The sequence below is a fragment of the Micromonospora chalcea genome (assembly GCF_002926165.1).
Classification (GTDB): Bacteria; Actinomycetota; Actinomycetes; order Mycobacteriales; family Micromonosporaceae; genus Micromonospora; species Micromonospora chalcea.
This window is the reverse complement of the sequence record NZ_MAGP01000114.1, coordinates 1-55,084: the sequence shown is the minus strand read 5'-3', so window position 1 is coordinate 55,084 and position 55,084 is coordinate 1. Positions and strand designations below refer to the sequence as shown.

Genomic DNA, 55,084 nt, shown 5'->3' with positions numbered 1-55,084 from the left:
ACCTCCGGCGCCGGGCGGCTGGTACTCGCCGGCGGCGAGCGCGGCGTGTTCCGCAGCGGCGACGGCGAGGACTGGACGGCGAGCGCCAACCAGGCCACCGCCGACGTGGTCACCGTCCCCGGCACCTGGCTGCTCTGCTCCGGCGAGCACGACATCGAGGTGGTGCGGCAGGATGCGCCGAGCGGCGATTGAGCGGCTGCTGCCGGCCGCCTACCAGCGGGCCGCCGGCCCGGGCAGCGTGCTGGGCGCGCTGCTGGACGTGATGGAGGCGCTGCACGCCCCGGACGAGGCGGTGCTCGCCGACGTCGACGCGCTGTTCGGGCCGTACCGGACGCCGGACGGGTTCGTGGCGTACCTGACCCGCTGGGTGGCGATGGACCACGTGGTCGCCGCGCCCCGCGCCGACGCGCCGCTGCCGTTGCCGGCGGGCCGGCTGCGGGACCTGGTGGCGCACGGCGCGCTGCTGGCCCGGTGGCGCGGCACCCCGTACGGCATGCGGACCGCGCTGGAGCTGGCCACCGGCGTGACCGGGTTCGTGCTGGACGAGCCGCCGGACCGGCCGTTCCACCTCGTGGTGCGGGTGCCACCGGCCGCCGCCGGTTTCTCGGCCTCGACGATGCGCGCGGTCGGCCGGGCGCACGTACCCCTGCCCCACGATCCGCCCGAGGAGCCGTCATGACCACCGAATGGACAGTCGTCGCCGCCGCCGAACAGTTCACCCTGGACGCCCGCAACGCCGGTGAGCTGACGTTCACCGTGTCGAACCCGGGCACCGCGCCGGACACCGTCGTCTTCGACGTCGCGCCCGGCGAGGGCAGCCAGCGGGCCTGGTTCACCGTGGCCGAGCCGCAGCGGGTGGTGCCCGGGCAGGGCTCGGTGTCGTTCCTGGTACGCCTGGCCGTGCCGCCCGGCACGCCGCCCCGGCGCTACGACATGACCGGGTTCGCGTACTCGGCGAACACCGCGCCGGAGGAGAGTTCCCGCTCCAGCGGCCGGGTCACGTACGACGTGCGGGCCGTCGTACCCCCGAAGCGCGCGCCGTGGCCGTGGATCGCGGCCGCCGCGGCGCTGGTGCTGGTCGTGGCCGGGGTGGTGGCCTGGCTGGTGACCCGCGGACCGGACACCCCCGCGCCGCCGCAGGCCGACGCGGTGACCGTGGAGGCGGAGACGCTGGTCTCCGGCGCGACGGTGCAGTCCACCACCGGCGCGAAGGCGGACGTGGTGGCGCAAAAGAACTGCTGCGACGTGGTGTGGTCCGGCGACGCCCAGCTGTTCTTCCTGGGCCGGGGCGTCGGCGACCGGGTCACCGTGCAGGTGGATCTGCCGTCCGACGGCACCTGGCGGTTCTCCACCGTGCGGACCACGTCGTTCGACTACGCGAACACGATCTGGCTGGTCGACGGCCGGCAGGTCGGCGACACGTTCTTCGGGTTCACCCCGACGGTGGTCCGCACCGACGAGGTGGACGTGGGGACCCTGGAGCTGACCCGCGGCCCGCACAAGCTGACGCTCGTGGCGGTGAGCAAGACGCAGGGCACCGACAGGTACTTCGCGGGCGTGGACGAGATCCGCTTCACGCCCGTCGTCCGGCCATGACCACCAGGCAGAAGGTGCTGCTGGTGGCGGTGGCAGTGCTGCTGGTGGCGCTGTACGTGGTGGCGGTGGCCGGACGCCGCGACGACAGGGGCGACCCGGCGGCCGGGCCGGGCGCGCTGGCCCGGCTGGGACGCGGGTCCGGGACGGTCGACCCGGCGACGGTGGCGGTGAACTGCCTGCCGCCGGCCGCGGAACCGGCCACCACCGCCGACGGGGTGACGCTCACCTTCGGCACGGTGTGCCGGCTGCGGGTGGCCGACCCGGGCGCGCTGCGCACGCTGGTGCTGCGCGGCACGACGCCGTTCGAGGTGACAGCCCGCGCGCCGGGCGACGCGGACGTGACGGTCACCGACGAGGTCGCCCCGGACGCGGACGGCCCGGCGGCGGCGAAGGTGGCGGTGGACCGGGAGACCGAGGTGCTCCTGCGGTGTCCGGGAGGTGGCGGATGTTCGGTCACGCTGGCCCGGTCCTGACCGGGACGGAGACGCGGCATGGGTGAGTTGCGCAAGCCGTTCCTGCTGCTGGCGTTGCTCGCGGTGGCGCTCGTGGTCGGCGTGGAGCTGGGCGCGGCGGCGCTGACCGGCGGCGGCGACGCGAGCGGCGCGCTGCGGGACAGCGCCGGGCAGCTCGGCGTCGAGCTGGGCGACGTCGGCGCGGTGTCCGAGCCGTCCGGGCGCGGCATCGGCTACCTCGCGCTGATCGACGTGGTGGCGCTCTGGACGACCGGGCTGTTCTGCCTGAGCCTGGTGCTGCCGGACCGGGTGCAGGGCCGGGTGCAGGGCGTGGCCACGCTCGTCTTCTCGATCGTGCTGCTGCTGGTGTCGCTGGTCCTGCTGATCGTCGCGTTCGTCGAGCTGACGGTGATGGTGTCGCTGTTCCTGGCGCCGCCGTTCGGCACGCTGGCGTACCTGGCGGTGTGGGGGTTCTTCCCGGTCGGCGACGCGGCGGTGCTGCTCGGGCTGGCGCTGCTGCTCAAACTGGTCTGGGCCGGGCTGCTGCTCGCCGCCCAGCCCCGGTTCCTGCGCAACAAGGGCCTCGTCGCGCTGGTGCTGACCACGCTGCTGTGCACAGTGGTGCTGCAGTTCCTGCACGGCCTGGTGCCGGTGATCCTGGTCAGCATCCTGGACGACCTGGGCGCCGTGGTGTTCGCGGTGGTGGCGCTGATCTGGGCGCTGGTGCTGCTGATCGGGTCGATCCCGGCGATCGTGAAGGCGATCCGGACCACCGCCACCACGTCCGGTCGTACCGTCACGTGACCGCGCCGCCGGCCGCGAGCGTGGCCAGGCGCGGCAGTTGCTCAGGGTCGGTGAGCGCCGACCCGACCGCCACCACGCGCGCCCCGGCGGCGAGGAAGTCACCCGCGTTGCCGGCGTCGACGCCGCCGGTGGCCACGAACCGGGCCTCCGGCAGCGGCCCGGCGACCGCCCGGAACCAGGCCGGGCCGAGGCTGACCGCCGGGAACGCCTTGAGCCACACCAGGCCGTGGTCGAGCGCCCGCTGCGCCTCGGTCGGGGTGGCCACGCCGGGCAGGTGCGGCACGCCGAGACCGGCCGCCGCGTCGGCCACCGCCAGATCCAGGCCCGGCGCCACTGTGAACGCCGCCCCGGCGGCCACCGCGTCGCGGACCTGCTCGGGGGTACGCACGGTGCCCGCGCCGACGATCCGGTCCCGCCGCCGCCCGGCCGTCACGGCGGCGCGCAGCGCCGGCACCGCTTCCGGGGTACGGATGGGCACCTCCACCACGGCGATGCCGAGATCCCAGGCCAGTTCCGCCAGCCGGACCGTCTCGTCGGCAGGCAGGTCGCGCAGGATCACCATCACCCGCGCGTCGCCGAACAGTGCCTCGAAGTCGTGCCCGCTCATCTCCCACTCCCTCCCCTGACCTGCGCGGTCCACATCGTCTCCGGCAGCGCCAGCGCCCGCGCGATCGTCTCCGGATCAGGCGGCGGCGCGGTGTCGCCCGGCACGACCAGCACCGGCGCGGCGGTCAGGTGCCCCAGCCGCAGACAGGCGCGCAGGTCCAGGCCGCGCAGCAGCCCGGACAGGAACCCGGCGGCGAACGCGTCACCCGCGCCGACCGGCTCCACCACGTCCACCGGCAGCGCCGGCACGAACACCGCCGGCCCGGTACGCGGCAGCGCCGTCGCGCCGACCGGCCCGTCCTTGACCACCACCAGTTCCGGGCCGGGCAGCAGGGCACGAACGTCGGCCGGATCGTCCGCAGCCCACAGTCCGGCCGCCTCGTCCAGCCCGACCAGCACCACGTCGGCGCGGTCGGCCAGGCCGTGCAGGACCGGGGCGGCCCGGTCGGCGGGCCAGAGCGCCGGGCGGTGGTTCACGTCGAAGCTCACCCGTGCGCCCGGCAGCGCGCGCCCGGCCAGCGCGGACCCGAGCAGGTCACGGCAGGTGCCGGAGAGCGCCGCGGTGATCCCGGACAGGTGCAGCAGGCGTGCCCCGGCCAGCCCGGGACTCGCGAGGTCGGCGGCGCCGAGGCGGCTCGCGGCCGACCCGGCGCGGTGGTAGTGCACGCGGGTGCCGACCGGGGTCGGATCCTTCAGGTAGAGCCCGGTCGGCGCGTCCGGATCCACGGTGACCAGGCTGACGTCCACGCGCGCGGCGGCGACCTCGGCCACCACCCGCCGCCCGAACGGGTCGTCGCCGACCCGGCTGACCCACGCCGCACGGTGCCCGAGCCGGGCCAGCCCGGCCGCCACGTTCGACTCCGCGCCGCCCACGCCGACGGTCAGCCGCGCGGCCTGCTCCAGCGACCCGCCGTCGTCAGGGGCGAGCACCACCATCGTCTCGCCCACGCAGACCACCTCCGGCCCGCCCGCCGGGCTCACGGCGTCACCCCCAGGCGGGCCGACACGTCGTCCGGGTCCAGGTGGCCGTCGGCGACCAGCACCCGGTGCCGGTTGTGCCGGGGCCGGCTGGCCGCGACCACCGCCGGGGTGTCGAACGCGTACGCGACGCAGACGCCCGGGTACATCGCGGTGCGCACGAACCACCTGTCACCCGGCCCCAGACCGGTGAACACCAGCGTGTACGCGCCACCGCCGGGCGCGGAGGCGGACAACGCCAGCCAGGGCGCGGCCGAGCCGTTCACCGCCTCCTCGCCCACCGCCTCGGCGGTGCGCACCCGCGCTTCCCCGTCGGCCACGGCCCGCCAGAAGAATCCGCCGTAACCGGCGCCGCCCGGGCGGCCGTTCGTGGCCGGGCTGCCCAGGTGCACGTCGGCGCCGGTGGCGGAGGCGAGCGTGGCGGACAGGTCCAGCCACCAGGCGTCCTCCCCGGCCGGGGTGGCGGTGATCCGCCGGTGCTCGCGCAGCAGCACCCGGCCGTGCCGGTCCCGCCATTCCAGGTCGTGGTCGAGCCGGTCGGCTGCCCGCTCCCGCCAGCCGGTGTGCGCGATGACGCCGTGGTCGTCACGCCAGGTGTAGCCGGTGCCGCGCACGTACGTCCGGCCGCCCCACAGGTTGACGCCGTCCACGTCCTGCACGGCCAGTGACGCGCCGAGGTGCCAGACGTGGTCGGCCGGAAGCGCGTCGGTGACCGGCGTGCCGGCCCGGGTCCGCACCGGATGCAGGTACGGCCGGGGCCCGTGGCGCGGGTCCAGCTCCGGCCGGATCAGGTACCGGGCCACCTCGGCGCCGTCCACCACCAGCCGGGGTTCGGCGGTCACGTCGGGTCCGGGGCGGGGACCGGGCGGCGGGCGTCGAGCGCGTGCAGCGCCGCGAGGGCGTACCCGCCGAGGATCGGCACCGCGACCGGCGTGACCAGCACGCCCAGCAGCACCGCGAGGGCACAGATGCCGGAGGCGGCGGCCCACACGCCGGGGCGCTGCGGGCAGGTGCGGGCCACGTCACGCGCCGCCGTCCGCCAGCCCCGGCCGCCGGTGCGCCCGACCGCGACGGTGACCAGGCCCGCGTACCCGAGCAGGACCGCGACCACGACGGCGGTGAGCGCGAGCGCGGGCCCGCCGCCGGGTACCCGGCCGGTGGTGAGCGCGACCAGGTCGGCGGTGAGCAGCGCGACGGCGGCCAGGGCGACGGCGCTGACCGCCAGCCCGGCGGGCAGCGCGCGGCCGAACCGGGCCAGGCTGGTCCGCGCGTCGGGCCAGGAACCGGTGACCGACCTGTCGTGCAGCGCGGCACTGGCGGTGGCGAGCGCCGGGGCGAGCGTGAGGACGGGAAGCGCGGCCAGCGCCACGGCGAAGCCGAGCAGCGCCAGGTCGGTCGCCTCGCGCGCCGTGTCCCGCCAGTCGCCACGGGCAGGCACGGCGGTCATCCCTTCAGCCCGCTGGTGTTGATGCCCTCGACGAGCATCCGCTGGAAGGCCAGGAAGAACAGGAACACCGGCAGCAGCGACAGCACCGACATGGCGAACATCGGGCCGACGGCGCTCTGGCTCGTCGAGTCGATGAACAGCGTCAGCGCCACCGGGACCGTGTAGTCCTCCAGGCTGGACAGGAACACCAACTGGCGGAAGAAGTCGTTCCAGGTCCAGATGAACGAGAAGATCGCGGTGGTGACCAGCGCCGGGCGGCTCAGCGGCAGGATGACGTGCCGGAACACGCCGTACGGGGACGCGCCGTCGATGGTGGCCGCCTCGTCCAGCTCGCGCGGGATGCCGCGCATGAACTGCACCATGAGGAAGACGAAGAACGCCTCGGTGGCCAGGAACTGCGGCACCAGCAGCGGCAGGTACGGCCAGTCGCCGCCGACCAGTCCGAGGCTGCGGAACAGGATGTACTGCGGCACGATCAGCACGTGCCCGGGCAGCAGCAGCGTGCCGATCATCACGGTGAACCACAGCTTGCGCAGCCGGAACCGCAGCCGGCCCAGGGCGTACGCGGCGAGCAGGCAGGACAGCGCGTTGCCGACGACGGTGAGGCCGCTGACCAGCACGCTGTTGAGGAAGAACCGGCCGAAGCTGATGTCGAAGTTGGTCCAGCCGTCGACGTAGTTGCCGGGGGTGAACACCTCCGGCAGCAGGCCGACGTTGTTGACGATCTCGGCCTGCGACTTGACCGAGGTGCCGAGCATCCAGAACAGCGGGTAGAGCACCACCGCGACGATCGCCACGAGCACGACCAGCCGCAGGACGTTGCGGCCACTGCCCGGCCGGCGGCGGGCGACAGGGAGCGCCGTCATGAGTCGTCTCCGTCCGAGTAGTGCACCCAGAACCGGCCGGTGCTGAAGAAGACGGCGGTGACCACGCCGATCGCCACCAGGAACACCCACGCCATCGCCGACGCGTAGCCCATCTCCAGGTCGGTGAAGCCGGAGATGTAGAGCTTCAGCGTGTACATCAGGGTGGAGTCGACCGGGCCGCCGGTGCCGTTGCTGAGCACGAACGCGGCGGTGAAGCCCTGGAAGCCGTTGATGGTCTCCAGCACCAGGTTGAAGAAGATCACCGGGGAGAGCATGGGCAGGGTGACCGCGCGGAAGCGCCGCCACGCCCCGGCGCCGTCCACCGCCGCCGCCTCGTACAGCTCGGTGGGCACCTGCTTGAGCCCGGCCAGGAAGATCACCATGGGCGCGCCGAACTGCCAGATCGCCAGCACCATCAGCGTCTCCAGCGCCCAGTCCGGGTCGCTGACCCAGGGCAGCCCCTCGACGCCGAACAGGGCGAGGAACGAGTTGAACGCGCCGTCCCGGTTGAACATGTTGACCCAGACGATGGCCAGCGCGACGCTGCCGCCGAGGAGCGACGGCAGGTAGAACAGGCTGCGGAACAGCCCGACGCCGCGCCAGGCCCGGTTGAGCAGCAGCGCCACGCCGAGCGCGGCGGCCAGCTTCAGCGGCACCGCGATCAGCGCGAACGTCAGCGTGACCCGCACCGCGTGCCAGTACGACGGGTCGGCGGTGAACATCCGCTCGTAGTTGGCCAGCCCCACCCACCGCACCTCGGACAGCGGCGTGAGGATGTCGTAGTCGGTGAAGCTCAGCCAGAGCGAGAGCAGCATGGGGATCGCCGTGACGCCCATCAGTCCGATGAGCCAGGGCGAGAGGAAGACGTACCCCGCCAGGCCCTCGCCGAGCCGGGCCCGGCCGGCCCGACGCCGCGTGGGGCGAGGGCCGGCCGGTCCGGTGCGCGGGGTCCGGCCGGGCGCCGTGGTGACAGCCACGGGACCGGTCCTTTCGTGGGGTCAGGCGATCGCGGACTTGCAGGCGGTGACGAACTGCTCGGCCGCCTGAGCCGGGGTGGCGCGGCCGTACTGGGCGTTCTCGGCGGCCTTGACCAGCTCGGACTTGACCTTGCTGTGCCCCTTGATCGGCACCTGGGGCGAGGCGCCGAACTTCTGCGCCAGGTCGGACTCGACCTGGATGGACTGCTTCATGGCCGGGTCGGTGGCGGTCTCGCTGACCTTGGCGCGCAGATCCATGTTCGACGGCAGACCACGGTCGGTGCCGAGCAGCGCCACCGCCTCCGGGTCGTTGTTCAGGAAGTTGATCACGTCGACGGCGACGTCCTTGTGCTTGCTGCCCTTGAACACCGACCAGTACATCGAGGCGCGCGCCCACTGCCCGCTCGGGTCACCCGGGTACGCGACCACGCCCAGCTCGTCCTTGGTGTTCTTCTTCAGGTCCGGCATCTGGTTGACCCAGACCCAGGAGGTGGCCGACTTGCCGGTGACCACCAGCTGCTTGGTGATGTCGCTGGAGTTGCCCTCGTGGATGACGTCAGGCTTCGGGGTGGCGCCCCGGTCCCGCGCGCCCTTCCACAGCTCGAACCACTTCGTCACGTCCTCGGCGGTGAAGCCGAGCTCCTTGCCGTTGTACAGGTCCTTGCCCTGCTGGCGCAGCCACACCCAGAGCGCCTTGTAGTCGGCGCTCGGGTCCTGGGTGCCGGGCACCTTCGTCTTCTTCGCCACCTGCTCGGCCCAGGCGATGTGCTCCTCCCAGCTCATCCCGGTGGTCGGCTCGGGCAGCCCGTTCTTTTGCAGCAGCGTCTTGTTGTAGACCAGGCCCTGGGTGTTCTCCCCGGCGGCCACCCCGGCGAGCTTGCCGTCGACCACGCCGTACTCCAGCAGGCTCTTGGGGAACTTCGACACGTCGAGCTTGCCGGAGTCCTGGTAGCTGCCCAGGTCGAGCGTGGTGCTGCGGCCGGCGTACTCGGCCAGGTAGTTGTCGTCGATCTGGAACAGGTCCGGCGGGTTGCCGCCGGCGGTGAGCGTGGCGAGCTTGTCGAAGTAGCCCTGGTTGGCCTGCCAGGTCTTCTCGAACGTCACGTCCGGGTGCTTCTTGGTGTAGAGGGCCAGGGCGTCCTCGGTGAGCTTGGCCCGGGCCTCACCGCCCCACCAGAAGACGGAGAGTTTGACCGGGCCGCCGTCGCCGCCGGCGTCGTCGTCGCCGCAGCCGGCCGCGCCCAGGGCGAGGGGCACGGCGAGCGCGACGGCGGCCAGGCCGCGCACGAGTCGGCGTCGGGTCAGAGGGGTACGGTGATGCCGCCCGGCGGGTGCGCCGGCGGTGGGGGACGTTGCGGGGTGCATCTGCGCTCACTCCTCGGCTGTGGGAGGCGACGACGTCACCGGCGGCCGTCCACGGGCCGCCCGGGTCCGCAGTGCTGTGCGGGCCCGGGCCACCTGCTCAGGCCCCGGTGCCGTCCCGGCCGGGCGCGGGGACGGGCCCGGTCGAGTCGCGGACGACCAGTTCGGTCTGGAGCATTACCTGTGCGGTGGTGCGACGGTCGCCGGCCGCCGCGCCCCGGCCCCGGGCGCCGCGTGGCGCGTCGGAGTCGAGTTGCAGCAGCATGTCGACGGCCGTCCGGCCGGCGGCCGCGGTCGGCGTGGCCACCGTCGTCAACTTGGGGCGGGTGATGCTGCTCAGCGCGATGTCGTCGACGCCGACCACGCTCACGTCGTGCGGCACCCGCGTCCCGAGCGCGTCCAGCCCTTCGATCAGGCCGATCGCCATCAGGTCGTTGTAGGCCAGCACGGCGGTGACGCCGCTGCGGCGCACCTGTTCGGCCAGGGCGCCGCCGCCGGTCTCGGTGGGCTGGTTGGGTCCGAGGACGGTCAGCTCCGCTGAACCGCTGCGGGCGGCGGCGGTCGCGGCGCGGCGCATCTCCCGGGCGGTCCAGGAGCCGCGTGGGCCGCCGAGCAGCGCGATCCGGCGGTGGCCGAGCCCGAGCAGGTGCTCGATCGCGGCCCGGGCGCCCTGCCCGACGTCCATCATCACGCAGGGCAGGCCGGCGACCTGGCGGTTTATCACCACCACCGGGACCTCGCGGCTGACCTGCTCGATCAGGCTGTTGCTCATCCGGGGGCTGCACAGCAGCACGCCGTCGACCTGCTTGGCCAGCGCGTGGACCAGGTCCTCCTCGGCGACCGGGTCCTCGTTGGTGTCGGCCACGAACACGTGGTAGTCGCGGTGCCGGGCCTGCCCCTCCGCCGCCTTGATCAGCGGCGGGAAGAACGGGTTGGCGATGTCGGCCACGATCAGGCCGATGTTGTGCGTACGGCCGGTGATGAGGGCCCGGGCGGCCCGGTTGGGCCGGTAGCCGAGGTCCTCCGCGCAGGCCAGCACCCGGACCCGGGTCTCCGGGTTGACCAGGTGCGGGGCCGAGAACGTACGGGACACGGTGGAGATGTGCACACCGGAGGCGCGGGCGACGTCCCGGATGGTGGCTGGCACGGCGGGCTCCCTCGTCCGATGTGGTGGGGGTCACGGGTGCCGCCCATTAATGCAAACGGTTGCGCCCGTGTCAACGGTCCATTGTTGCGGCTCGATTGCGGCGACGGTCCCGGTGGGCGCGCGAAACCTCATCAATGTGGATGGATAGGGCGGCTTGGCCGTCATCCGTTGACGACGTATCCATCGTCGTGGTTTCTTCGGCTGCAAACCTTTGCAGCCGACTGCCGGGGAGGCCGACGTCATGTCACCACCGGCCCGGGAACGGGTCCGCCACGCCCTGGTCGGCGCCGGGGCGCGCGCCGAGATGTTCGTCCGCGCCCTGGCGCTCGACCACGCCGACACCGCCGAGCTGGTCGCGTTCGCCGACGTCAACCAGAGGAGGATGGACGCGCACAACCGCTGGCTGGCCGAGCTGGGCCGGTCGCCGGTGCCCACGTACGCCGCCACCGACTTCACCACCATGCTCGCCAAGGAACGCGTCGACGTGGCGCTGGTGACCAGCGTGGACGCCACCCACGACGAGTACGTGACGGCGGCGCTGCGCGCCGGCTGCGACGTGATCGTCGAGAAGCCCATGACGGTCGACGCGGAACGGTGCCGGCGCATCCTGGACGCGGTCGCCGAGACCGGCCGCCGCGTCACGGTCGCGTTCAACTACCGCTACAACCCGCTGCACGAGCAGGTCCGGCGGCTGCTCGCCGACGGCGCGGTGGGCGAGATCGGGTCGGTGCACTTCGAGTGGCTGCTCGACGTGCGCCACGGCGCCGACTACTTCCGCCGCTGGCACCGCGACAAGTCCGTCTCCGGCGGGCTGCTGGTGCACAAGTCCGGCCACCACTTCGACCTGGTCAACTGGTGGCTGGACGCGCGCCCGATCGAGGTGCACGCGTACGGCAGGTTGTTCTTCTACGGCGCCCACGGCCGCCGGCACGGCTACGCCCGCGACTACGACCGCGCGCACGGCTCCCCCGCCGCCGACGGCGACCCGTTCGCGCCGCGCCTGGCCGACCACCCGCGACTGCGCGAGCTGTACCTCGACGCCGAGGCCGAGGACGGCTACCACCGCGACCGCAACGTCTTCGCCCCCGGCGTGACCATCGAGGACGACCTCGCGGTGCTCGCCCGCTACGACACCGGCGCGACCATGACCTACCACCTGACCGCGTACGCCCCCTGGGAGGGCTACCGGGTGATGGTCAACGGCAGCCGGGGCCGCCTGGAGCTGGAGGTGACCGAGAGCGACCACGTCAGCCCGGCCGTCGCCGGAGCACTCAAGGGCGCGGCGCTGCACGGCGACGAGGCGGCGGTGGAGCAGGGCGCGGCCCGGCTCACGCTGCGCCCGTTCTGGGCGCCACCGGTCCAGATCCCGGTCGACGGCTGGACCCGGCGCGGACACGGCGGCGCGGACACCCGGATGACCCGGGTGCTGCTCGGCGGGGAACCCGACCCGCTCGGCCGGGCCGCCACCGCCCGCGACGGCGCGCTCGCGCTGCTCACCGGCCTGGCCGCCAACCGCTCGCTGGAGACCGGCGCGCCCGCCCGGGTCGCCGACCTGCTCACCCTGCCCTGACCGAGGAGCCCGCCCCCGTGCCGATCATCTCCCCCAGCGATCTGCTGCTGCCCGCCGAGCCCGGCCTGCGTGCCCTGGCCCGCGAGCTGTACGCGCTCGCCGCGCAGCAGCCGATCATCTCCCCGCACGGGCACGTCGACCCCGGGCTGCTGGCCGAGGACCAGCCGTTCCCCGACCCGGCCCGGCTGCTCGTCGTACCCGACCACTACCTGACCCGGATGCTGCTCAGCCAGGGCGTACCCCCGGCCGACCTGGGCGTGCCCAGCGTCGACGGCAGCCCGGTGGAGACCGACGGGCGGACCATCTGGCGGCGATTGGCCGCGCACTGGCACCTGTTCCGCGGCACCCCGTCCCGCCTGTGGCTGGAGCAGACGTTCCGCAACGTGTTCGACGTCGACACGCCGCTGGGCCCGGCCACCGCCGACACCGTCTACGACGCGCTCGCGGCGCGCCTGGCCGAACCGGGGTTCCGGCCCCGGGCGCTGTTCGAGCGCTTCGGCATCGAGGTGCTCGCCACCACCGAGTCGCCGCTGGACGACCTGGGCCGGCACGCCAAGCTCGCCGCCGACGGCTGGGGCGGGCCGGGCGGGCGGGTGGTCACCACGTTCCGCCCCGACGACGTGGTGGACATGGAGTTCGGCAACTGGGCGGCAAACGTGGACCGGCTCGCCGAGGTCTCCGGCGAGGACACCGGCACGTACGCCGGATACCTGGCCGCGCTGCGGGCCCGGCGGGAGGCGTTCGCCGCCGCCGGGGCCACCTCCACCGACCACGGGCACCCGACCGCCCGTACCCTCGATCTCAGTCCGGCGCAGGCCGAGGCCCTGTTCGACAGGGGCCGGCGCGGCCTGGCCGACACGGGCGACGCGGAGGCGTTCCGGGCGCACATGCTGCTGGAGTTCGCCCGGATGTCGCTCGACGACGGCCTGGTCATGCAGCTGCACCCCGGTGCGGTGCGCAACCACAACCGGTGGCTGCACGCCCGGCACGGCCGCGACGTCGGCGGGGACGTGCCGCAGGCCACCGAGTACGTGCACGCTCTCGCGCCGCTGCTGGACGCGCACGGCAACGACCCGCGGCTCACAGTGGTGCTCTACACGCTCGACGAGGACACGTTCACCAGGGAACTCGCCCCCCTGGCCGGCGGCTACGCGGCGCTGCGCCTCGGCGCGCCCTGGTGGTTCCTGGACTCCCCCGAGGTGCTGCGCCGGTTCCGCGAGGCGGTCACCGAGACGGCCGGCTTCTACAACACCGCCGGGTTCGTCGACGACACCCGCGCGTTCTGCTCCATCCCGGTACGCCACGACGTGGCCCGCCGGGTCGACGCCGGATTCCTCGCCCGCCTCGTCGCCGAGCACCGGATGACCGGGGACGAGGCCGCCGAGACGATCGTCGACCTGGCGTACCGGCTGCCGAAGCAGGTCTTCAAGTTCGGAGGTGGGCCTTCATGACCAGGATCGTCGACGTCGAGGTGCACGACGTGCGCTTCCCCACCGCCGCCAGCGGCGACGGCTCGGACGCGATCAACAGGGGCGACTACTCGGCCACGTACGTGGAGCTGACCACCGACGGCGGGCCGACCGGCACCGGGTTCACGTTCACCAACGGGCGGGGCAACGAGATCACCTGCGCGGCGGTCCGCGCGCTCGCCCACCACGTGCGGGGACGCACCGTCGCCGAGATCGCCGCCGAACCCGTCGCGTTCTGGCGCTCCCTGGCCGCCGACGTGCAGCTGCGCTGGCTGGGCCCGGAGAAGGGCGTGATCCACATGGCCACCGGCGCGCTCGTCAACGCGGTCTGGGACCTGCGCGCCAAGCTCGCCGGCAAGCCGATGTGGCGCTTCCTCGCCGAGATGCCCACCGACGAGCTGGTCGCGACTGTCGACTTCCACCACATCACCGACGCGCTCACCCCGGACGAGGCGGCGGCCATCCTCGACAAGGGACGCGACGGCCTGGCCGACCGGCTCGCCGGGCTGGAACGCGACGGGTTCCCCTCGTACACCACGTCGGTGGGCTGGCTCGGCTACCCGGACGAGCAGGTGCGCGCGCTGACCCGCGACGCGTACGCCGCCGGCTGGCGCGCGATGAAGATGAAGGTCGGCGGGCGGATCGAGGACGACCTGCGGCGGGCCCGGATCATCAGGGCCGAGATCGGCCCGGACGCGCTGCTGATGATGGACGCCAACCAGGTGTGGGACGTGGACGAGGCGATCGCCGCGATGGGCGTGCTCGCCGAGGTCGGCCCGTACTGGATCGAGGAGCCCACGCACGCCGACGACGTGCTCGGCCACGCCCGGATCGCCCGCGCGGTCACCGAGCTGACCGGCGGACGCTGCCGGGTCGCCACCGGCGAGGTCGCCGCCAACAAGGTCATCTTCAAGCAGCTGCTCCAGGCCGAGGCGATCGGCGTGATGCAGATCGACGCCTGCCGCGTCGGCGGCGTGGACGAGGTGCTCGCCGAACTGCTGCTGGCCGCGAAATTCGGCGTGCCGGTCTGCCCGCACGCGGGCGGCGTGGGCCTGTGCGAGTACGTGCAGCACCTCGCGATCTTCGACCACCTGCGCGTCGGCACGAGCCTGGACGGCCGCATGGTCGAGTACGTCGACCACCTGCACGAGCACTTCACCGACCCGGTCCGCACCCGGGGCGGGCGCTACCTGGTGCCCACCGTGCCCGGCTACAGCTCCACCATGCGCCCGGAGTCGATCGCGCGGTTCCGCTTCCCGGACGGCCCGGCATGGCGCTGACCCCCGACCCGCTCGGCCTGGCCACGCTACGCCACCTGCCGCCGGAGTCCCGGCCGCTGCTGCGCCCCGGCACCGTGCCGGCCGGCATCGTCCACCTCGGCGTCGGCGCGTTCCACCGCGCCCACCAGGCGGTGCACACCGAGGCGGCGGTCGGCGCGGCCGGCGGCGACTGGGGCATCATCGGCGTCGCGCCGCGCAGCACCGACGTGGTCGACGCCCTGGCCGCGCAGGACTGCCTGTTCAGCGTCACCACGCTCGCCCCCGACGCCGCGGCCACCCGGGTGGTCGGCGCGCTCGCCGGGGTACGGCACGCCGCGAGTGACCCGGACGCGGTGGTCGGCCTGCTCGCCGACCCGGCGATCCGGGTGGTCACGCTGACGGTGACCGAGAAGGCGTACCGGCTCGACCCGGTGACCGCAGCGCTGACGGTGGACGCGGACCTGACCGCCGACCTCACCACCGGCCGTCCCCCGCGTACCGTGCCCGGTCTGCTGGTGCGCGGGCTGCTCGCCCGCGCCGCCGCCGACGCCGGGCCGATCGCGCTGGTGAGCTGCGACAACCTGCCCGCCAACGGACGCCGTCTGCGCGGGCTGGTGGAGCAGTGCCTCGCGCTGGCCCGGGTGCCGGACGCGAGCGCCGAACGGGTGCTCACCGCCGTCACCTGCCCCGGCACCATGGTCGACCGGATCGTGCCGGCCGCCACCGACGAGACCCGGGACACCGCGCGCCGGGCGCTGGGCGTGACCGACCTGGCGGCCATCGCCGCCGAACCGTGGTCGCAGTGGGTGATCGAGGACGACTTCCCCGGCGGCCGACCGGCCTGGGAGCGGTCCGGCGCGGTGCTCACCGACGACGCCGGCCCGTGGGAGCGGCTGAAACTGCGGGCCCTCAACGGCGTGCACTCGGCCACCGCGTACCTGGCGGCGCTGGCCGGCGCGGAGACGGTGGCCGAGGCGCTGACGCTGCCGCACCTGGAGGCGGTGCTGCGGCGGCTGGTCGCCGAGGACATCACGCCGAGCTTCACCCCGCCGGCCGGCGTCGACGTGAGCGCCTACGGCGAGCAGGTGCTCGCTCGCTTCGCCAACCCCGCGATCCGGTACCGGACGACGCAGGTCGCCATGGACGGCTCGCAGAAGCTGCCGCAGCGGGTGCTGCACACCGTCGCCGACCTGCGGGCGGCCGGCCGGTCGGCGCGGTGGAGCGCGCTCGTGGTGGCGGCCTGGCTGCGGTTCCTGCTCGGGTACGCCGACGACGGCCGGCCGCTGCCGCTGGACGACCCGCTCGCCGACCGGCTGCGCGCCGCCCTCGCCGCCGGAGCGCACACCCCGGCCGGGGTGGTGGACGCGGTCTTCGCGCTGCGCGAGGTGTTCCCGCCCGACCTGGCCGCCGACGACGAGTTCCGCGCCGACGTGACCGGCTGGCTCACCGCGCTGGAACGCCACGGCGTCCGGGCCACGCTGGCGGACGCCCGGTGACCGGGAGCACGCCGGGCGGCGCCCGGTGAGCGCCGGCGGGCCGCCACGGGTGGCGTTGATCGGGGCGAACGGGCACGGCCGCTGGCACCGCCGGACCATCGCGGAGCTGCACGCGGCCGGGCGGGCGCGCCTGGTCGCGCTGGTCGACGTGCGGCCGCTGGATGCCGAACCGGACGCGCCGGTCCCGCCGGAGGCGGCCGTTTTCACCGACCACCGGGCCATGCTCGCCGAGTCCCGGCCCGACGTGGTGGTGATCTGCACGCCGCCGCACACCCACCTGCCGATCGCGCTCGACGCGCTCGCCGCCGGGGCGGACCTACTGCTGGAGAAGCCGCCGGTGCTCGACCTCGCCGAACACCTGACGCTCACCGCCGCCGCGGACGCCGCCGGCCGGGCCGTGCAGGTCAACTTCCAGGCGCTCGGCTCGGCCGCGCTGACCGAACTGACCGGCGCGCTCGGGCGGCTCGGCCCGGTCACCGGCATCGCCACACTCGCCGCCTGGCAACGCCCGGACGCCTACTACGCCCGCTCCCCCTGGGCCGGGCGACGCACCGTCGACGGCCGCCCGGCGCTGGACGGAGCGCTCGCCAACCCGCTCGCCCACGCGCTCATGCAGTGCCTCGCCGTCGCCGAATCGGTCACCGGCGCACCCGTCCGCCCCGCCCGGATCGCCGTGGAGCGCTACCGGGTCCGCCCGATCGAGGTGGACGACAGCACAGTGCTGCGGCTGACCCCGCACGCCGGGCCGCCCGTGCTGGCCGCGCTGGCGCTGGCCGCCGAGGAACACGTACCCGGGGAGGTGCTGGTCACCGGTGAGCGGGGCCGGGCGGTGCTGGAGTACCCCACCGACCGGCTGCGGCTACCCGGCGACGACACGCCACGCCCGGTGCCCGGCCGCCGGGGGCTGCTGGCGAACCTGCTCGACCACAGCGCGGACGGCACGCCGCTGATCGCGCCGCTGGCGCGTACCGAACCGTTCACCGCGGTGCTGGACGCGCTGCGGGACGCGCCCGTTCCGACGCTGCTCGACGGGGACCTGGTGCGCGTGGCGGGCGACGGCCCGCAGCGGGTGCGGATGGTGCGGGGCGTCGGCGCGGTGCTGCGGACCGCCGCGCAGACCGGCGCGCTGCCGTCCGAGGCGGACGTGCCGTGGGCGGTCACGCCGTACGTGGTGGACCTGCCCGCGCAGTGAATGTCCCTCCAGGAGAACGGAACGAGTCATGCGTACCCGAACCGCAGTCGTCGCGGCGCTGACCGCCGCGCTCGTCCTCACCACCGCCGCGCCCGCGCCGGCCGCACCTGGTGAGCCGTCCCGGGCCGCCGAGCTGATCGGCCGCCAGGCCCTCGCCGCGAACGACGGCTGGGCCGCCGCCGGCACCGGCACCACCGGCGGGTCGGCCGCCACGCCGGAGCGGGTGCGCTTCGTGCGTACCCGGGCCGAACTGGTCGCCGCGCTCGGCGGCGACAACGCCACGAACGCCACCGACGCCACCTCCAAGATTGTGTACGTGGCCGGAACCGTCGACGGTTTCGAAGGCCCGGACGGCACGCCGCTGGACTGCGCCGACCTGGCCGACCCGGAGTACTCGCTGCCCGCCTACCTGGCCGCGTACGACCCGGCGACCTGGGGGCGGACGAACCCGAGCGGGCCGCTGGAGGCCGCCCGGGTGCGGTCGGTGGCCAACCAGACCCGGCTGACCCAGATCAACGTCGGCTCCAACACCACGATCATCGGCCTGCGCGGCGCCCGGCTCACCGGCCTGACGCTGATGATCGACCGGGTGGACAACGTGATCGTGCGCAACATCGAATTCGTCGACGCCCGGGACTGCTTCCCCGCCTGGTCCCCCACCGACGGCGACACCGGCAACTGGAACTCCCAGTACGACCAGATCTCGGTGCGGCGCAGCGAACACGTCTGGATCGACCACAACACGTTCACCGACGGCGACAACCCGGACAGCACGCAGCCCGTCTACTTCGGCCGGCCCTGGCAGGTGCACGACGGCTCGCTGGACGTCACGCACACCGCCAGCCTGGTCACCGTCTCCTGGAACCGGTTCACCGGCCGGGACAAGGTGATGCTGATCGGCTCGTCCAACACCGTCGGGCCGGACGTGGGCCGGCTCGCCGTCACCGTGCGGCACAACCTGTTCGACGGCACGCTGCAACGGCTGCCCCGGGTACGGTTCGGCCAGGTCGACGTGCACGAGAACCACTACCGGCTCGGCGGGCCCGGCTTCGAGTACGCCCTCGGCGTCGGCGTGCAGTCCGCGCTGTACGCGGAGAACAACTTCTTCACGCTCACCGGCGACGCCGGCCCCGCAGACCTGCTGTACGACTGGGGCGGCACCGCGCTCACCGAGCGCGGCAGCTGGGTGCGCCAGGGTGACCGCCTGCCCCGGCCGGTGAGCCTGCTCGCCGCGTACAACGCCGTCCACGACCCGGACCTCGGCGGCGACGCCGGATGGACGCCGACGCTGCGCGCCGCCCGGCCGATGCCGGCCCCGCTGGTCCCGCTCGTCGTCGACGCCTTCGCCGGCGCCGGGCGGCTGCCGCTCTGACCTGCGCCTGAGCCCGCACGCGCACCGCCTCGACGCCGCCGGCGTGACCGTCCGCTCATCCCGCGCCGGCGTCCCCTCCGGGGGGCGCCGGCCCACCGCCGTTGCCGCCCTGCCGGGCCGCCGGCTGACACGCCGCCCCCGATGCGCAATGATCACGTTTGACGGACAGCGCCGCCGGGGGAATGAATCGGCGGTCACCGGGGACAACAGGGTGAGAACCGGGCGGTGACAGCGCGAGTGGGCGCCCAGGTCCGGGGACGGGCACGGGACGGAGGGCCGGACGTGACGGGTGGGACATCCGGGGACGTCGGCCCGGTCCTCACCATCGAGCTGCCGGCCGACCCGGGCCGGCTCGCCGCCACCCGCGAGCGGCTACGCGGCTGGCTGCACGCCCGGGGCGTCAGCGAGTGGGACGTCGAAACCGTCCTCATCGCCACCGGCGAGGCGTGCGCCAACGCCATCGAGCACGGGTACCGCTTCGCACCGGAGGGGATCACCACGCTGCGGGCCGAGCTGCGCGGCGACCGGCTGGAGATCGAGGTACGCGACCAGGGCGGCTGGCGGCCAGCCGACGGCGACGAGAGCGGCGACCGGGGACGCGGGCGGCTGATCATGGCGCGGGTGATGGACGAGGCAACCATCGTCGGCACGCCGGAGGGCACCTGCGTACGCCTGGTCAAGCGCCTGACCGACGACGTGAGCGGCCCGGCGGGCACCGGATCTAGCGAAGATCAGCTATAAGGGACGCATGGAGTTCCCCGCGTACCTCGCCACCATGCCGATGCACGCGATCACCGAGATCCACGGTGAGCCCGGCCTGCTGGCCCGGTTCCGGCTGGAGATCGAGGCGTTCGACGAGGCCGACCGCGACCGGCTGACCGAGGCGCTCGACCTGGCCGCCGACCTGCACCGCGACGACCGGCGGGTACGCGAGCCGTACCTCAACCACCTGCTGCGGGTGTCGATCCGGCTGATGCACCACTACCAGGTGCGGGACGTGGACGTGATCGTCGCCGGGCTGCTGCACGACGCGGTCGAGGACCACCCCGCCGAGCTGGCCGGGCTCGACCCTTCGGCCACCGGGCCCGACGTGACCTCGGCGGCGCTCGCCGCGCTGTCCGGCCGGTTCGGGTCGCGGGTCGCCCGGCTGGTCGCGGCGGTCACCAACCCCGAGTACGACCCGGGGCGGGACCGCGACGAGCAGTACCGGGAGCACGTGGCGGCCAGCCTGGAACGGGAGCCCTGGGCCCGGGTGATCAAGGTGTCCGACTTCACCGACAACGGCGTGGGCGTGATCCACACGGTCGGGCCGAAGGTGGCCCGCGCCGCCGCGAAGTACCGCCCGCTGGTGCCGGTCTTCCGCGACCTGGTCGCCCGCCCGGACACACCGTTGTCGCCACCGGTCAAGGAGCACATCCTGGCCCAGCTCGACCTGGCCGAGGAACGCTTCAGCGCCATCCTCGACCACCCCACCTGACCCCCACCACGCCCCGTCGATCATGAAGTTGACCGCCGGGAGAGCGCTCCCCACCCCGCCAACTTCATGATCACCACCCGCCCTCGCGGCGTTGATCAAGGAGTTTGGGTCGCTCCGCCGGCCTGATTCGGACACAAACTCCTTGATCACCGCCCCGGTCGGCAGGCCGGGTGCGGGTGACGGGTGCGGGTGGTGGGATCAGCCGGTGGCGGGTGGGCCTGCGAGCCGTCCGCCGAGCACGGCGGCGACGCGGTCGCGCAGGGCGGGCAGCCGGTCCGGGTGGTCGTGCAGCACCACCCGCAGCGTCTCGTGGCCACCGGCGGCGACCGCGCCGAGCACGTCGAGCAGCGTGCCGAGCTGCGCGGGCGGCTCGTCGGCGAGCAGGTACGCCGCGTCGGTCACGACCACTGTCAGCGGACCGGCGTCGAGGCGGTCGGCGAGCGCGTCGGCCAGGGCGTCCCAGTTACGGCCGTACCAGTCGGGCAGGTCCAGCGCACCGGCCAGCGTCTCGTGCAGCCCGGCCCGGGTGCGGCCGGCCACGCCGGAGACCGGCACACCGTCCGGCTCGGACGGCGCAAAGTCGTACCCGAGCCAGGCCGGCAACCGCGTACCCATGATCCGTCCTTTCCCGACGGCGCCGGCCGGGCGTCGGGAGCCCGGCCGGCGTCGAGGCTGCTCAGAGCCGGTAGAAGTTGGCGTAGTGGTCGGGTGAGAACCAGGTCGCCCCGGTGCTCTTGTTGACCACGATCCGGTACGCGTCCCGGGAGGCGTTGCAGGCGCGCGGGTAGACGTCGTACTCGTAGTAGGTGGCGCCGGAGGGCAGCTGTCCCTCGTAGTTGTAGAACCGGCCGCCGGCGAAGTTGCACTGGCCGCCGCTCCACGAGTACCAGCCGCGGCTGGTCGGGAAGCTCTTCGCGGACCAGCCGGACCGCGCGGTGCGCGCGTCGGCGCAGCGGGACTGGGTGCAGGAGCCGTAGCCGGCGGCAGCGGCCGGTTCGGCGAGCCGGGTGGAGACAGTGGCGGGGGCGACGAGCGCGGCGGCGGCCACGGCGGCGACCAGGGCGGACGCGGCGAGGGCGCGGCGTACGCGGGTGACGGCGGCGCGGAACGGGGTCAAGGGATCCTCCTTGAACGGGACGACAGCGCATCGACCGGCGTTGATGACCGGTCGACGCTCAGTCTGTCCGGGATCCTGCCCCCGGTACAGCCCCGATCCGGCGACGAGGCCCCGAACCCCGCGTGAACACACGGCGGCGGGTGCGGACGGACGACAGGGGCCGCCCGTCCGCACCCGCCGCGTGGAGCTAGTGCGAGAACGCCTGGAACTCGGCGATCCGCACGTTCTGCGCCTGCGGGCTGGCGGTGGCGCAGTCGGTCGCCGCCCGCGGGTCGTCGTCCTGCTCACCGGCGTAGTCCGGCGCGCCGGTGCACTGATTGGTCAGCACCTCGACGCGCAGGTGCGTGGCAGTGGTGCGCGGGATGTCGAACGATCGCATGATCAGCTCCGGCGCCCGGGGACGCGGCGCCACCGACGGGAAGGCGTCCGGCTTGCTGGTGTAGACCGGCCGGAAGTCCGCCGCGTCGGCGCACGTCACCGGCCCCTGCGCGGTGCACGCCAGCACCCGGAACTGCCGCAGCGCGGAGTACCGGCTCTGGGTGCCGGTGTCCGCGTCACCGGTGACGGGCGGGCGCAGCATCGCGCTGACCTGCACCCGGCGTACCTGCTGGACGCCGCCGGCCAGGTCGACGGTGACCTGCCGGCCGGCGACCGGCGCGCCGAGCGAGGCCCAGTTGGTGGCCTCGTCGTCGTCGACGATCTGCGGCAGGTTGATCCCGTCACCGGCCACTGTCGCGCCGGTGGTCGCCGAGGCCAGGTTGGGTCGCAGCGTCACCGGCAGCGTCCGGTTCTGGCCCGCCTTGATCGTCACCGGGCCGATCCGGGTGTGCCCGTAGCCGGGGGCCCGCACCACGAACTCGTACGCGCCGGGCACCAGGTCCACCCGGTCGGTCAGCGGGGTCGCCGGGTCGGTGTCCGCGACCGGCACGGCCCGCGCCTGGTAGCGCCCGACGAACAGCTGCGCACCGGCCACCGGCCCGCGCTCGCCCACCGGCAGGAGCCGCAGCGAGCCCTCCCGGGCGTACGGGGAGGTGAAGCCCGGCGTGGGGTCGGGGTCGGTGTGGCCGACACTGGCCGCGCCCTCCCCCAGGCCGCGCTTGGCGAACGCGTTCCAGAGCAGGTCCTGGTTGGCCCCGCCGAAGCGGATCCGGTCGGCGGCGAGCATCGCGTCCCGGGCGTCGACCATGCTGACCTGGCTGACCGCCATCAGCAGGAACGAGTCGAAGACCAACTGGATCCAGCGCCGGTTGCCGGGGCAGGCGGTCACGTCGCCAGCGCCGGTCGCGCACGCCTTCTGGATCGCCGGGGTGCCGCTGCCCCAGCGGCGCATCATGGCCGCGCGGATGTCGGTGTTGGTGGCGCTCCACACCTCGCCGGAGGCGTGCACCTGCAGGCCGACGAAGTCGTAGTCCAGCGAGCTGTAGTTCAGCGGGCTGTCGCTCATGTTGTAGTTGCGGATGCCCGCGTTCGGGTCCTGCGTGGTGTACTCGCCGATGGTGAAACCGCGCCGGCCGGGCGCGGCGTACCCGTGCTCGAAGAGGTACTCCATCGCGAGCTGGTCGGACCAGCTCTCGCTCATGCCCTGCGGCGTGCTGACCCCGGCGCTCGGGCCGGCGATCATGCGGTTGGTGACCGCGTGACCGTACTCGTGGGCGATCACCGACATGTCGAAGTCGCCGTCGACGCAGGGCGCATAGAACGAGCCGGCGGTGGGCTGCCAGAGGTACATGTTGGTGGTCGGCGCGACGCCGTCCGGCGGGGTGATCTGGTTGGCGTTGTTGCGGGCCGGGAACGTCGGCGGGCCGCCGCTGACGCCACCGGCCTGGGCGTTGCCCTGCTCGGGGTCGTTACCGAGACCGCCGCGGCCGAGGTTGTCCTGCTGCATGTTCCAGGTCTCCTCGGTGAACCCGAGGTGGTACGTCCAGTCGTGCATCCGGTTGTGCATCGCGAACAGGTTCGCCCGGGCCGCGTCGATGTCGTTGGCGCGCGGCGAGGTGAACACCTCCGGGTTGCAGCGCTGCTCCTGCCACTGGTTCGTCCACGGGTACGCGTATTTGCGGTCCGGGCGGGGCGTGGCGGTCTCCGTGCCGACGCTGAACGCGTCGTTGCTGAACCAGTTCTGCACGGCTATCGCGTTGTTGCCCTTGGTCGTGGTGGTGGACTCGCCGGTCGCCGGATCCACGTCCCAGGCCGGGTGCCCGGGCACGCCGACCACCTCGGCGCAGCCGCGCGCCGGCACGGCGCACCACCGCTTACGGGTGTCAACGGAGGACCTGTCGACCCGGGGCGAGTTCGGGAAGACCTCCCAGGACGGGTGGTCCGAGGCGTGGTCGATCAGGTCCTCGCGGACCAGCACGGCGCCGTCGCGGGCGTCCACGTAGGTGGAGTAGGCGGCCGGGTCCGCGCCGGTGGTGTCCGCGCCCAGGACCACCTCCCACGCCGCGCGCGGCCCACGGTCCGCGGTGGGCACCGCGACCAATGAGGTACGCATGACCTGCGCGTCGCCGCGGCCGGCGTCGGCGATCGCCGCCTTGCGGGCCTGCTCGGCGCTGATCGTGGCCGGGGCCGGCGTACCGGCGTCGCGGGCGAGCGAGGAGCTGACGTGCCACACCGCTCCGTCGCGTACGCCGACCGACAGCATGCCGTCGACGGCGGCCGGCAGGTCACCGAAGCGCTGCCGGAGCAGCACCGTCGCGCCCTGCCCCATCGGCGCCACGGTCAGCAGTTCCAGCGCGGCGGCGCCCTCGGCGGTCAGGCCCAGCACGTCCCGGTTGGCGGCCACGTACGCGCGCGCGGCGGCGGCCGGGTCGGCGGGCAGGCCGGTGGCCAGGGGCTTGCCGGTGGAGGTGAGCGTGGCGGGCGTACCGAAGTCGGTCCAGCGCACGCGCGCGCCGAGCGCGGCGGCCCGGTCCCGCTGCCGCTCGGTGGCGGCGACGCGGCCCTTGCGGTTGTCGGTGGCCTTGGTGTCGTGCCGGTCGCCCGGCAGGTGGTCGGGTGGCGCCTGGGTACGGGTCTGTTCCCGGGGTGCCGCCTGGCCGCCGCCAGCGGCGGTCAGGACCAGACCGGCTGCCAGCAGCAGCGCGGTGGTCCCCGTCAACGCACGGGATGGTGTGCGCACGGTCCCTCCTGTCATCGTCGAACGGCGATGTCCGTTCCGCCATCCGACCAGGACGATCGACGCGCCGACACCATCCGAACATCCATAAATGTTGCTGCGTCGATTTCTCGATGGCACCCACGGCACCCCTGGCCGAGCAGTTTCGAGACAAACGTCTCACCAGACGAGACGCGGATAGATCTTGGTACGAAACGGCCCCTATGAGGGCCCCTATGAGGGCCCTTTCGTACCAAGATCTCCACAGGTCGGTAGCGTGCCGGACGGGGGCACCCGGCTTACATCGTCGCGTCGAGGAAGGTGGTCACCGCCCGGCGGAAGCCGTGCGGATTCTCGACCCACGGCAGATGACCGGATCTGGGGAGGCTGACCCGCTCGCAGTTCGGCAGCGCCTTCTCCAGCGAGTCGACGCCCCAGCGGGGACGGATGTCCTCGGGTCCGTCGATGATCAGCACGGGCAGGTCGAGCGTCCGGCACCGCGCCGCGAGGTCGCAGATGCGGAGTTCCTGCTTGACCTCGGCGTTGATCGCCCGGTTGCAGTCGCCGTTGACACCTAGCCACGGCGTGGCCATGTCCTCGGCGTGCCGCACGGCGTCGTCGGGGTCGGCGAAGTCGGCCGACCACTGCAGGACCGCCCGTTCCCGATCCTCGGCCGGGGTGCGGTCCCGTGCGCCAAGCGCCTCCCACCGATCCAGGTGCGGCCCGAGCCGCCGCCGGAGATTCCGTTCGTAGTGCGGGTGCCAGCCGCGATCGGGGTCGATGCCGGTGCCGGACACGTAGATCAGGTGACTGACCCGTTCCGGGTGGTCGATCGCGTACCGCAGCGCCAGGTGCGCGCCCCACGAGTGGCCCAGCACCGCCGTTCGCGGCCCGGCCAGGCGTTCGCGTACCGCGTCGAGGTCCGCGACGAAGCGGCCGGTCGAGTACGGACCGCGCCGCTCGGAGCGCCCGCAACCACGCTGGTCCCACCGGATGACGCGGGCGTGCCGGTCGAGCAGCCGAGCGACCGGGCCGAGGTAGTCCCACATGCCGGGGCCGCCGTGACAGAGCACCAGCGGCAACCCGACGCCGGCCTGGTCTGCCCACAGGCGACAGCCGTCTTCGGTACGCACATCCCCAGTCATCGCCGACAGTATGGCGAGTCGCGCGCCGGCCGATGAGGGCTTGCTGGGCTGACGCCGGTTACGGCTCTCGCATCCAGGTCTTCGGATCGGTCACGAAGACGCCCTTGCCCTGCTGTCGTCGGATCACCCGCAACGCTTCCAGCCGCGCATACGCCATCTGCACGGTCCCATGACTGACGTCGTAGCGATCGCGCAGCTCAGCGATTGAGGGCAGCTTGTCCCCCGGCTTCAGCTTCTTTCCTCTGACGTCGGCGATCACATCATCGGCGATGCGCCAGTAATCCGGCACTTCTCGCATGGCACTCCTCGCGTGGCGATCCGATTCGATCACACCGCGACTCGCCTAACAAGCAGCGTTGACTCATCTGACATGTCTAGATATGTTGATTCCGGGCCGCTCCTCGCGTGGCAACGAGTTCGGCTCATCCCCCGGTCGGGGCGGGTGCGCGTACCCGTCCCGACCCTCCGGACTGCTCCGCCTCCGTACCGCCGATCCGGGCTGCGGCGGCGGGGCGGGCGGGCCGCCCGCGGCCGGTGTGCGGACGGCCCGCCCTTCCAGACCCACCGCACCTGTCCCCCCGCTCCTGGAAGGACCGATATGACGCCGCATCGATCCGGTCGGCTCTACCTGACCGCCCCACCGGCCCGGCTGACCCCGCACGAGGTGCGCACCCGCGCCTTCGACGCCCGCAGGCGCGGCGTCGACCCCGATCAGGTACGCGAGCTCCAGACCCGGGTCGCCGATGAGCTGACGGAACTGCACCGGCAGGTACGCCTGCTCGCGCAGGAGAACGACAGGCTGAAGCGCGCCCTGCGGGACTGGCAGACCATGCACGCCCGCGAGTGCCGCCCGCCGACCGACGGCCACTGGTAGCGGTGCGCCCGCAACCCGGTGACCTGCTGCGCGTCGACGGCCGAGCGTCCGTGCAGTTCGGCGGCGACCGGGCGCTCACGTTCCGGGTCGTGTCGGTCGGCGCCGAGGTGACGCACACCGGCTGGATCTGGCTGACCGGCTACGTGCTCAACCGTCGAGGCACCGCGACCGCGAAGCGGGAGATCTTCGTGCAGCTCGCCGGGCTGCGCCGGGCCGGCGAACCGTTGCCGCGCGATCAGTCCTGGGTGCCGGCGAACAGCGTCCAGGCGTCGATCTCGGTCGGCGCGAGCGGCCGCGCCGGCAGGTAGGACGCCAGGTCGCGGAAGTCCGCCACGGCGTTGTGCACGCACACCGCGAGCGAGAAGTGCAGCAGTTCGCGCAGCGCCTGCGCGTCGGGCGCGGTGGCGTCGTCGAGCAGCGGGCTGCGGACGTCCAGCGCGAACACCACGTGGCAGGCGCTCTGGTCGGCCTTGACGACGCAGTAGTAACGCCCCTCCTCGGCCAGCCGGTTGCGGATGTTCGCCCAGGCCATGGCCCCGGAGATGTCCGGCACGTCGGCGCCGGCCGCGCAGGCCATCCGGAAGACCCAGCGGGCCGGGTCCTCCGGCGACACCGCGCCGTAGACCAGCACCAGGCCACCGCGGTGGAAGACGGCGAAGCCCTGTACGTCGGGGGTGAGGTGCAGGAAGTCCGGAGTCCAGACCCGGTCGTACTGCCGCTCCGCCAGGGACCGCACGTACGTCACGGTCTGGCCGGCGGCGTGGCGAGCGTCTACGCCCATGCGTTCTGGTCCTCCCCCGAAGCATCGCGGAGCCTCACGCTACGAAGCGCTTCGATAACAGATCAAGGCATGCCGATCGAGTTTGGATGGTCGGTCTCGTGAACGGGACCGAACCCGCCCCGAGTCCCACGGATAGGACTACGGGACGGCTCGTCCGATCGGTCAACCGGCGGGGCGGAGCCGTCCGCGCGGCTGCGCGCGTACACCGGTCGCTGTTGTTAGCGTGGATCGCGGACCGCCACGGCGGTCCGGCCACCCCTCACCCGACGGCCCGCGCGTCCCGGCGACGCCGCGGGGCGCGGTGCCGCGATCCGGCAGGGAGGGGGTGCGATGACCGCGGTGCCGGAGGATCCGGGGCCGGCCGACCAGCGGCCCGCGCCGCGCAGCGGCTGGCGGGTACGGGCGCGGGCGCTCGGCGACGCGGCGCGCCTGCGGGCCCGGCGTTTCTGGGACGGCGCGCAGCCCACGCTGCGGCGGCTCTGGTGGACCGAGGAGCCGGAGACGCCGGTGACCACAGTCGACCGGCGCGCCCCGGAGCCGCTCGTGGTGCCGGCGCAGGGCCAGGTGTACGTGTTCCTGGTGCGGGCCACCTACACCTGGTCGTCGGAGACCGCCCGGCCGGAGCTGTTCGGCTGGTACGTCGACTACTTCCAGGCGCAGGCCACGCAGCGGCTGCACCGGCTGGCCGTCCGCTACGCGGTGGAGGTGCCGCCGCACCGGCCGCGTGACCTGCACGCCGCGCTGACGGCGGCGCTGGCCGAGGACGATCCACCGCCCTGGACGTACGCGCGCGGGGAGGTGACGTTCGCCTGCGAGCCGGACGTCACGGTGCATCTGGACGAGCGGGTGCGCCGGCTGCTCCAGCCGTACTGGGAGCAGCGCATCGCGCTGGAGTGCGAGCGCGACCTGGCCCGCCGCCGCGCCGAGTTCGCCGACGAGCGGGACCGGCGCGACCGGCAGCCGGAGGCGACGGGCGCGAGGCCCGCGCCGCGAGCGCCGGACGCCAACGGGCCGCCGGACCTGTTCCCGTTGGAGCCGCTGCTCCCCCCGCCCGCGCCGCGCCCGGCTCCGGGGCAGCGACCGCGTCCCGGCGAGCCGCAGCCACCGGCTGTCTGACGCGCCGCACGGGCGGACGGCGGTGGTCAGCCCGCTACGGCCGCCTCGTCCGGCCGGGTCCGGCGGGCGGTCAAGTACGCGGCGAGGCCGATCAGCAGCCGTTGGTGCTCTTCTGGTTGCGCTTCAGCCCGTCTGACCAGGTCACGCCCTGCACGACGGCCACCACGACGCTGCCGTTGTGGATCTGCTCGTAGTGCAGGTGCGGGCTGAGGTCGTACTTCGCCGACGTCGCGCCGACCCGGCCGATGACGTCGCCGCGCTTCACGGTGTCGCCCTTGGCCACCGCGCGCGAGTTCAGGTGGGCGTACCGGGTGCGCCAGCCGTCGCCGTGCCCGATGACGATGGTGTTCCCGTAGCCGGAGGTGGTGGAGTAGTACGACTCCAGCACGGTCCCGGCGGCGCTGGCGACGGTCCGGCGGTTGAGGTCGTCGGGACTGCCGTTGGCGTCGTAGTGGTTCCAGTCGATCGCGTGGGCGGGGCTGTGCCCGTTCCAGTTGTTGCCCTGCCAGGTCTGGCCGCACAGGAACGGCATCCGGAAGCCCGGCCGGGCGGCCTGCGCGGGCTGCACGCCGAGCATCGCGCCCGCGACGACGGCGGTCGTGAGCAGCGCCGGCACGCGCCACCGGGCGGCGGTGGTCATCAGCGACATCGTTCCCCTCCTCGCATCGAGTGATCCGGGTCGATGCTATGGGCCGCGCGGACGTCGGGTAAATAGCTACACGGATGAATGCCCGGCCAAAACTTTCCTACGGTCAGCCGACCAGGGCGGCGTACCGGCCGCGCCGGTCCAGCAACGCGTCGTGGGTGCCGGACTCGACGATCCGGCCGTGGTCGAGCACCGCGATGCGGTCGGCGTCGCGGACGGTGGAGAGCCGGTGCGCGATGGTCACCACGGTGCGTCCGCGGGCCAGCTCGTCCAGCGCCCGCTGGACCGCGCGCTCGGTCTCGGTGTCCAGCGCGCTCGTCGCCTCGTCCAGCACCAGGATCCGCGGGTCGCGCAGCAGGGTCCGGGCGATCGCCAGGCGCTGCTGCTCGCCGCCGGAGAACCGGTGGCCGCGCGAGCCGACCATGGTGTCGTACCCGTCGGGCAGCGCGCTGATCAGGTCGTGGATGCGGGCGGCGCGGGCGGCGGCCTCGATGTCGGCGTCGGTGGCGTCCGGGCGCGCGTACCGGAGGTTGGCCCGCACGGTGCCGTGCAGCAGGTACGTCTCCTGGCTGACCACGCCCACGACGGCGGCCAGGTCGGCCGCGCGCAGGTCGCGCAGGTCGATCCCGTCGATGGTGATGCGGCCGGCGTCCGGGTCGTGCAGCCGGCTGATCAGCGCGGCGAGGGTGCTCTTGCCGGAGCCGGTCTCCCCCACCAGGGCGAGGCTGGTGCCGGCCGGGACGTCCAGGCTGACGCCCGCGAGGGCGGCGGTGTCGCTGCCCGGGTAGCTGAAGGTGACGTCCTCGATACGCAGGTGGCCGCGGGCGGTGGCCGGGTCCAGCGGGACCGGGCGGGCCGGCTCGGCGACCTCGACGGGCAGGTCGAGGTATTCGAAGATCCGGGCGAACAGCGCGAGGGACGCGGTGAGCGTGACGCCGACGTTGAGCAGGCCCATCAGCGGCCGGAACAGGTTGCCCTGCAGGGCGGTGAACGCGACGAGCGTGCCGATGGTGAGCGTGCCGGCGGTGCCGGGCAGGCCGGCGCCCAGGTAGATCACCGCGGGGATGGCGGCGAAGACGATGCTCATGGCCGCCATCCGCCAGCGTCCGGCCAGCTCCGAGCGCAGTTCCAGGTCGACCAGGCGGGCCGAGGAGGCGGTGAACCGGTCGACCAGGGCCGGGCCGGTGCCGAGCGTCTTGGCCAGCCGTACGCCGCTGACCGACAGCCCCTCCTCGATGGTCACGGTGAGGTCGGCCAGTTCGCGCTGCCGCTGGGCGGTGATCTCCCGGCGCAGCCGGGCGACCCGGCGGGTGAGCCAGAGCGCGGGCGGCAGCACGACCCCCGAGACGAGGGTGAGGCGCCAGCTCAGCGCCAGCATGGCGATGGTGGTGGCGACCACTGTGGTGAGGTTGGCGGCGATCGAGGTGGCGGTGGAGGTGACAACCGCCTGCATGCCGCCGATGTCGTTGGTGATGCGCGACTGCACCTCGCCGGTGCGGGTGCGCACGAAGAAGCCGATCGACTGCCGCTGGAGGTGGGCGAAGACGTCGGCGCGCAGCCGGTGCATGACCTGCTGGCCGACGCGGGTGGAGATCCAGGTCTGGGCGACGCCGAGCACGGCGGTGACGGCGGCGACCGCGACCATGCCCGCGACCAGCCAGGCCAGCAGGGTCAGGTCACGCTCGGGCAGGGCCCTGTCGATCACGGTACGCAGGAGGAACGGCGTGGCCATCGCGATGATCGAGGACGCCACGATGATCGCCACCACGGTGGCGAGCGGGCCTCGGTGGGTGGTGAACAGGCCGCCGATCCGGCGCAGGGACACGTCGCGGGCCTGGGCCTTCTCGGCCGGGGAGACGGTTCGGCCGTCGCGGCGGCCGTCGGGGATGCGATCCAAGGGTGCTCCTCATGTGGGGGGAAATGCTGAGGTTACCTCAACATGAGGGAACAACACGAAAGCCTGTTACCGTATTCCCCGTGGACGGCAGCGACGAGAGCCTGGCCGAGACGTTCTGGGCGGTGACCCGCCGGCTGCGGCACCAGACCAAGCGCGCGCTTGCGCCGTGGGAGATCAGCCCCGGGCAGGCGCGGGCGCTGGGCGTGCTGATGCGTCACGGCGCGCTGCGTCCCGGCGCGCTCGCCGAGCACCTGCGCATCGCGCCGCGATCGGCCACCGAGGTGATCGACGGGTTGCAGGAGCGCGGGCTGGTCGAACGCCGGCCCGACCCGGCCGACCGGCGGGCCACGCTGGTCGCGCCCACCGCCGAGGGCGAGCGGGTGGGCGCCGCGATCCGGCAGGCGCGGGCCACCGAGGCGGAACGGTTCTTCGGCGCGCTCTCGCCGGACGACCGGGCCGAGCTGACCCGCATCCTGCGCCGCCTGCGCGAGGACTAGATCAGCGGTTTCACCCGATCCGGGTGAGGCGACAGGCCCCGTGGCGGGGAATAGCGCCATCGGGAGGAGGGCCGATGGTCGACGCCACCGAAGAGTTCTTCCAGGGCCTGGGGCAGCGCCGGCAGCGCGGGCTGACAGCGCTCCACGAGGGCACCGTCCGGTTCGACATCGCCGGTGACGGGTCGGTCGACCACTGGCTGGTCTCCATCGCCCGGGGCGAGGTCACCGCGGCACGGCAGGCCACCGGCGGGGACGCGGTCGTCCGGGCGGACCGGGCCGTCTTCGACCGGATCGCCCGGGGCGAGGCGTACTTCCTGACCACCGTCCTGCGCGGCGAGGCCGAGGTGGAGGGCAGCCCGCGGCTGTTCGCGACCGTACGCCGGCTGTTCCCCTCCCCGCCCGGCTCGCGCCCGGAACAACACCGGGGAGACGATCATGGGTGACGACCACGTCGGCATCTTCGACGGGACGATCTTCCTGGTCTGCGACCGGGCCGGCGACATCGTCCCGGCGGCCGACGGCACCCACGGCCTGTTCGCCCACGACACCCGCCTGCTGTCCCGGTGGCAACTCACCATCGACGGCGAGCGGCTCAGCACGCTGTCCATCGACGACATCCAATACTTCGAGAACCGGTTCTACCTGGTCCCGGGCGCGCAGGACGTCTACGTCAACAGCACGCTCGAGGTGCGCCGCACCCACAGGCTGAACAGCGGACTCCACGAGGAACTGGTCCTGGTCAACAACGACCGGCGGCCCGTCGACCTGACCGTACGGATCGAGGTGGACGCGGACTTCGCGGACCTCTTCGCGGTCAAGGAGGGCACGACGAACCGCGAGGGGCGGCACTACCGGCGGGTCGACGGCCCGCGACTCGTCCTGGGTTACCAGCGCGAACGCTACCGCCGCGAGACGATCGTGTCGGCGACGGCTCCGGCGGAGGTGGACGAGAACGGCCTGACGCTGCGCGTGCACATCGAACCGCACGGCCGGTGGCAGACCCGGCTGACCGCCGAGCCGGACCTCCCCCTGCCCCGCGGGCTGGAACGGCTCAGCCTGCCCGGACGGGTCGAGGGCAACGCCCGGGACAAGCCCGCCGAGCTACGGGAGTGGCTGGACCGGGCGCCGCGACTGGAGACCAGCTGGGGGCCGTTGCAGAACACCTACCGGCAGAGCCTCATCGACCTGGCCGCGCTGCGGTTCAGCCCGTTCCTCGCCGGGACCGGGTGCGTGCTGGCCGCCGGGCTGCCCTGGTTCATGAGCCTGTTCGGCCGCGACAGCATCCTCACCAGCCTCCAGGCGCTGCCGTTCGCACCGGAACTCGCCGCCACCACGCTCACCGTGCTCGCGTTCCGCCAGGGCAGCCGGATCGACGACTTCCGGGAGGAGGAGCCGGGCCGGATCCTGCACGAGATGCGCTACGGCGAGCTGACCGTCTTCGACGAGACGCCGCACAGCCCCTACTTCGGCAGCGCGGACGCCACTCCCCTGTTCCTCGTGCTGCTCGACGAGTACGAGCGGTGGACCGGCGACGCCGCCCTCGTGCGCGCGGTGGAGCAGGAGGCGCGGGCGGCCGTCGACTGGATCGACCACTACGCCGACCGGGCCGGCAACGGCTACGTCTCCTACGAGCGGCGCAACCCGGTGAACGGCCTGGAGAACCAGTGCTGGAAGGACTCCTGGGACAGGATCTCCTACCGCGACGGCCGGCTGCCGGGCTTCCCGCGCGCCACCTGCGAACTCCAGGGGTACGCGTACGACGCGAAGGTGCGCACCGCCCGGCTGGCCCGCGAGATCTGGCACGACCCGGCGTACGCGGACCGGCTGGAGCGGGACGCCGCCGACCTCAAGCGCCGCTTCAACCACGACTTCTGGATCGACGACGGCGAGTACATGGCGCTGGCGCTGGACGGCGACGGCAGCAAGGTGGACGCCCTGTCGTCGAACATCGGCCACCTGCTGTGGAGCGGCATCGTCGAGGAGCCGAAGGCCGAGGCCCTGGTGCGGCACCTGATGTCACCGGCGATGTTCAGCGGCTGGGGTGTCCGCACGCTGGCCGAGGGCGAGGCCCGCTACAACCCGGTGGGCTACCACGTCGGGACCATCTGGCCGTTCGACAACTCGTTCATCGCCTGGGGACTGCGGCGCTACGGGTACGCCGAGGAGGCGGCCCGCGTCGCGGCCGGTATCCTGGACGCGGCGGCCTTCTACGACGGCCGGCTGCCGGAGGCGTTCGCCGGGCACGACCGGTCCGAGACCCGCTACCCGATCCGGTATCCGACCGCGTGCAGCCCGCAGGCGTGGTCAGCCGGAGCGCCGCTGCTGCTCCTGCGGACGATGCTCGGCCTGCGGCCGGTCGGCGACGATCTCGTGGCCCGGCCGGCTCTGCCTGCTAGCCTCGACTACGTGGCGTTGCTCGACGTCCCCGGTCGTTGGGGGCGGCTGGACGCCTTCGGCAGGAGCACCGCCGCCGGCGGCCTGAGCCGTTACGAGCTGGCGCCACAGCAGCTCTCCGCACCGTGACGGGATCGACATGCAGCGCATCGACTGGGAGCACACCGCGGTCGTGGGCGTCCACTGGCAACCCGAGGTGGTCAGCCCCGACGGCGTCTTCGGCCCGTTCTTCGCCGACCAGGTGGCCCGGCACGGCGTGGCGGCGAACGCGGCCCGGGTCGCCGCCGCCGCGCGGGCAGCGGGCGGCCTCGTGGTCTTCACCCGGGTCGCCTACCGGCCCGGCTACCCGGACCTGATCACCAACACCCCGAGCTTCGCGATGATCGCCGAACGCGGGGCCTTCCTGGAGGGCGACCCGAAGACCCGCATCGTCGAAGAGGTCGGGCGACAGCCCGGCGACGTCGTGGTCACCGGCACCCGGCTCGGCGGATTCTCCGGCACCGAACTGGACCTGATCCTGCGCGGCCGGGGCGTGCGGACCGTGGTGTTCACCGGCGTCGCGACGAACCTGGCCGTCGCCGCCACCGCCTACCAGGCGGTCGACAACGGGTACCGCATCGTCACCGTCTCCGACGCGTGCACGGCGGCCACCGACGAGCTGCACGAGGCGTACCTGAGCACGCTGGGCCAGCTCGGCGAGATCGCCACCACCGGCGAGATCGCCTGACCGGCCGCCGGGGCGCTCAGCGCAGGCCGGCGGCGATCGCGTCGACCAGCAGCGCGCCGAGCATCCGGGCCATCACCGCGCGGGCGGCGTCCACGTCGAGGCCCATCGAGTCGCGCATCATCGACCAGGACGACCAGGTGCCGGCCACCGTCAGCGCGTCCAGCAACTGCGCGCGGCCCGGACCGGCGTGCGCCAGCTCCGGGGCGAACACCGCCTCGATCTCGTGCCGGACCCGGGCGACGGCCACCTCCCGGTTGCGGCGCAACTGCGGGGAGAACGGCTCCCGCAGCGCCGACGCGCGGGCCGAGGGCGCCAGCACCTCCAGCAGCCGGGCGCGCTGGTCGCAGAACGCGGCGATCCGGGCGGTCAGCGGCAGTTCCGGCGACACCGGCCGCCAGAGCGCGGCCTGCCGCTCGCCGACCCGCCGCCCGGTCGCGGCGAACAGCGTCTCCATGTCCTTGAAGTTGGTCCAGAGCGTACGCAGCGACACCCCGGCCCGCTCGGCGATCCGTTCCCCGGTGGGGCGCAGGTCACCGGAGTCGATCAGGGCCAGGTGCGCCTCCACGATCGCGGCCCGGGTCCGCTCGGCTCGCGCCGCCCGGCCGTCCACCCGCTCCGGCGGGTCGGCCTCCACCTCGATCATGGGTACGGATCTCCTGTTGCTCGGGTACCGGCGGCAACTCTACGTGCGTGCCGCCGGGCGACCGGCACCCGGCCGCCCGGCGGGACGCCTCAGGCGGTCGGCACCGCGTCGGCGGGCGGGTTCGTCGGCGGCTCGGTGAACTCGGTGACCGCGCCGTCGCCGTCGTCCGTGGTGTACGCGGGACCGAAGTACTCCTGCACGCCGTTGCTCACCTTGGTGAGCCGGACGCCGCCGTAGCCGGCGTGCACGCCGTCGGCGTACCGGAAGGGGACCAGGCCGGGCCCGCGGAAGCCGCCCTTGCGCACGGCCTCGACCAGCTTCTCCCGGGTGGGGTCGGGCCCGGCGGCGAGCATCGCCTGGACGAACGTGTACGCCATCGAGTAGCCGTAGATGGCGTTGCCGTCGACCGGGTTGCCCGCGTTGTACTTCTGGTGGATCTTGGTGAACTCCTGGATCCACGGGTTCGCGGTGTCGGCCACGTTGGGCAGGTAGTTGTCGGCCACCATGCCCTCGAGGATCACCTTCTTGTCGCCGAGCTGGGCGGCCAGCGTGGTGTAGTCGGCGCCCACGTTGGACACCACCCACTGCGCCTTGAAGCCCTGCCCGGCGGCCTGGCCCATGGCCAGCGCGGTGAAGCCCGGGATGGTCGCCGAGATGACCACCTGGCAGCCGGCCGCGCGCAGCGCCCCGATCGCCGGGCCGACCTGCTGGTTGGTGGTGGTGTACGTCTGCTTCGCCGCGACCGGGCCGAGGACCTGCTCGACGCCGACCAGCGAGTCCCGCCCGAAGTCGTCGTTCTGCCCGAAGTGGCAGACCTTCGCGCCGGGGAACTCCCGCTTGACGTAGCTGGCCAGGATCTTGCCCTCGACCGTGTAGTCGGGCTGCCAGCCGAACGTCGTCGGGTACTTGTCCGGCTCGTTCCAGTTGCGGCTGCCGGAGGCGACGAACAGGTCCGGCACCTTCTGCGTCTTGACGAACTCCAGCACGTTGGTGTGCGTGGGCGTGCCGAGGCCGCCGAGCAGTGCGAAGACCTTGTCGTCGAGCACCAGCTTGCGGACCACGTTCTCGGTGTTGGCGGGGTTGTAGCCGTCGTCCATGACCTTGTAGACGATCTTCCGGCCGTGCACGCCGCCCTTGGCGTTGACGTGCTCGAAGTACGCCTTGGTGGCGGCGGAGATCTTCGAGTAGCCGGGCGCGGCCGGTCCGGTGAGCGGTTGGTGGGTGCCGATGACGACCTCGGAGTCGCTGACGCCGGGAACGTTCTCGGCGGCCTGCTTCTCGTCGTCGGCGCAGGCCGGCAGCGCGGCCAGCAGGGCCAGGCCGGCGGCGGCCGCGAGAACGCGGCGGGTGGTGGTGCGCATGGTTCTCCATTCCGGTGCGACGGTGCGAACGGTGTGGGTGGAACCGGTGAGGTCAGCGGTCCGGCGACCGGCGGGTGGCGGGACGGCGGCGGACGGCCCCGCGTAGGCGGGCGGTGAGGGCACGCACGCCGCCCTGCAGGCCGCCCGGGGCGGCGAGCATGACGACGATGAGGACCAGGCCGAACACGGCCAGCGCGAGGTTGCCCTCCAGCCGCTGGGCCAGCCCGGCGGAGAGACTGAGGTGTTCGGTGAGCAGGCCGGGCAGGTCCTGGAGCGCGACCAGCAGCACCGCGCCCCAGACCGCGCCGGCCAGGCTGCCCAGCCCGCCGATCACGATCGCCATGAGCAGGAACAGCGACAGGTCCAGCGGGAACTTGCCGGGCGCGACGGTGGCGGTGAGCATGGCGTACACGCCGCCGCCCAGCCCGGCGCAGGCGGCGCTGACCACGAACGCGAGCACCTGCGTGCGGGCCACCGGGATGCCGGCGAGCCGGGCCGCGACCTCGTCGTCGCGGACCACCACCAGCGACCGGCCGAAGCGGCTGCGCACCAGGTTGGCCAGCAGCAGCATGGTGAGCAGCGCGGCGGCCAGCGCGATCCAGGCCAGCCAGCGCTCGGGCTGGAAGTAGGCGCCGAGCGCGGCCGGTGGCGTCTGCGCCGGGAACGACAGCCCCTGCTCGCCGTTGAACACGCCGGTGAAGATCGTGGTGACCGCCGGGACGAGCGTCGCCACGGCGAGGGTCACGCCGGCCAGGTAGGGGCCGCGCAGCCGGGCCGCGGCCAGCCCGACCACGAGTCCGCCGAGCGCGGTCACCGCGACCCCCGCGAGCAGCGACGCCGGCAGCGTCCACCACCCGCGTACGGCCCGCTCGTCGAGGGCCTGCTGGGTCAGCGCCACGGTGTACGCGCCGGTGGCCATCAGCGCGCCGTGCCCGAGCGAGAGCTGGCCGTTGAGCCCGACCAGCACGGTGTGCCCGGCGGTGACGCAGAGGAACGCGCAGACGCGCGCCACCTGGAGGTTCTGGTACGGCGCGAGCTGGTTGGTGACCAGCACGACGAGCGTGCCGGCGAACACGGCCACGGCCAGGTGGCGCAGCAGCGTGGAGCCGCGCGGATCGCGTCCGGCCGGCGCGCCGGGCAGCAGCCTGCGCAGCGGGGACGCCGTGGCGGGCGCGGTCTCGGTCGGGGTGGTCGTCACACGTGCCTCGCTCTCGCCGCGGAGAAGAGCCCGCCGGGGCGGACCAGCAGGACGGCCAGCAGCAGCACCAGGACGGCCAGCGGGGTGGTGTCCGGTCCGAGGTAGCCGGTGACGTAGGACAGGATCAGCCCGACCAGCAGGCCCCCGACGACAGCGCCGACCGGGCTGTCCAGGCCGCCGACCACGGCGGCGGTGAACGCGATCACGAAGACCAGGTCCATGGCGTGCGAGTGCAGGCCGAGTCCGGTGGGGACGACGAGCATCCCGGCCAGCGCGCCGACGGCGGCGGCGAGCGCCCAGCCGAGCGTGAGCATCCGGCCGACGCTGACGCCGAGCAGCCGGGACACCTCGGGGGCGAACGCGGCGGCCCGCATCCGCAATCCGATCGGGGTGCGGGTGAACAGCACCGCGAGCAGCGCCACCACCGTGAGCGCCGCGCCGAGCACCCAGAGGTCGTACGGGGACAGCGCGGCCACCCCGGCGATGGTGAGCGCGTCGGTGTCGAACGGCGCCGGGGCGGGACGGTACTCGTTGCCGAAGATCATGCCGAGCACCGCCTGGATGACGAGCACCAGGCCGAGCGCGACGATCACCTGGTTGAGCGGGCCGCCGGGGCCGGCGAAGCGCATCAGCACCCGCTCCACCAGCGCGCCCAGGGCCAGTCCGGACAGGATCGCGGCGGCCAGGCCGAGCCAGTACGAGCCGGTGGCGGAGACGACCGCGTAGCCGACGTAGGCGGTGGCCACGGCCATCGCGCCCTGGGCGAAGTTGACCACCCGGGCGGCCCGCCAGATGAGCACCAGCGCGAGCGCGAACGCCGCGTAGACCGCCCCGGCGGCGAGCCCGTCGAAGGTGAGGAACCAGAACCGCTCCATCCGCGACCCCTTCCTAGAATCCGAGGTACGCGTGCCGGAGCTGGTCGTCGTCGCGCAGCCGGGCGGCCGGCGCGGCGGTCACCACCCGCCCGAGCGACATGACGATGCCCTGGTCGGCGACGGAGAGCGCGGAGCGCACGTTCTGCTCGACCAGCAGCACGGTGAGCCCCCGTTCGTCGCGCAGCCGCCGCAGCAGCGCCATGATCTGCGCGGTGACCTTGGGCGCCAGCCCGAGCGACGGCTCGTCGAGCAGCAGCAGCCGGGGCCGGGCGATCAGCGCGCGGCCGATCGCGAGCATCTGCCGTTCGCCGCCGGAGAGCTGGTGTCCGGCGTGGTCGCGGCGGCGGGCCAGCGCGGGGAACAGCTCGTACACCTCGTCGAGCGCGCGCCGGGCGTCGGCCCGGTCACGCCGCCACAGCCCGCCCAGGCGCAGGTTCTCGGCCACGGTCAGCTCGGTCACCACGCCGCGCCCCTCCGGCACGTGCGCCAGCCCGCGCCGGACCAGGTGTTCCACCCGGACGCCGCGCAGGTCCTCGCCCGCGTACCGGACCCGGCCGCCGGTGGGCCGCAGCAGGCCCGAGAGGGTACGCAGCAGCGTGGTCTTGCCCGCGCCGTTGGCGCCGAGCACGGCGGTGACGGTGCCGGCCGGGACGGTGAACGCGACGTCGCGCAGCACCGGCACCGGGCCGTAGCCGCTGCTGAGCGCCTCCACCTCCAGCACGGCGGTCACGGCGTGCTCCCCTCGACCGGCACGTCGGCGCCCAGGTACGCCTCGGTGACCCTTGGGTCGTCGCGGATGCTCTCCGGCGCCCCGGCGGCGATCACCTTGCCGAAGTCGAGCACCACGAGGTCGTGGCAGACGGACATGACCAGGTCCATGTGGTGCTCGACGAGCAGCACGGCGCAGCCGTCGGCCCGGTCGGGCAGCGCGCGGACCAGGTCGGCCAGCTCGGCCACGTCGTCGGCGCCGAGACCGCCGGCCGGCTCGTCGAGCAGCAGCAGCCGGGGGCGGGCGATCAGCGCGCGGGCCAGCGCGACCCGCTTGCGTACCGCATAGGGCAGGGTGCCGGGTGCGGCGTCGGCGTGCTTGTCGATGCCCAGCTCGGCGAGCAGGTTCAGGGCCCGGGCGCGCAGCCGGCTCTCGTCGCGGTCGCTGCGCGGCAGGCCGAACAGCGCGGCGGCGAACCCGGCCCGTGCGGTGTGGCTCGCGCCGGCCACCACGTTCTCCAGCACGGTCAGCCCGGCGAACAGGCCGACGCCCTGGAGCGTGCGGGCGATGCCGAGCCGGGTGAGGTCGTGCGGGCGGGGCCGGAACGGCCGGCCGTCGAGCGTGAGCGAGCCCTCGGTCGGCCGGACGAAGCCGCAGACCACGTTGAACAGCGTGGTCTTGCCGGCGCCGTTGGGCCCGATCACGCCGACGACCCGGCCGGGCGGTACGCGCAGCGAGACGTCGTCGAGGGCGACCAGGCCGCCGAAGCGTACGCCGACGTGGTGCAGCGCCAGACCCTGATCGTCGACGGGGGTGGCCGGTGGGCTCATCGTCACCTCGTGCCGGTCGACGGAGCGCGGAAAAACTAATTACACCGGGAGTGTACTTTTCTCTGCCGCCGCGTCAATGCCCAGACGATCACGGTTCATTTCCCGGGGTTACCGGCCTCCAACGTGCACTGTCGGTGTGATCATCCCGCCATCCGGTCGCGGGCGCGGCGCAGGAACGTCTGCTCCGCCGCGTTGCCGGTGCCGGCGATCGCCGCGTCGTACGCGATCCGGGCCTGCGCCGGACGGTCGAGGCGGCGCAACAGGTCGGCCCGGATCGCGTGCCACACGTGGTATCCGGTCAGGTCCAGCCGGTCCACTTCGGCCAGAGCGGCCGCCGGTCCGCGTACCTCGGCCAGCGCGACCGCCCGGTTCAGCGCCACCACCGGTCCCGGCGCGACGGCCGCCAACTGGTCGTAGAGCGCGAGGATCTGTCCCCAGTCGGTCGCGGCGGCGGTCGGCGCGTCCGCGTGCACCGCGCCGATCGCGGCCTGGAGCTGGTACGGGCCGGGCCGGCCCCGCCGCAGGCACCGGCGGACCAGATCCTGGCCCTCGGCGATCAGCTCCCGGTCCCACCGGCCACGGTCCTGCTCGGACAGCGACACCGGCGCCCCGTCCGGCCCGGTCCGGGCGTCCCGGCGCGCCTCGGTGAGCAGCATCAGCGCGAGCAGGCCGAGCGCCTCCGGCTCGTCCGGCATCAGCGTCACCAGCAGCCGGCCCAGCCGGATCGCCTCGGCGCCCAGCTCGGCACGGCCCAGCCGCTCCCCCGCGCTGGCCGTGTGCCCCTCGTTGAAGATCAGGTAGACCACCGCGAGGACCCCGCGCAGCCGGTCCGGCAGGTCCGCGTCGCGCGGCACCCGGTACGGGATACCGGCGTCGCGGATCTTCGTCTTGGCCCGGACCAGGCGCTGGGCCATCGTCCGCTCCGGCACCAGGAAGGCGCGCGCGATCTCGGCGGTGCTCAGGCCGCCGAGCAGGCGCAGCGTCAACGCCACCCGGGCGGGCGCGGCGAGCGCCGGGTGGCAGCAGGTGAAGATCAGGCGCAGGCGGTCGTCGGGCACGGGCCCCTCCTCGGCGGGCGGGTCGGCGGCGTGCAGCAGGGCGGCCTCGGCGTGCCGGGCAGTCCGGGTGGCCTCGCGGCGCAACCTGTCGATCGCCCGGTTCCGGGCGGTGGTGATGATCCAGCCGGCCGGGCTGGGCGGCGGCCCGTCGGCGGCCCAGCGCGTCACCGCGATCGCGAACGCCTCCTGGACCGCCTCCTCGGCGAGGTCGATGTCGCCGAGGAGACGGACCAGGACGGCTACCGCGCGGCCGTACTCGGCCCGGAAGACCCGTTCGACGTCGGTCATCCCTCGCCCTGGAACGGGCGGACCTCGATCGGCAGCGTGGTCGCCAGCGCGTACCGGCGGCCCCAGTCCAGCGCGGCGTCCAGGTCGGGCGCCCGGATGATGGTGACGCCGCCCAGGTACTCCTTGCCCTCGGCGAACGGCCCGTCGGTGACCAGCACCTCGTCACCGGCCGGGCGCAGCACGGTGGCGGTCTGCGGGTCGTGCAGGCCGTTGCCGAACACCCAGCACCCCGCCTCCCGCAGGTCCCGGCCGATGGCCTCGACCTCGCGCATCACCCCGGCCAGGAACTCCGGGTCCGGGCGTCCCTGGCCGGCCGGCTGGTACATGCTGATCAGGTACTGCTTCATCGGCTTCTCCTCGTCACCGGACGGCCCCGCGCCGCCCCTTCACCCTCCACACGAACGGCTGGCGCCGGTTTCGACACGCCGGGCCGGGTGAATCCGGCCGGGAGCGGGGTACGCCGCCGCGTGCGCCGCCACCGGGTCGTCGTCGTGGGCGCCGGGTTCTCCGGTCTGGCCTGCGCGCTCGCGCTGGACGCCGCGGGCGCGCAGGTGCGGGTGCTGGAGGCCCGGGACCGGGTGGGCGGCCGCACGCTCAGCCGACCGCTACCAGGCGGCGGCTGGCTCGATCTCGGCGCGCAGTGGATCGGCCCCACCCAGGACCGGATGTACGCGCTCGCCGCCGCGTACGGCCTGGCCACGTTCCCCTCCCCCGCGCGCGGCGCGGCGACGCTGCTGCTCGGCGGACGTCCGGCCACCGGGGAATCGCCGGGGCTGTCCGCGCTGCTGGGCACGCTCGACGAGATGGCGGCCGGGCTCGACCCGGCCGCGCCGTGGCGGGCGGACGGGGCGGCACTGTGGGACCGGGTCACGTTCGGCGGCTGGCTCGACGCGAGCGGGGCCGACCCGGTCACCGCCGGGTACGCGGGCCGGATGCTCGCCGGTGGCCTGCTGGCCGCCTCGCCGGACGAGGTCTCGCTGCTGCACATGCTGTTCTACCTGCGCAGCGGCGGCGGCACCCGGTCGCTGCTGCGCATGGCGGGTGGCGCCCAGCAGGACCGGATCGCCGGCGGCCCGGCCGCGCTGGCCGAGCGGATGGCCGCCGCGCTGCCTCCGGGGAGCCTGCGCCTGCGCGCCCCGGTGGACGGCGTCGCGCAGGACCGCGACGGGGTGCGGGTGCGCTGCGGCGGCGAGACGTACCGCGGCGACGCGGTGGTGGTCGCGCTGGCGCCGACGCTGGCCGGGCGCATCCGGTACGACCCGCCGCTGCCGCCGCTGCGCGACGGGCTGACCCAGCGGATGCCGATGGGCGCGGCGCTCAAGGTCCACGCGCTCTATCCGGAGCCGTTCTGGCGGGCCGACGGCCGCTCCGGCGTGTCCAGCACCGACACCGGGCCGCTCACCGAGACGGTGGACAACTCGCTGCCGGACATACCCGGTGGGATCCTCACCGCGTTCAGCTACGGCGCGCAGGCCCGGGCGCTGCGCCGGCAGCCGCTGGGCGCGCGCCGGGACGCGCTGTGCGAGGCGCTCGCCGCGATCTTCGGCCCGGCCGCCGCGCGCCCCGACGACCTCGTCGAGTACGACTGGTCTGCCGACGAGTGGACGCGCGGCTGCTTCTGCGGTGTCCTGCCGACCGGCGCGTGGTGCGCGTACGGCCCGGAACTGCGCACGCCGGTGGGCCGGGTGCACTGGGCCGGCACGGAGACCGCGACCCGGTGGAGCGGCTACCTGGAGGGCGCGGTGACCGCCGGCGAGCGCGCCGCCGCCGAGGCGCTCGCCCAGCTCGGCTGAGCACCCAATTCAGTGAGATTCTTCGATGCGTTCTATTGAAAAGTTTCTCCGCCCTGTGCACTAATGACGACAGTTCCTTTCGTCATACTCCCGCCGCCGGAGCGCGGCAACCCCCAGGGAGGACAGATGCACAGTTCGATCCGATCGGCGCTGCGCGCGGCCGGAGCCGCGCTGCTCGCCACCGTCACCGTCGCCGCCGCGGTCCTGTCCGCAGCGGCACCCGCCTCCGCCGCCCCGGCCGGACTACCCGGCATGGACGTGTCCAGCTACCAGGGCAACGTGAACTGGTCCGGGGCGTGGGCCAACGGCGCCCGGTTCGCCTACGTCAAGGCGACCGAGGGCACGTACTACACCAACCCGTACTTCGCCCAGCAGTACAACGGCTCGTACAACGTCGGGATGATCCGCGGCTCGTACCACTTCGCCCGCCCCGACACCACCAGCGGCGCCACCCAGGCCAACTACTTCGTCGACCACGGCGGCGGCTGGTCCAAGGACGGGCGGACGCTGCCCGGCGCGCTGGACATCGAGTACAACCCGTACGGCGCGACCTGCTACGGCCTGAGCCAGGCGTCGATGCGCAGCTGGATCGCCTCGTTCGTCAACCAGTACTACGCCCGCACCGGACGGTGGGCCACCATCTACACCACCACCGACTGGTGGAGCACCTGCACCGGCAACACCTCGCAGTTCGCGGCCAACAACCCACTGTGGATCGCCCGCTACGCAAGCAGCGTCGGCACGCTGCCGGCCGGCTGGGGCACGTACTCGTTCTGGCAGTGGTCCTCCTCCGGGGTCTTCCCCGGTGACCAGAACGTGTGGAACGGCTCGCTGGACCGGCTGCGCGTGCTGGCCTGCAACGGACCCTGCTGACCCCGGCCCGGGCGTGGCGGGCGGTGCCGGTCCCGCCACGCCCGGCCGTACCTCACCCCACGAGGAGGCTGCGATGTCTGTTCCCGTCCACCGGCGGACCGTGCTGCGCGGCGCGGTCCTGCTCGGCGCCGCCGCCGGCGTCGGCGCGCTGACCCAGATCGGCTCCGGCCCCGACGCGCGGGCCGTTGCCACCCGGGTCGACCAGCCGACCATCGCCAACTGCGCGACCTGGGGCGCCCGCCCGCCCTCGTCGCCGGTGAGCGTGGTGTCCAGCCGACCCAACAAGATCATCGTGCACCACACCGCGTTCCCGAACACCACCGACTACAGCCTCGCCCAGGCGTACCGGAACTCCCGCGACATCCAGGACCTGCACATGGACAGCAACGGCTGGCTCGACTCCGGGCAGCACTTCACCAACAGCCGGGGCGGCTACCTGACCGAGGGCCGCCACGGCAGCCTCTACGCGCTGCTGCACGGCCAGACCATGGTGCAGGGCGCGCACTGCGTCGGGCAGAACAGCCAGGCCATCGGCATCGAGAACGACGGCATCTACCTGGATGTGCAGCCGCCGCAGGCGCTCTGGAACAGCCTGGTGACGTTCTGCGCGTTCACCTGCCAGCAGTACGGCATCGCGCCCACCGAGATCTACGGGCACAAGGACTTCAACGACACGCAGTGCCCGGGCCTGCTGCACGACCGCCTGCCGGAGCTGCGCCGTACCGTCGCCGCCCGTCTCGGCGGCTGACCACGGGGGTACGCGGGACGCCCGGGTGCGACGGGCGTCCCGCAGCGCGTCAGTGCTCGCTTATATAAGCCGCGTCTGATACAAAGGTGTCGTGCACGCCTTCGACGTCCTCGGCGACCCGGTCCGCCGCCGGATCCTGGAGCTGCTCGCCGACGGTGAGCAGCCCGCCGGGGCGCTCGGTGAGACCGTGCGGCGCGAGTTCGGCATCAGCCAGCCCGCCGTCTCGCAGCACCTCAAGGTGCTGCGCGAACACGGCTTCACCACGGTGCGCGCCGACGGCACCCGCCGGCTCTACGCCGTGGACCCCGGCCCGCTGCGCGAGATCGACGCGTGGCTGGACGGGTTCCGCCGCTTCTGGACGCCGCCACTGGCCGCGCTCGCCACCGAGCTGGCCCGGGGCCGCCGCGAACGACGGCTGCGCGCAGACGACACCGACGACGAGAGGACCGACCCATGATCGACGTGACCGGACAGATCAGCGCCGTCGAGCGCCGCATCGGCGACCGCACGCTCCCCGCCGGGCAGGCGCGGGTGCTCACCATCGCCCAGACGTACGACGCGCCGGTGGACGACGTCTTCGACGCCTGCACCAACCCGGAACGGATACCGCGCTGGTTCCTGCCCGTCTCCGGCGACCTGAGCCTCGGCGGCCGCTACCAGCTGGAGGGCAACGCCGGTGGCACCGTCGAACGCTGCGACCCGCCGCACGGCTTCGCCGCCACCTGGGAGTTCGGCGACGAGGTGAGCTGGATCGAGGTGCGGCTGCGCGAGGCCGGCCCCGGGCGTACCCGCTTCGAGCTGGAACACGTCGCGCACGTCGACGACCAGCGGTGGGCCGAGTACGGCCCGGGCGCGGTCGGCATCGGCTGGGACCTGGCGCTGGTCGGGCTGGCCTCCCACTTCGCAGCCGACGGCACGGGCGTCGACCCGGCCGCCGCAGCCGAGTGGATGGCCTCACCCGAGGGCCTCCGTTTCGTCACCGAGTCCAGCAGGAGCTGGACAACGGCAAGCATCGAAGCAGGCACCCCCGCCGAGTAGGCACAAGGCGCGGGCGAGCGCGTCAACGCGTTCTACACAGGCGACCCCACGCCCTGACCCCCCTCTCTCCTCGTCGATCTTGCGGTTTGGGCCCTCGGAATGTCCGTTTGACGGAGTTTGCGGGGCACCAAATCGCAAGATCGGCGGGTTCGGTCGAGCTCTTCGAGATCTTGGAAGGAAAGGGTCGCCATAGGAGCCTTTTCCTTTCAAGATCTCTTTGCATCTTTGATGTGGAGCAGGCCTCTCCAAGCTGGACATCCGTCGTTGTCCCGGCGGAGATGCGGGTGATCGTTGCAGGGGCGAAAAGCGGCGGTGGGATGTCAGTGGGGTGGGGCAGACTGCGGGGCATGCCGATCCGTTCCGTCGCCGACCTGACCGCCGCGCTCGACACCGGCGCGACGTTCAAGTATCTGCGCTTCTGGGGGCACCGGCCGCAGCGCGACGGCGGTGTCGGCGCCGGTTGCCTGAGCCAGTGGTGGCCGGCGGCGTTCACAGTGGACGGCCGGGAGTTCGCCACCGCCGAGCACTGGATGATGTGGCACAAGGCCACCCTCTTCGGTGACCTGGCGGTCGCCGAGCGGGTGCTGGCCGCCGGGCACCCGCACCGGGCCAAGGCGCTCGGCCGGCAGGTGCGCGACTTCGACGAGGCGACCTGGGCGGCCCGCCGCTACGAGATCGTGGTGGCCGGCAGCGTGGCCAAGTTCGCCCAGCACGAGCCGTTGCGGCGGTTCCTGCTCGGCACCGGCGACCGGGTGCTCGTCGAGGCCAGCCCGACGGACCGGGTCTGGGGCATCGGCCTGACCGCCGACGACCCGCGCGCCGGCGTCCCGGCGACCTGGCGGGGCGACAACCTGCTCGGCTTCGCCCTGATGGAGGCGCGCGCCCAGCTCGCCGGCCAGAGGGGGTGACGTCTGACCTCGGGCGGCAGGGGCGGGTAACGTGCTGCGGCGTGACCCCGTACTCGCACTGCTCCTTCTGCGGCGCGGCCTACCCGGCGGGCGCCGGGTGGCCGCGGGTCTGTTCCTCGTGCGGCGAGACGGTGTGGCGCAATCCGCTGCCGGTGGCGGTGGCGGTGCTGCCGGTCCGCACGCCGCGGGGGCTCGGCGTGGTCGTGGTGCGCCGCGACATCGAACCGGCCCGGGGGCTGCTGGCGCTCCCGGGTGGCTTCGTCGAGTACGGCGAGGAGTGGTCCGAGGCGCTCGTGCGGGAGCTGCGCGAGGAGACCGGGCTGCTGGCCGAGGCCGGCGAGGCGCGGCTGTTCGCGGTGCACGGCGCTCCGGCTGGCGGCACCATGATGGTCTTCGGGGTGCTGCCCGAGCGGGCTATCGGTGACCTGCCGCCGTCGGCGTCGACCGAGGAGGCCACCGAGTGGCTGGTGCTCACCGATCCGGTCGAGCTGGCCTTCTCCACGCACACCCGGGTGCTCGCCGATTTCCTCACCGGGCAACGCCCGATCTGACCTAGCGGTCAGCCGCGGGCCGGAACCGGCTGGGGTGAGAACGGCACGGCGGCCGGCGCCTCGATCTCCGGCTCGCCGGCCGGGTGCCGCCACAGCCCGCGCCGCCGCAGGATCGGCAGCACGCCCTCGCCGAACCAGTACGCCTCCTCCAGGTGCGGGTGACCGGAGAGGATGAACTCGTCCAGGCCGAGCGCGTGGTACTCAGCGATCCGGTCGGCGACCTCGGTGTGGCTGCCGACGAGTGCGGTGCCCGCGCCGCCGCGTACCAGCCCGAATCCGGCCCACAGGTTCGGCGAGACCTCCAGCCCGTCGCGGGAGCCGCCGTGCAGGTCGAGCATCCGCCGCTGCCCCTCGGACTCGCTGCGCCGCAGCCCTTCCTGCACGGCGCGCACGTCAGCCTCGGGGATGCCGTCGAGCAGCTTGCGGGCCTGGGCCCAGGCCTCCTCGGCGGTGTCCCGGCTGATCACGTGCAGCCGGATGCCGTACCGCAGCTCGCGCCCGGCCCCGGCGGCGAGCCCGCGGATCCAGTCCAGCTTGCCGGCCACCTGCGCGGGCGGTTCGCCCCAGGTCAGGTACACGTCGCTGTGCCGGACGGCCACCGGTCCGGCCGCGCCGGACGACCCGCCGAAGTAGACCGGCGGCACCGGGTCGGGCACCCGGCCGAGCCGGGCGCCCTCGACCCGCACGTGGGCGCCGTCGTGGTCGACCGTCTCGCCGCGCCACAGCGCCCGCACCACGTGCAGGAACTCGTCGGTACGCGCGTAGCGGGCGTCCTTGTCCAGGAAGTCGCCGTACGCGCGCTGCTCGGCCGACTCGCCGCCGGTGACCACGTTCAGTAGCAGCCGCCCGCCGGACAGGCGCTGGAACGTGGACGCCATCTGCGCGGCGAGGGTGGGTGAGAGCAGGCCGGGCCGGAACGCGACGAGGAACTTCAGCCGCTCGGTGACCTCGGTGAGCATGGCGGTGGTCAGCCAGGCGTCCTCGCACCAGGCGCCGGTGGGGGTGAGCGCGCCGGCGAAACCGAGCTGTTCGGCGGTGCGGGCGATCTGCCCCAGGTACGCCACGCTGGCCGGTCGCGCGCCACCCGCCGTGCCGACCGGTACGCCGTGTCCGCCGCCCACGATGTCCCGGCTGTCGCCGTAGGTCGGCAGGAACCAGTGGAAGGTGAGCGACATGGGGGCCTCCGGTGCGCGTCGGACGGGCCGTCTCCTGAGTGGTGGGACGACCACTCCGACAGACTACCCATAAAACCTATCGGGTTGGTAGGTTGCTGTCGCCCGTCGATGCCGGGCCCTTCCCTCCCCGAGGAGTCGCCATGCGTACCCCCAGAACCCGCCGCCGGCCGGTGGCCGCGCTGCTCACCACCCTCGCGCTGCTGGCCGCGACGGCGCTGGCGGCCTGCGGCGGCGAGGCGGCCGACGCCAGCGGCGGCGGCAGTGACGGCCCGCTGCGGATCGGCTACCAGCGCTTCGGCGGGCTCAGCCTGGTCAAGGCGCGCGGCGACGCGAAGAACGTCACCTGGTCGCTGTTCGAGAGCGGCCCGGCGCTGACCGAGGCGCTCAAGGCCGGCTCGATCGACATCGGTCAGGTCGGCGAGGCCCCACCCGTGTTCGCCGCCGCCGGCAAGATCCCGTTCTCCGTGGTCGGCACGTCCCAGCCGATCCCGCAGGGCGAGGCGGTTCTGGTCAAGGCGGGCAGCCCGTATCGTGGATTCGCCGACCTGCGCGGGAAGACGGTCGCGCTGAACAAGGGCTCCAACGTGCACTGGCTGCTGGTCAAGCTGCTGGAGGCGAACCGGATGACGCTCGCCGACATCAAGGTGAAGTACCTCAAGCCCGCCGAGGGGCGGCCCGCGTTCGACAACGGGCAGGTCGACGCCTGGATCATCTGGGATCCCTACTTCGCGCTGGCCGAGCAGCCCGGCGTGCGGGTGCTCGCCGACGCCACCGGCCTGGCCGGCAACCGCGAGTACGTGCTGGCCGCGCCGGACGCGGTGAAGAACCGCACCGCCGACGTACGCGCGTTCCTGGACACGTACCGGCAGACCACCGACTGGGGCATCGCCCACCCGACCGAGCGGGCCGCCGTCCTCGCCCCGGAGCTGAAGATCCCGCTCGACGTGACCACCCGGGCGCTGGCCCGCAGCGCCAAGCCGCTCGCCCCGGTCACCCCGGAGATCGGCGCGGAGTTGCAGGCCATCGCGGACAGCTTCGTGGAGCTGAAGCTGGTGCCCGGACCGGTCGACATCGCCGGGCGGGTGGACGGCCGGTTCAACGAGGCGTTCCAGTGAGCGGTCCGGCGCTGGCCGAGGCGATCCCCGCTGTCGTACCCGATCGGGCGACGCCGCGGCGGTCCCGGGCCCGCGCCTCGCGGCGGTGGCGGCGCGCGGTGAGCCCGGTCGTGCTGGTGCTCGCCTGGGAGGTCGCCGCGCGCACCGGCCTGCTCGCCGCGGAGAAGCTGCCCGCGCCCAGCGCGGTGCTCGCGACCGGGTGGCGGCTGGCGCGCGACGGGACGCTCGGCGTGCACCTGCTCGACTCGCTCACCCGCGCCGCGCTCGGCCTGCTCATCGGCGGCGGCCTGGCGCTGGTGCTCGGCGCGGCGGCGGGGCTGCTGCGCCTCGGTGACGACCTGGTCGACCCGCCGGTGCAGATGGCCCGGATGCTGCCGCACCTGGGCCTGGTCCCGCTGCTGATCATCTGGGTCGGCATCGGCGAGTCGCTGAAGGTCACGCTCGTCGCGCTCGGCGCGTTCTTCCCGATCTACTTCAACACGTACGCCGGCATCCGCGACATCGACGAACGCCTGGTCGAGGCGGCGCGCACCTGCGGTCTCGGCGCGGCGGCCCGCCTGCGGCACGTGGTGCTGCCCGGCGCGCTGCCGGCGCTGTTCCTCGGGCTGCGGCTGGCCATCGGCGCGGCCTGGCTCAGCCTGGTCGTCGGCGAGCAGGTGAACGCGCAGACCGGCGTCGGCTTCCTGATGATGGAGGCACGCGAGTTCAGCCAGACCGACGTGGTGGTGCTCGGCCTGCTCATCTACGCGCTGCTGGGGCTCGCCTCCGACCTGCTCATCCGGTACGCGGAGAGGAGGACGCTGGCGTGGCGACGCGGACTGCGCGCGACCTGACCGGGCCGCTGCTCACCGCGCGCGCGGTGACCCGGTCCTTCGGCCCGGCGGTGGTGCTGGCCGGGGTGGACCTGATCATCGGCGCCGGGGAGACGGTGGCGCTGCTGGGCGGCAGCGGATCCGGCAAGAGCACGCTGCTGCGCGTGCTCGCCGGGCTCGACGGCGACGCGGGCGGCGAGCACACGGTGCACGGCACCGCCGCCGTGGTGTTCCAGGAGCACCGGCTGCTGCCGTGGAAGCGGGTGGCGGACAACGTGGCGCTCGGCCTGACCGGGCCGGACGTGGACGACCGGGTCGGCCGCGCGCTGGCCGAGGTCGGGCTCGCCGACCGGGGCCGGGCCTGGCCCGCCGAGCTGTCCGGCGGGCAGGCGCAGCGGGTCGCGGTGGCCCGCGCGCTGGTCCGCGAACCGGACCTGCTGCTGCTGGACGAGCCGTTCGGCGCGCTGGACGCGCTGACCCGGCTGCGCATGCAGGGGCTGCTGCGGCGGCTGCGCGCCCAGCACGGCTTCGCCGCGCTGCTCGTCACCCACGACGTGGAGGAGGCGCTGCTGCTCGCCGATCGCGTCCTGCTCCTCGACGACGGCGTGATCGCCGAAGAGGTGCCGGTACGCCTCGGCCCCACCCCGAGCCCCGACGACCCGGCCCTCGGCGCGCTGCGCCGCCACCTGCTCGACCGCCTCGGCGTACCCGCCGGCTGACCGCGAGGGAGAACCGATGACCCGCTGGACCCCCGACCCGACCTTCTACCCCTCCCCCGCGCTCGCCGCCACCGCGCCGGCCGAGAAACTCGCGTACGTCGCCGCGTTCGACCGCGCCGGGCAGCGCCCCGACGCCATCGCGGTGCTCGACACCGACCCGGACTCCGACTCGTACGGCCGGGTGGTGGGCTGGACCGAGCTGCCGAACACCGGCGACGAGCTGCACCACTTCGGCTGGAACGCGTGCAGCAGCGCGCTCTGCCCCACCGCGCCGCACCCGCACGTGGAACGCCGCTACCTGATCGTGCCGGGCCTGCGCTCGTCCCGGATCCACGTGCTCGACACCAAGCCCGACCCGCGCCGCCCCGAACTGGTGAAGGTAATCGGCCCGGAGGAACTCGGCAAGCGCGCCGGATACTCCCGCCCGCACACCGTGCACTGCGGGCCGGACGGCATCTACGTCTCCGCGCTCGGCGGCGCGGACGGGCAGGAGGGGCCCGGCGGCATCGCCGTGCTCGACCACACCACCTTCGAGGTACGCGGCGCGTGGGAGGCCGACCGGGGGCCGCAGTTCCTGGCGTACGACTTCTGGTGGCACTACACGCAGGACGTGCTGGTCACCAGCGAGTGGGGCACGCCGTCGATGATCGAGGACGGCATCGTCGGGGAACTGCTGCTGGGGCGCAAATACGGGCACGCGATCCACTTCTGGGACCTGGCGAAGCGCCGGCACGTGCAGCGCGTCGACCTCGGCGACCAGTACCAGATGCCGCTGGAGCTGCGCCCCGCGCACGACCCGACGAAGTCGTACGGCTTCGTCGGCGTGGTGATCAGCGTCGAGGACCTGTCCGCCTCGATCTGGCTGTGGCACCGCGACGGCGACGCCTGGGCGGTCACCAAGGTGATCGACATCCCGGCCGAGCCGGCCGACCCGGCGGACCTGCCGGACCTGCTCAAGCCGTTCGGGGCGGTGCCGCCGCTGGTCACCGACATCGACCTGTCAGTGGACGACAGGTTCCTGCACGTCTCCTGCTGGGGCACCGGAGAGCTGATCCGCTACGACGTCAGCGACCCGTTCCACCCGGTACGCGTCGGCTCGGTGCGCCTGGGCGGCATCGTCAACCGCACGCCGCACCCGGCGTACCCGGACGAGCCGCTGGCCGGCGGCCCGCAGATGGTCGAGATCAGCCGCGACGGCCGCCGCGTCTACGTCAGCAACTCGCTCTACGGCGCCTGGGACGACCAGTTCTACCCCGACGGGGTGGGCGCCTGGGTGGCGAAGCTCGACGTCGACCCGGGCAGCGGCGGCCTCGTGCCGGATCCGCGGTTCTTCCCGCGCGGGGAGGAGTTCCGCGGCCTGCGCGTGCACCAGACCCGGTTGCAGGGCGGCGACGCGTCGTCCGACTCGTACTGCTTCCCGTGACCGGCGCGACCTGGGCGGCGCTGGCCGGCCTCGGCGCGTTCCACGGCCTGAACCCGGCGATGGGCTGGCTGTTCGCGGTGGCCCGGGGCCTGCAGGAGCGCCGCCGGGCGGCGCTGCTGGCGGCGCTGCCGCCGATCGCGGCCGGTCACCTGGCGTCGGTGGCGGTGGTCGCCGCGCTGGTCAGCGCCACCCGGTCGGTGACGGCGAGCACTGCGGTCGCGGTCACCGGCGGGGTGCTGCTGGTCGGGTTCGGGCTGTGGCGGCTGCTGTCCGACCGGCACTTCCGGTGGGCCGGGATGCGGCTGTCGGCCGCGCAGCTCACCGCCTGGTCGTTCCTGATGTCGGCGGCGCACGGCGCGGGCCTGATGCTGCTGCCGGTGCTGCTCGCCGAACCGGCGGTCGGCGCCGGCTCGCACGCCGGGCACCTCGCCGCCGCGCCGGCCGGCGCGCTGACCGGCCTGTTCGCGGCGGCCGTGCACACCGCCGCCATGCTCGGCGTCGCGCTGGCCGTGGCCGTGGCCGTGTACGAGGTGCTCGGCGTCGGTGTGCTGCGCCGGGCCTGGTTCAACGTCGACCGGCTCTGGGCCGGCGTGCTCGTGGCGGCCGGGGTGGTGACGCTGATCGGCGCGGCGTGACCGTGCCGCCGACCTGCTATGGATCGACGGGAAGTCCTACTGGTTGAATAGGAAAGGCAGCGTCGCCCACCCCGGAGGTCAGCCGTGAGTCAGTCCTCGTCCTCAGCCGAAGCCGTCCACGACGCCGACCGGAGCCGGCAGTGGCTCGCCGGGCAGGCGCACGGGCCGGGCGTCGACCGCGACCGGCTGCTGGAGGTGGGCGCGGCGATGGCCGCGGTGACCGCCGCCGCCGCGGAACGCGAGCCGGTAGCGGTGACGTCCGCGCCGGTCGGCGTCGACCCCGGCGCGCCGATCGTCAAGCCGCTGCCGGCGGAGCTGCTGCGCCCGCTGGACACCAACGCCGAGATGCGCTGGCCGTCGATGGCCGGCCAGGAGTACGTGGTCCCGATCGACCGCTTCTTCGTCCGCAACCACACGGTCACGCCGCACCTGGACGCGGCCACCTGGCGGCTGCGCCTGTTCGGCGACGGGCTGCGCGGCGCGCCGACCCGGGACGACGCGGTCGAGTTCGACCTCGACGAGCTGCGCCGGCTGCCCGCCGAGGAGCACGCGGCGCTGCTGGAGTGCGCCGGCAACGGGCGCCGCTACTTCGCCGAGCAGCAGGGCGACCCCGCCCCGGGCGTGGCGTGGGGGCTGGGCAGCGTCGGCGTGGCCCGCTGGCGGGGCGTGCGGCTCGGCACGGTGCTGCGCCTGGCCGGGCTGCGCGACGAGGCGGTCGACGTGATGCCCGAGGGCCTCGACCCGGACTACGTCTCCGGCGGGGTCAACCTCGGCCGGGTACGCCGTCCGATGCCCATCGCGAAGGCGCTCGACGACGTGCTGCTGGCGTACGAGATGAACGGCGAGCCGCTCCCAGCCGACCACGGCTTCCCGGTGCGGGTCGTGGTGCCCGGCTGGGTCGGCATCGCCTCGATCAAGTGGGTGGGCGCGATCGAGGTCTCCACCACCCCGCTGTTCTCGCCGTGGAACACGCAGTTCTACCGCATGTTCGGCCCCGGCCACCCCGCCGGCGGCACCGCGCTCACCGCCCAGCCGGTGCGCAGCGCGTTCGAGCTGCCCTGGGACGCCCGGCTGCCGTCCGGCGAGGACGTGCTGCTGACCGGCCGCTCCTGGTCCGGCAACGGCCCGATCGCGCACGTCGAGGTGGACACCGGCGACGGGTGGCGCCCGGCCGACCTGGTCACCGCGGACCGGGGCGGCGCCTGGCAGCGCTGGACCGTCCGCTGGCGCCCGCCGGCCACGGGCCGGCACACGCTGCGTGCCCGCGCCACCGACTGCACCGGCGCCGTCCAGCCCGACCGGGCCGCCGTGAACGACCTCGCGTACCTGTTCGACGCCGTGGTGGCCCACCCGGTCACCGCCTGCTGACGCCCGCTCAGGTGGTGCCGAGGTAGGCCGGCGGCACCGTGTCGGTGAGCCACACCCCGTTGGCCGAGCGGTAGAACAGGTACCCCGCCTCGGCCATCGCCGCCGCGTCCACGGTCAGCACCACCACCGCGCCGCCCCGGCGCGCGCCGACGCGCCGGGCCGTCGCCACATCAGGTGACAGGTGTACGTGGTGACGCCCGCCCCGGCGCAGCCCCTGCGCCCGGATCGCGTCCAGCACGGCCTCGCCGGTGCCGTGGAACAGCCGGGGCGGCGGCGCGGCCGGGGTGAGGCCGAGGTCGACCGGAACCGAGTGCCCCTGGTTGGCGCGGATCCGGTCGGCCCCGTCCGGGCCGGTCTCCACCGCGAAGCGCTGCTTGTCGTTGCCCGCGACCACGGCGTCCAGGTGAGCGCGGCTGATCCCCAGCCCGGCGAGCACGTCCGCGACCGGCACCCAGCCCGCCCGGTCGAGCCGCAGGCCGTACGCGTCGGGCCGGTGCCGCAACGCCAGCGACAGCCGCTTGCTCACCCGAACAAGATCGCGATGTTCCACCCGCCCAGTGTGGAGCCACGCCCCTGCCCTGTCGACGCAGTTCCCCACCCGCACCC

59 protein-coding genes (1 of these 59 cut by a window edge) are annotated in these 55,084 nt (G+C 73.8%); 33 read left to right on the top strand and 26 right to left on the bottom strand.

Annotation, left to right across the window (positions count from 1 at the left end; translation table 11 throughout):
* The 5 genes in view from BAW75_RS16340 to BAW75_RS16320 are tightly spaced (at most 18 nt apart) and all read left to right on the top strand, a layout consistent with a single transcriptional unit that may run on beyond the window.
* On the top strand, positions 1-192 hold the 3' end of the coding sequence (locus BAW75_RS16340) for a putative baseplate assembly protein (RefSeq protein ID WP_104114125.1). Its footprint begins 2,430 nt before the window's first position; the window shows 192 of its 2,622 coding nt (coding positions 2,431-2,622); the start codon falls outside the window, past its left edge; its stop codon occupies positions 190-192.
* Positions 173-679, top strand: a complete 507-nt coding sequence (locus BAW75_RS16335; protein ID WP_104114124.1) for a phage tail protein — start codon at positions 173-175, stop codon at positions 677-679. The genes BAW75_RS16340 and BAW75_RS16335 overlap by 20 nt, the downstream gene beginning before the upstream one ends.
* A complete protein-coding gene (locus BAW75_RS16330) occupies positions 676-1,596 on the top strand; it encodes a carbohydrate-binding protein (RefSeq protein ID WP_104114123.1) in 921 nt (306 codons plus the stop codon). The genes BAW75_RS16335 and BAW75_RS16330 overlap by 4 nt, the downstream gene beginning before the upstream one ends.
* Positions 1,593-2,069 (top strand): hypothetical protein, encoded by a 477-nt coding sequence (locus BAW75_RS32345; protein ID WP_104114122.1) that lies wholly within the window; start codon positions 1,593-1,595, stop codon positions 2,067-2,069. The genes BAW75_RS16330 and BAW75_RS32345 overlap by 4 nt, the downstream gene beginning before the upstream one ends.
* Before the next feature lie 18 nt (positions 2,070-2,087).
* The gene (locus BAW75_RS16320) at positions 2,088-2,852 is read left to right on the top strand and encodes a hypothetical protein (protein WP_104114121.1); all 765 of its coding nucleotides are present in this window, start codon (positions 2,088-2,090) and stop codon (positions 2,850-2,852) included.
* Here the strand turns inward: BAW75_RS16320 and BAW75_RS16315 are convergent.
* From BAW75_RS16315 to BAW75_RS16280, 8 genes are all read right to left on the bottom strand, one after another.
* Positions 2,845-3,459, bottom strand: coding sequence for a bifunctional 4-hydroxy-2-oxoglutarate aldolase/2-dehydro-3-deoxy-phosphogluconate aldolase (locus tag BAW75_RS16315; protein ID WP_104114120.1), 615 nt, complete (start codon positions 3,457-3,459; stop codon positions 2,845-2,847). The genes BAW75_RS16320 and BAW75_RS16315 overlap by 8 nt on opposite strands.
* The gene (locus BAW75_RS16310; protein ID WP_244206134.1) at positions 3,456-4,406 is read right to left on the bottom strand and encodes a sugar kinase; all 951 of its coding nucleotides are present in this window, start codon (positions 4,404-4,406) and stop codon (positions 3,456-3,458) included. Before BAW75_RS16310 ends, BAW75_RS16315 begins: the two co-directional genes overlap by 4 nt.
* A gap of 29 nt (positions 4,407-4,435) precedes the next feature.
* Positions 4,436-5,278, bottom strand: a complete 843-nt coding sequence (locus BAW75_RS16305; RefSeq protein ID WP_104114118.1) for a DUF6807 domain-containing protein — start codon at positions 5,276-5,278, stop codon at positions 4,436-4,438.
* Complete coding sequence (locus BAW75_RS16300; RefSeq protein ID WP_104114117.1) at positions 5,275-5,883, bottom strand: hypothetical protein; 609 nt, start codon at positions 5,881-5,883, stop codon at positions 5,275-5,277. Before BAW75_RS16300 ends, BAW75_RS16305 begins: the two co-directional genes overlap by 4 nt.
* Positions 5,880-6,749, bottom strand: coding sequence for a carbohydrate ABC transporter permease (locus BAW75_RS16295; protein ID WP_104114116.1), 870 nt, complete (start codon positions 6,747-6,749; stop codon positions 5,880-5,882). Before BAW75_RS16295 ends, BAW75_RS16300 begins: the two co-directional genes overlap by 4 nt.
* Positions 6,746-7,726 (bottom strand): carbohydrate ABC transporter permease, encoded by a 981-nt coding sequence (locus BAW75_RS16290; protein WP_064445732.1) that lies wholly within the window; start codon positions 7,724-7,726, stop codon positions 6,746-6,748. Before BAW75_RS16290 ends, BAW75_RS16295 begins: the two co-directional genes overlap by 4 nt.
* Positions 7,727-7,747: 21 nt before the next feature.
* Entirely contained in the window at positions 7,748-9,091 is a 1,344-nt protein-coding gene (locus tag BAW75_RS16285; RefSeq protein ID WP_043323559.1) for an ABC transporter substrate-binding protein, read from the bottom strand.
* A 97-nt stretch (positions 9,092-9,188) separates the two neighbouring features.
* Positions 9,189-10,235, bottom strand: coding sequence for a LacI family DNA-binding transcriptional regulator (locus BAW75_RS16280; protein ID WP_104114115.1), 1,047 nt, complete (start codon positions 10,233-10,235; stop codon positions 9,189-9,191).
* Between the two features lie 241 nt (positions 10,236-10,476).
* Here BAW75_RS16280 and BAW75_RS16275 point away from each other — a divergent pair, with 241 nt between their 5' ends.
* From BAW75_RS16275 to BAW75_RS16240, 8 genes are all read left to right on the top strand, one after another.
* Complete coding sequence (locus BAW75_RS16275) at positions 10,477-11,805, top strand: Gfo/Idh/MocA family protein (RefSeq protein ID WP_104114114.1); 1,329 nt, start codon at positions 10,477-10,479, stop codon at positions 11,803-11,805.
* Positions 11,806-11,822: 17 nt separating this feature from the next.
* Positions 11,823-13,256, top strand: a complete 1,434-nt coding sequence (gene uxaC / locus BAW75_RS16270) for a glucuronate isomerase (protein WP_104114113.1) — start codon at positions 11,823-11,825, stop codon at positions 13,254-13,256.
* Positions 13,253-14,554, top strand: a complete 1,302-nt coding sequence (locus BAW75_RS16265; protein WP_104114112.1) for an enolase C-terminal domain-like protein — start codon at positions 13,253-13,255, stop codon at positions 14,552-14,554. Before uxaC ends, BAW75_RS16265 begins: the two co-directional genes overlap by 4 nt.
* The gene (locus tag BAW75_RS16260) at positions 14,545-16,029 is read left to right on the top strand and encodes a mannitol dehydrogenase family protein (RefSeq protein WP_104114111.1); all 1,485 of its coding nucleotides are present in this window, start codon (positions 14,545-14,547) and stop codon (positions 16,027-16,029) included. The genes BAW75_RS16265 and BAW75_RS16260 overlap by 10 nt, the downstream gene beginning before the upstream one ends.
* Positions 16,030-16,054: 25 nt before the next feature.
* Entirely contained in the window at positions 16,055-17,221 is a 1,167-nt protein-coding gene (locus BAW75_RS16255; RefSeq protein WP_104114110.1) for a Gfo/Idh/MocA family protein, read from the top strand.
* A 28-nt stretch (positions 17,222-17,249) separates the two neighbouring features.
* Positions 17,250-18,593 carry a pectate lyase family protein gene (locus BAW75_RS16250; protein WP_104114109.1) on the top strand — a complete coding sequence of 448 codons (1,344 nt, stop codon included), beginning with the start codon at positions 17,250-17,252 and terminating at the stop codon, positions 18,591-18,593.
* A 282-nt stretch (positions 18,594-18,875) separates the two neighbouring features.
* Positions 18,876-19,334 carry an ATP-binding protein gene (locus tag BAW75_RS16245; RefSeq protein WP_104114108.1) on the top strand — a complete coding sequence of 153 codons (459 nt, stop codon included), beginning with the start codon at positions 18,876-18,878 and terminating at the stop codon, positions 19,332-19,334.
* Between the two features lie 7 nt (positions 19,335-19,341).
* Positions 19,342-20,070 (top strand): HD domain-containing protein, encoded by a 729-nt coding sequence (locus BAW75_RS16240; protein WP_064445723.1) that lies wholly within the window; start codon positions 19,342-19,344, stop codon positions 20,068-20,070.
* A gap of 198 nt (positions 20,071-20,268) precedes the next feature.
* On the opposite strand, the gene BAW75_RS16235 is transcribed toward BAW75_RS16240, so the two are convergent.
* The 5 genes from BAW75_RS16235 to BAW75_RS16215 form a co-directional block, all read right to left on the bottom strand.
* Positions 20,269-20,685 carry a barstar family protein gene (locus BAW75_RS16235; RefSeq protein ID WP_064445722.1) on the bottom strand — a complete coding sequence of 139 codons (417 nt, stop codon included), beginning with the start codon at positions 20,683-20,685 and terminating at the stop codon, positions 20,269-20,271.
* Between the two features lie 61 nt (positions 20,686-20,746).
* A complete protein-coding gene (locus BAW75_RS16230) occupies positions 20,747-21,187 on the bottom strand; it encodes a ribonuclease domain-containing protein (protein WP_104114107.1) in 441 nt (146 codons plus the stop codon).
* A gap of 187 nt (positions 21,188-21,374) precedes the next feature.
* Entirely contained in the window at positions 21,375-24,284 is a 2,910-nt protein-coding gene (locus tag BAW75_RS16225) for a M36 family metallopeptidase (protein ID WP_275937801.1), read from the bottom strand.
* Positions 24,285-24,580: 296 nt separating this feature from the next.
* Complete coding sequence (locus BAW75_RS16220; protein WP_104114105.1) at positions 24,581-25,426, bottom strand: alpha/beta fold hydrolase; 846 nt, start codon at positions 25,424-25,426, stop codon at positions 24,581-24,583.
* Positions 25,427-25,484: 58 nt separating this feature from the next.
* Complete coding sequence (locus BAW75_RS16215) at positions 25,485-25,724, bottom strand: winged helix-turn-helix domain-containing protein (RefSeq protein WP_064445718.1); 240 nt, start codon at positions 25,722-25,724, stop codon at positions 25,485-25,487.
* A gap of 300 nt (positions 25,725-26,024) precedes the next feature.
* Between BAW75_RS16215 and BAW75_RS16210 the strand changes: the two genes are divergently transcribed.
* Positions 26,025-26,300, top strand: a complete 276-nt coding sequence (locus BAW75_RS16210; protein WP_104114104.1) for a DivIVA domain-containing protein — start codon at positions 26,025-26,027, stop codon at positions 26,298-26,300.
* 2 nt (positions 26,301-26,302) lie between these two features.
* Positions 26,303-26,608 (top strand): hypothetical protein, encoded by a 306-nt coding sequence (locus BAW75_RS16205; RefSeq protein ID WP_104114103.1) that lies wholly within the window; start codon positions 26,303-26,305, stop codon positions 26,606-26,608.
* On the opposite strand, the gene BAW75_RS16200 is transcribed toward BAW75_RS16205, so the two are convergent.
* Positions 26,536-27,081 carry a hypothetical protein gene (locus BAW75_RS16200; protein ID WP_043323518.1) on the bottom strand — a complete coding sequence of 182 codons (546 nt, stop codon included), beginning with the start codon at positions 27,079-27,081 and terminating at the stop codon, positions 26,536-26,538. The genes BAW75_RS16205 and BAW75_RS16200 overlap by 73 nt on opposite strands.
* 330 nt (positions 27,082-27,411) lie before the next feature.
* Here BAW75_RS16200 and BAW75_RS16195 point away from each other — a divergent pair, with 330 nt between their 5' ends.
* A complete protein-coding gene (locus BAW75_RS16195) occupies positions 27,412-28,197 on the top strand; it encodes a hypothetical protein (RefSeq protein WP_104114102.1) in 786 nt (261 codons plus the stop codon).
* Positions 28,198-28,288: 91 nt separating this feature from the next.
* Here BAW75_RS16195 and BAW75_RS16190 read toward each other — a convergent pair whose 3' ends face one another.
* Positions 28,289-28,846 carry a M23 family metallopeptidase gene (locus tag BAW75_RS16190; protein WP_104114101.1) on the bottom strand — a complete coding sequence of 186 codons (558 nt, stop codon included), beginning with the start codon at positions 28,844-28,846 and terminating at the stop codon, positions 28,289-28,291.
* 103 nt (positions 28,847-28,949) lie between these two features.
* Positions 28,950-30,740 (bottom strand): ABC transporter ATP-binding protein, encoded by a 1,791-nt coding sequence (locus BAW75_RS16185; protein ID WP_104114100.1) that lies wholly within the window; start codon positions 30,738-30,740, stop codon positions 28,950-28,952.
* 80 nt (positions 30,741-30,820) lie between these two features.
* Here BAW75_RS16185 and BAW75_RS16180 point away from each other — a divergent pair, with 80 nt between their 5' ends.
* From BAW75_RS16180 to BAW75_RS16165, 4 genes are all read left to right on the top strand, one after another.
* Positions 30,821-31,237: a MarR family winged helix-turn-helix transcriptional regulator gene (locus tag BAW75_RS16180; RefSeq protein ID WP_104114099.1), complete on the top strand. Its 417-nt coding sequence runs from the start codon at positions 30,821-30,823 to the stop codon at positions 31,235-31,237.
* A gap of 74 nt (positions 31,238-31,311) precedes the next feature.
* The gene (locus BAW75_RS16175; protein WP_104114098.1) at positions 31,312-31,680 is read left to right on the top strand and encodes an SCP2 sterol-binding domain-containing protein; all 369 of its coding nucleotides are present in this window, start codon (positions 31,312-31,314) and stop codon (positions 31,678-31,680) included.
* Entirely contained in the window at positions 31,673-33,760 is a 2,088-nt protein-coding gene (locus tag BAW75_RS16170) for an amylo-alpha-1,6-glucosidase (protein WP_104114097.1), read from the top strand. The genes BAW75_RS16175 and BAW75_RS16170 overlap by 8 nt, the downstream gene beginning before the upstream one ends.
* A gap of 10 nt (positions 33,761-33,770) precedes the next feature.
* Positions 33,771-34,358, top strand: a complete 588-nt coding sequence (locus BAW75_RS16165) for a cysteine hydrolase family protein (RefSeq protein WP_104114096.1) — start codon at positions 33,771-33,773, stop codon at positions 34,356-34,358.
* A 16-nt stretch (positions 34,359-34,374) separates the two neighbouring features.
* On the opposite strand, the gene BAW75_RS16160 is transcribed toward BAW75_RS16165, so the two are convergent.
* The 8 genes from BAW75_RS16160 to BAW75_RS16125 form a co-directional block, all read right to left on the bottom strand.
* A complete protein-coding gene (locus tag BAW75_RS16160) occupies positions 34,375-35,001 on the bottom strand; it encodes a TetR/AcrR family transcriptional regulator (protein ID WP_104114095.1) in 627 nt (208 codons plus the stop codon).
* 89 nt (positions 35,002-35,090) lie between these two features.
* Positions 35,091-36,362 carry an ABC transporter substrate-binding protein gene (locus tag BAW75_RS16155; protein WP_064445709.1) on the bottom strand — a complete coding sequence of 424 codons (1,272 nt, stop codon included), beginning with the start codon at positions 36,360-36,362 and terminating at the stop codon, positions 35,091-35,093.
* Between the two features lie 52 nt (positions 36,363-36,414).
* Entirely contained in the window at positions 36,415-37,560 is a 1,146-nt protein-coding gene (locus BAW75_RS16150) for a branched-chain amino acid ABC transporter permease (protein WP_104114094.1), read from the bottom strand.
* A complete protein-coding gene (locus BAW75_RS16145; RefSeq protein ID WP_043323502.1) occupies positions 37,557-38,435 on the bottom strand; it encodes a branched-chain amino acid ABC transporter permease in 879 nt (292 codons plus the stop codon). Before BAW75_RS16145 ends, BAW75_RS16150 begins: the two co-directional genes overlap by 4 nt.
* A gap of 13 nt (positions 38,436-38,448) precedes the next feature.
* A complete protein-coding gene (locus tag BAW75_RS16140; RefSeq protein WP_104114093.1) occupies positions 38,449-39,165 on the bottom strand; it encodes an ABC transporter ATP-binding protein in 717 nt (238 codons plus the stop codon).
* Entirely contained in the window at positions 39,162-39,974 is an 813-nt protein-coding gene (locus tag BAW75_RS16135) for an ABC transporter ATP-binding protein (RefSeq protein WP_104114137.1), read from the bottom strand. Before BAW75_RS16135 ends, BAW75_RS16140 begins: the two co-directional genes overlap by 4 nt.
* A gap of 140 nt (positions 39,975-40,114) precedes the next feature.
* The gene (locus BAW75_RS16130; protein WP_104114092.1) at positions 40,115-41,320 is read right to left on the bottom strand and encodes an RNA polymerase sigma factor; all 1,206 of its coding nucleotides are present in this window, start codon (positions 41,318-41,320) and stop codon (positions 40,115-40,117) included.
* Positions 41,317-41,667, bottom strand: a complete 351-nt coding sequence (locus BAW75_RS16125) for a YciI family protein (protein WP_064445706.1) — start codon at positions 41,665-41,667, stop codon at positions 41,317-41,319. Before BAW75_RS16125 ends, BAW75_RS16130 begins: the two co-directional genes overlap by 4 nt.
* On the opposite strand from BAW75_RS16125, the gene BAW75_RS16120 reads away from it, so the two are divergent.
* The 7 genes from BAW75_RS16120 to BAW75_RS16090 all read left to right on the top strand — a co-directional run bounded on the left by BAW75_RS16120 (position 41,626) and on the right by BAW75_RS16090 (position 47,231).
* Positions 41,626-43,113, top strand: a complete 1,488-nt coding sequence (locus BAW75_RS16120; RefSeq protein ID WP_244206138.1) for a flavin monoamine oxidase family protein — start codon at positions 41,626-41,628, stop codon at positions 43,111-43,113. The two genes, BAW75_RS16125 and BAW75_RS16120, sit on opposite strands and share 42 nt — an antisense overlap.
* 126 nt (positions 43,114-43,239) lie before the next feature.
* A complete protein-coding gene (locus BAW75_RS16115; protein ID WP_104114091.1) occupies positions 43,240-43,986 on the top strand; it encodes a lysozyme in 747 nt (248 codons plus the stop codon).
* A gap of 73 nt (positions 43,987-44,059) precedes the next feature.
* Complete coding sequence (locus tag BAW75_RS16110) at positions 44,060-44,734, top strand: peptidoglycan recognition protein family protein (protein ID WP_104114090.1); 675 nt, start codon at positions 44,060-44,062, stop codon at positions 44,732-44,734.
* 91 nt (positions 44,735-44,825) lie between these two features.
* The gene (locus BAW75_RS16105) at positions 44,826-45,191 is read left to right on the top strand and encodes an ArsR/SmtB family transcription factor (protein WP_104114089.1); all 366 of its coding nucleotides are present in this window, start codon (positions 44,826-44,828) and stop codon (positions 45,189-45,191) included.
* Positions 45,188-45,772, top strand: a complete 585-nt coding sequence (locus BAW75_RS16100) for an SRPBCC family protein (protein WP_104114088.1) — start codon at positions 45,188-45,190, stop codon at positions 45,770-45,772. Before BAW75_RS16105 ends, BAW75_RS16100 begins: the two co-directional genes overlap by 4 nt.
* Positions 45,773-46,089: 317 nt before the next feature.
* Positions 46,090-46,680 carry an NADAR family protein gene (locus BAW75_RS16095; protein ID WP_104114087.1) on the top strand — a complete coding sequence of 197 codons (591 nt, stop codon included), beginning with the start codon at positions 46,090-46,092 and terminating at the stop codon, positions 46,678-46,680.
* Between the two features lie 41 nt (positions 46,681-46,721).
* On the top strand, positions 46,722-47,231 hold the full coding sequence (locus tag BAW75_RS16090; protein WP_104114086.1) for an NUDIX domain-containing protein: 510 nt from the start codon (positions 46,722-46,724) through the stop codon (positions 47,229-47,231).
* An 8-nt stretch (positions 47,232-47,239) separates the two neighbouring features.
* Here BAW75_RS16090 and BAW75_RS16085 read toward each other — a convergent pair whose 3' ends face one another.
* Complete coding sequence (locus BAW75_RS16085) at positions 47,240-48,406, bottom strand: LLM class flavin-dependent oxidoreductase (protein ID WP_104114085.1); 1,167 nt, start codon at positions 48,404-48,406, stop codon at positions 47,240-47,242.
* Positions 48,407-48,546: 140 nt separating this feature from the next.
* Between BAW75_RS16085 and BAW75_RS16080 the strand changes: the two genes are divergently transcribed.
* From BAW75_RS16080 to BAW75_RS16055, 6 genes are all read left to right on the top strand, one after another.
* A complete protein-coding gene (locus tag BAW75_RS16080) occupies positions 48,547-49,521 on the top strand; it encodes a sulfonate ABC transporter substrate-binding protein (protein WP_104114084.1) in 975 nt (324 codons plus the stop codon).
* Positions 49,518-50,354 carry an ABC transporter permease gene (locus BAW75_RS16075; protein WP_104114083.1) on the top strand — a complete coding sequence of 279 codons (837 nt, stop codon included), beginning with the start codon at positions 49,518-49,520 and terminating at the stop codon, positions 50,352-50,354. The genes BAW75_RS16080 and BAW75_RS16075 overlap by 4 nt, the downstream gene beginning before the upstream one ends.
* Complete coding sequence (locus tag BAW75_RS16070) at positions 50,327-51,052, top strand: ABC transporter ATP-binding protein (RefSeq protein WP_104114082.1); 726 nt, start codon at positions 50,327-50,329, stop codon at positions 51,050-51,052. Before BAW75_RS16075 ends, BAW75_RS16070 begins: the two co-directional genes overlap by 28 nt.
* 16 nt (positions 51,053-51,068) lie before the next feature.
* Positions 51,069-52,475 carry a selenium-binding family protein gene (locus BAW75_RS16065; protein ID WP_104114081.1) on the top strand — a complete coding sequence of 469 codons (1,407 nt, stop codon included), beginning with the start codon at positions 51,069-51,071 and terminating at the stop codon, positions 52,473-52,475.
* Positions 52,472-53,110 carry a hypothetical protein gene (locus BAW75_RS16060; RefSeq protein WP_104114080.1) on the top strand — a complete coding sequence of 213 codons (639 nt, stop codon included), beginning with the start codon at positions 52,472-52,474 and terminating at the stop codon, positions 53,108-53,110. The genes BAW75_RS16065 and BAW75_RS16060 overlap by 4 nt, the downstream gene beginning before the upstream one ends.
* 84 nt (positions 53,111-53,194) lie before the next feature.
* Positions 53,195-54,478: a sulfite oxidase gene (locus BAW75_RS16055; protein WP_104114079.1), complete on the top strand. Its 1,284-nt coding sequence runs from the start codon at positions 53,195-53,197 to the stop codon at positions 54,476-54,478.
* A 7-nt stretch (positions 54,479-54,485) separates the two neighbouring features.
* On the opposite strand, the gene BAW75_RS16050 is transcribed toward BAW75_RS16055, so the two are convergent.
* Positions 54,486-55,028 (bottom strand): RNA 2'-phosphotransferase, encoded by a 543-nt coding sequence (locus tag BAW75_RS16050; protein WP_104114078.1) that lies wholly within the window; start codon positions 55,026-55,028, stop codon positions 54,486-54,488.
* Between the last annotated feature and the right edge of the window lie 56 nt (positions 55,029-55,084).

What these genes read in the sequence shown, in the direction of transcription:
- BAW75_RS16260 (WP_104114111.1), top strand. Translation starts at nt 14,545, where the DNA reads ATGGCGCTGACCCCCGACCCGCTCGGCCTGGCCACGCTACGCCACCTG.
- BAW75_RS16155 (WP_064445709.1), bottom strand. Translation starts at nt 36,362, where the DNA reads ATGCGCACCACCACCCGCCGCGTTCTCGCGGCCGCCGCCGGCCTGGCC.
- BAW75_RS16085 (WP_104114085.1), bottom strand. Translation starts at nt 48,406, where the DNA reads ATGTCGCTCACCTTCCACTGGTTCCTGCCGACCTACGGCGACAGCCGG.
- BAW75_RS16065 (WP_104114081.1), top strand. Translation starts at nt 51,069, where the DNA reads ATGACCCGCTGGACCCCCGACCCGACCTTCTACCCCTCCCCCGCGCTC.
- BAW75_RS16100 (WP_104114088.1), top strand. Translation starts at nt 45,188, where the DNA reads ATGATCGACGTGACCGGACAGATCAGCGCCGTCGAGCGCCGCATCGGC.
- BAW75_RS16145 (WP_043323502.1), bottom strand. Translation starts at nt 38,435, where the DNA reads ATGGAGCGGTTCTGGTTCCTCACCTTCGACGGGCTCGCCGCCGGGGCG.
- BAW75_RS16110 (WP_104114090.1), top strand. Translation starts at nt 44,060, where the DNA reads ATGTCTGTTCCCGTCCACCGGCGGACCGTGCTGCGCGGCGCGGTCCTG.
- BAW75_RS16315 (WP_104114120.1), bottom strand. Translation starts at nt 3,459, where the DNA reads ATGAGCGGGCACGACTTCGAGGCACTGTTCGGCGACGCGCGGGTGATG.
- BAW75_RS16195 (WP_104114102.1), top strand. Translation starts at nt 27,412, where the DNA reads ATGACCGCGGTGCCGGAGGATCCGGGGCCGGCCGACCAGCGGCCCGCG.
- BAW75_RS32345 (WP_104114122.1), top strand. Translation starts at nt 1,593, where the DNA reads ATGACCACCAGGCAGAAGGTGCTGCTGGTGGCGGTGGCAGTGCTGCTG.
- BAW75_RS16095 (WP_104114087.1), top strand. Translation starts at nt 46,090, where the DNA reads ATGTCAGTGGGGTGGGGCAGACTGCGGGGCATGCCGATCCGTTCCGTC.
- BAW75_RS16160 (WP_104114095.1), bottom strand. Translation starts at nt 35,001, where the DNA reads ATGATCGAGGTGGAGGCCGACCCGCCGGAGCGGGTGGACGGCCGGGCG.
- BAW75_RS16275 (WP_104114114.1), top strand. Translation starts at nt 10,477, where the DNA reads ATGTCACCACCGGCCCGGGAACGGGTCCGCCACGCCCTGGTCGGCGCC.
- BAW75_RS16220 (WP_104114105.1), bottom strand. Translation starts at nt 25,426, where the DNA reads ATGACTGGGGATGTGCGTACCGAAGACGGCTGTCGCCTGTGGGCAGAC.
- BAW75_RS16080 (WP_104114084.1), top strand. Translation starts at nt 48,547, where the DNA reads ATGCGTACCCCCAGAACCCGCCGCCGGCCGGTGGCCGCGCTGCTCACC.
- BAW75_RS16200 (WP_043323518.1), bottom strand. Translation starts at nt 27,081, where the DNA reads ATGGGCGTAGACGCTCGCCACGCCGCCGGCCAGACCGTGACGTACGTG.
- BAW75_RS16320 (WP_104114121.1), top strand. Translation starts at nt 2,088, where the DNA reads ATGGGTGAGTTGCGCAAGCCGTTCCTGCTGCTGGCGTTGCTCGCGGTG.
- BAW75_RS16175 (WP_104114098.1), top strand. Translation starts at nt 31,312, where the DNA reads ATGGTCGACGCCACCGAAGAGTTCTTCCAGGGCCTGGGGCAGCGCCGG.
- BAW75_RS16285 (WP_043323559.1), bottom strand. Translation starts at nt 9,091, where the DNA reads ATGCACCCCGCAACGTCCCCCACCGCCGGCGCACCCGCCGGGCGGCAT.
- BAW75_RS16165 (WP_104114096.1), top strand. Translation starts at nt 33,771, where the DNA reads ATGCAGCGCATCGACTGGGAGCACACCGCGGTCGTGGGCGTCCACTGG.
- BAW75_RS16295 (WP_104114116.1), bottom strand. Translation starts at nt 6,749, where the DNA reads ATGACGGCGCTCCCTGTCGCCCGCCGCCGGCCGGGCAGTGGCCGCAAC.
- BAW75_RS16335 (WP_104114124.1), top strand. Translation starts at nt 173, where the DNA reads ATGCGCCGAGCGGCGATTGAGCGGCTGCTGCCGGCCGCCTACCAGCGG.
- BAW75_RS16210 (WP_104114104.1), top strand. Translation starts at nt 26,025, where the DNA reads ATGACGCCGCATCGATCCGGTCGGCTCTACCTGACCGCCCCACCGGCC.
- BAW75_RS16250 (WP_104114109.1), top strand. Translation starts at nt 17,250, where the DNA reads ATGCGTACCCGAACCGCAGTCGTCGCGGCGCTGACCGCCGCGCTCGTC.
- BAW75_RS16300 (WP_104114117.1), bottom strand. Translation starts at nt 5,883, where the DNA reads ATGACCGCCGTGCCTGCCCGTGGCGACTGGCGGGACACGGCGCGCGAG.
- BAW75_RS16135 (WP_104114137.1), bottom strand. Translation starts at nt 39,974, where the DNA reads ATGAGCCCACCGGCCACCCCCGTCGACGATCAGGGTCTGGCGCTGCAC.
- BAW75_RS16190 (WP_104114101.1), bottom strand. Translation starts at nt 28,846, where the DNA reads ATGTCGCTGATGACCACCGCCGCCCGGTGGCGCGTGCCGGCGCTGCTC.
- BAW75_RS16265 (WP_104114112.1), top strand. Translation starts at nt 13,253, where the DNA reads ATGACCAGGATCGTCGACGTCGAGGTGCACGACGTGCGCTTCCCCACC.
- BAW75_RS16240 (WP_064445723.1), top strand. Translation starts at nt 19,342, where the DNA reads ATGGAGTTCCCCGCGTACCTCGCCACCATGCCGATGCACGCGATCACC.
- BAW75_RS16130 (WP_104114092.1), bottom strand. Translation starts at nt 41,320, where the DNA reads ATGACCGACGTCGAACGGGTCTTCCGGGCCGAGTACGGCCGCGCGGTA.
- BAW75_RS16330 (WP_104114123.1), top strand. Translation starts at nt 676, where the DNA reads ATGACCACCGAATGGACAGTCGTCGCCGCCGCCGAACAGTTCACCCTG.
- BAW75_RS16215 (WP_064445718.1), bottom strand. Translation starts at nt 25,724, where the DNA reads ATGCGAGAAGTGCCGGATTACTGGCGCATCGCCGATGATGTGATCGCC.
- BAW75_RS16170 (WP_104114097.1), top strand. Translation starts at nt 31,673, where the DNA reads ATGGGTGACGACCACGTCGGCATCTTCGACGGGACGATCTTCCTGGTC.
- BAW75_RS16235 (WP_064445722.1), bottom strand. Translation starts at nt 20,685, where the DNA reads ATGGGTACGCGGTTGCCGGCCTGGCTCGGGTACGACTTTGCGCCGTCC.
- BAW75_RS16125 (WP_064445706.1), bottom strand. Translation starts at nt 41,667, where the DNA reads ATGAAGCAGTACCTGATCAGCATGTACCAGCCGGCCGGCCAGGGACGC.
- BAW75_RS16115 (WP_104114091.1), top strand. Translation starts at nt 43,240, where the DNA reads ATGCACAGTTCGATCCGATCGGCGCTGCGCGCGGCCGGAGCCGCGCTG.